This window comes from Paenibacillus sp. ATY16, assembly GCF_003399985.2.
In the GTDB taxonomy this organism is placed as follows: Bacteria; Bacillota; Bacilli; order Paenibacillales; family Paenibacillaceae; genus Pristimantibacillus; species Pristimantibacillus glycanilyticus.
The window spans coordinates 1-57,671 of the sequence record NZ_NMOK02000002.1; the positions used below are offsets into that span (position 1 = coordinate 1).

Sequence of the window (57,671 nt, forward strand, 5' to 3'; positions counted from 1 at the left end):
GTAAATACAGTCTCTAGAACGTCTTTCATACGCTCAGAGCGGAAACGGTTAATGGTACGGAAATCTGGACGCTGCCTAGCAGCCAGCCACATAAACATGATATTTTCACGTACAGCTTTGGCGATTTGGCGAGAAGAGTAGATGCGCTGAGTGTACGCATAGATAACGACTTTCATGAGCATTTTAGGGTGATAGCTGTCCCGGCCACCTCCGGGATAAGCTTTGGTGAAGAGCTTCATATCTAAGCGATTGACCGCATCGTTGATGACGCGTACGAGATGATTTTCGGGGATATCTTCTTGCAAGTCCATTGGCAAGGACAGTTGATCCATGGTATATTCTTTGTACATAAAGAAGCCTCTCTTTACTTAGAATGGTTGGGTGGTACCTCCATTTTAACAAGGGTCGGCTTCTTTTTGTTTGAGCATTTCATGAACAGGATAAAGGGCAGACGGAGCATGAAATGATTCTGGAGAAGCGTCAGCGTTCGCTTTTGTAAGGGGATTGCCTACCTCTGAAAGATTAATTCAAGGAATCCCTGAGCAATGGCGATCGGAAGAACATTTCATGCGCAGGCTGCTGTTTAGCCTAAATAAAAAAAGGGGGTGCCCATCGTCATTTTCATGACTTATGGGACACCTCCTTTTGTTGATGCGGAATTAATATTTCTCGCCGCTGGTATTGCTTCGTTCCACGATGATTGTTGTTTTTGCCGTTATGGACGAATCATATCTGTAAGTGACCGTGATGGTGACTGACCCTGTTTTTACGCCGGTTACGCGGACGCTGCTGTCTACCGTAGCAATGGATGGATTGCTTGAAGACCACTGCAGATCGCCCTTAATGTTGGTTTTGCCTGCGGCGGGACTGGAGGCTAGAGAAGCGAACAAATCCTTGAATTTGCTAACCTGGATCCGGTAGGAGCTTTCCAGCCTTAGAGTAACCGATTTGACGGTAACCTCCTGTTCGGCAATGTAGATCTTTCCGTTTTTCGTATGAACCGTAACTTTGATTTTGACTTTACCTGGTTTTGTTCCGGTAAAATTCAATGACTTGCTTGTGGTCGAGCCCTTAATATTCGCTTTGCCCGGTTCCTCTGTAATAGCCCAGTCATAGGACGTAATAACATCACCGGTTGCCGTTGTCAGGTCAACGGATAAGGTTCCGTCCGTTCCAAGCTCGATTGCGCTTGGTCCCGAAATAACGGGAACCGGATCAATGACCTTAATGACCGCTCTGCCCGTCACCCCGCTGCCGTCCTGCGCCTGTACGGTGATCGTTGCTTCTCCAACGCCAACGGCGGTGACAAGGCCCGAACTGTTCACGGTTGCCGCGCTTGAGTTGCTGCTCGGCAGCCAAGCTATGGATTTATCCGTTGCGTCCGCTGGACTTATGACCGGATTAGGCTGATAGGTGGAGCCTACGATCATGGTCGTACCAGTCAGGGTAATGGAGGTTACCTTTTTAAATACGGTAATATTCATCTCTTTTGTATACGTATGATTCTGATCGGTTCCCACCGAAAGGCGGACGGTAGCATTACCTACGTTTTTGCCCGTGACGGAAACGGTGTTGCTCGTTGTTCCGTTTAAGCTGATATAGCTCGAGCCGTCTTTAATACTCCATTGATAGCTTGTTATTTTCTCATAATCCGCGGTATACAGGTTGGCAGCCAGGTCGATCGAATCTCCTGATGCGACGCGGTCCTGACCAATAATATTAAGACCAGGTACAATGGCGGTTACCGCTGCCGTTGCGGATAATCCGCTGCCATCCGTTGCTCTTGCGGTGATATGGGCTGTACCGGCTGCCAAGCCTTTCATAATGCCGGAACTATCGACGGTTACGAGATCCGGACGATCCGATTCCCAAATATACGTTGAAGCATACGTTGCGTTAAGCGGCGCATAGGTCGGAATCATTCTCCGGCTGTCGCCAACAAGCAGCTTTGTATCGGTTAAGCTAAGCGAGGTCAGTCTGGTTACAGCCTCCAGAACATAACCGGGGAATGTCAAGGTTCTTGCGGATTGCTGGCCGATATCGTTAAACGTAAGCGCCGCGTTTTGAAGCGGATATAAGCCGTCTGCCGTAGGCTTCACTCCAATCTGGAAAGTCACCGGTGAAGCGATATAACTGTTGCCGTTTAAGTTGTACGTAATGGTAGCGAGGGTACCCGAAACGGTATATCCGGTTGCTGTCGTGCCGGTTTTTGTCCAGCCTGACGGAAGACTGGTTACTTCCAGCTTCGCAGGCAAGGTTTCGCTAAACGTAATGTTCGTTATCTTCATCTTGTCTGCGGACAAGGCGTCGCTTGACGGAATCGCCTTTGGCGTTACGGTATAAGTGAAAGTCGCGGTTGTATTCGTCTGAACCCGGTTATCCGTTACATTGCCCGATACCGTACGATTCAGATCAATGTTGGATTCTACCTTTACGACTTTAACGTTAATCGTTTGACTAACTTGAGCACCGCTCTTATCCTTTGCTATAATCTCAACCTTCAAGTCACCGCCGTTTGGAAGCGGGTTAGCAACTTGTTGGTTAATTGTACCGCCGGACAGCATGGTTTTGTCTTTGAAAATTTCGTGAGACTGGCCGCCGTAAATAAAGTTAACGGTTGTTTTGAGCTCGCGGTCCGCAAGGTCAAAGTCATCGACCTGATAGTTCAGCAAAATATTTTGATAGGACGGAATAAAATTATTGCTTGCCGAATTGTAATCTGCCGGCGAGTTAACCGTCAGTTGAGGAGCATGGTTAGAGCCGATATACGCCCGGTACATGGTATTGACGAACAACTGCTGCTCCCAGTCCGGGAATTTGGAATTTGTATGCCCGGAACCGGAGTACGTTACATTTCCTTTGGAATAAGTGTAGTAGGAGTTCCAGCTGTCCCCGGAAGTCCGTTTCCCGCCGCTCATGTTATACCAAGGGATAACGGTCGAATCTTCCAGATCAAGCGTGTAGTACTGGTTGTGGGTAGTGGCTACATTGGTCGTGCTGCTTAATAGAAAAGGGAACTGCGTTAACAAGCCGTCATTCACTTTTTCGGTTGTCGTTGAAGATTCGGGAGCACCGAGACCCAGGTCTGTTCGTGGGGCAATCTGACCGGTAATAGCCTGAAATTTATTCAACCAGTTACTGCTGTTGGAGTTGCTGCTGTTATAGATCGTATCATGGGTGAACATGACGCTTTGCCCGGTGTTTTTAAAGGCGATTACGGCTGCCGCAGCATCATCGTTAATTGGAGCGTTGTTGTTATAGATATCGCCAAAGCCAAAGATCAGCATATCGTATATGCCGTTTAAGGTTTTATAGCCCGTGCTGTTAAACGTGTTCATATTCATAACATCGATGCTTATGCTATAAGCGTCTTTGTTATTGCCGGATGTCGGAACGAGATAGGATGAACTCATATTGTTGGTATTGTTCAAAGTACTTGCATTGCTGTCGTTAGGCATGACTTGAAGAACCTTGATATTAATCTTCTGATCCTGGAATCGGTAAACCCCCGAACTATAATCCTTCAGCTTGGTGTTGAAATCCACCGCTTCAAGCCGCCAATATTGAATGCCGGAATAGCCCTTGGGCAGCGTGTAAGAGATCGTTCCCGTTGCGCTATCCGCTTGCTTGGTAGCTACCACCTGTTCAGCGCCAAAAGGCAGGGAGCTATCCGTACTGATGTAAAGATTGAGCTCAATATTTTTCTGGCTGATATCTCCTACGTTATCAATCGTGTAATTGAAGTTGATCGTGTTTCCTGCGTTGTATTTATTCGCCTGGTTAGCCGTATACTCGGTTGGTTTGCTTGTTACGGTTAGTTGCGGGCGAATATTGGCTTTCTCGAGCAGATTCGTCTTGCTCATGAAGTTAGCTGCGGAAGAGATATGGGATGAATCCACGAAAATAACGTTTGTTGTGCTTCCGTCTTTGTATGAAAGGAAGTTTTTCTTCAGCAAAGCTTTGGAGCTAGAGCTTAAATCCGCTTGATACTCGATGCCATTCCTCGTTGAGGAATCGTTGTAAAAGACAATCGGGAGACCTTTCTTAATAAAATCGTTCGTAATTTCGTTTGCCTTGAGCTGCGTGATATCGTTTTGAATACTGCTTGTGTTATGGTTATTGCTTTGCGTTGAACTGCCGGAGGATTGCGCGCTAAGCAGGGACATGCTGTATGGCGTCTTTGCCTTGTTGTCCTTGTCGACCAAGGTACCTTTTCCGATGTATACCGCATCGTATTTGCCGTCCAAATCATCACGGGAAGCAACAAATTCCTTCATGCTGTATGTATCGATAGTGAACGGAACGGGGGAACTGCTGCCGAGTATGGAGGAGAGATCCGATGTTCCGGATTCGGTTACTTCCAGTATGCGAACGGAATCGCGGAAGGAGGTAAGCTTGAATTTCTGGGAACTTTGAATGGTTGCAGCGCTGCTGAGACGCAGATTATTGTTTGATGAAGTCGTGCTAATATACCTGCTCTTGACTGAAGAGTAGAAGGAAACGGTACCGTCAGAGTTAGACGTGATTGAAAACCTCTGGTTATCGCTCGTATTAGTGTCGCTGCTGGCGGTGAGCGAGCTGTTATTGCTCCCTGCCGATAAATATTTTCCCGTATTATTCGATTTCAACGTGTAATAGCTGCCTGACTTCGCCAATACGAAAAGCTCTTCGGTCCATACCTTGTCCGAGTCGGCGACAGGAGTAGAGTTGTTTGACGTTACCCTCACGTATTTGCTTTTCTCCGCTGACTTTAGCGCAACAAGCCCCAGGTCGAACGTGTCCGCAGCTTCGGCCTGTTTTACCGGAAAGCCTGTAAATGCGAATATCGACGCAAGGAGAGTAACGGCTAAAGCGATGGAAATTCTTTTCTGAAAATCAACCAGTTTCATAGTTCTATCCTCCTATTTTTACATTCTATTTACTTAGTTCTATTTACCTAATAAACTTCTTGAATTCTAGTAATAATGCGCTATAATCAGTTTAAGTCAGTGGGTCGATAGATGCAACAATTAATATAATAAATATTGCCAAAATTGGTTCCGTGGTCTAGAATTCTGGGTATAAAGGACCCAGCAAGATATAAGAGAATGGGGCTGTTAAGAGATGGTGGCTATTAAGAAGAGACTAGGAGATTTATTGGTCGAGAGCGCCATAATATCCGAGGAACAGCTGCAGAAGGCGCTGCTAGAGCAGAGCAAATCAAAGCAGAAGCTTGGCGACTTGCTTATCGCGCAAGGGTACATAACGGAGCAGCAGCTTATTGAAGTGTTGGAATTTCAATTAGGAATTCCGCATGTTAGCTTGTATAAATACCAGATTGATCCGGAAATCACCCAGATCATCCCCGAAAGCATGGCCAAGCGCTACCAGGCGATCCCGCTTCAGAAGGACGGCGGCAAGCTGATGGTTGCAATGGCGGATCCTCTTGATTACTTCGCGATCGAAGAGCTGCGCATGAGCACAGGCTTTCGAATCGAACCTGCTATTTCCAGTAAAGACGAATTGCAGCGGGCTATCGCAAGGCATTACGGCCTGCAGGACTCCATGACTCAAATGATGATTGATCTTCCGACACAGGAAGAAATCCGCGAGACTGAAATTACCGACGAAGATTCTCCAGTCGTACGGCTCGTGAACCAGATGATACAACAGGCGGTACAGCTTAGAGCCTCCGACATTCACGTTGACCCGGGTGAGACAAGCGTAACGATCCGTTACCGGATTGACGGGGTGCTTCGCACGGAACGGGCTTTGCCTAAGCAGATGCAGGGCTTTATTACGGCAAGATTGAAAATCATGTCCAAATTAAATATCGCCGAGCGGAGGCTGCCGCAAGACGGCCGGATGAAGATGCAGTTCGAATTCAAGACGGTAGATATCCGCGTCGCCTCCTTGCCTACCATTCACGGCGAGAAAATAGTTCTTCGTCTGCTTGATTTGAGCACTGGCGTCAAAGCGGTTGACCAGCTTGGCTTCAATAATCACAACGTCCAGGTATTTAAAGAAATGATTGAGCGTCCGTACGGCATATTGCTCATTACCGGCCCGACGGGCAGCGGCAAAACAACCACTTTGTATTCCGCGCTCAGCCACTTGAATGAAGAGGACACCAACATTATTACCGTTGAGGATCCGGTCGAGTACCAATTGGATGGTATTAACCAGGTCCAGGTTAACCCGACTATCGGCTTAACCTTTGCAACCGGTCTGCGCTCGATTCTTCGTCAGGACCCTAACGTGGTCATGGTCGGCGAAATTCGGGATACGGAGACCGCTGAGATCGCAATCCGCGCCTCCCTGACCGGCCACTTGGTATTGTCCACCTTGCATACGAATGATTCCGTCAGCTCCATTACGCGTTTCCGGGACATGGGGGTCGAGCCTTACCTAATCGCCTCTTCGCTTATCGGGGTTGTCGCGCAGCGTCTTGTCCGACGGATATGCAGCGATTGCAGGGAAGCGCAAGAGCCGACTGAACAGGAAAGATTGTTCTTGAGAAGCCGGGGGATTCAGGCGCAGACGCTTTACCGCGGACGAGGCTGCGGCAACTGCGGCAGCACGGGTTATCGGGGCAGGGTGGCTATTCACGAGGTTTTGCATATCAATAACGAAATTCGTGAGCTTATTACTTTGAACGGTTCGTTAAGCGAGCTTCGCGAGGCAGCTAACAAGCAAGGGATGATCCAACTGATGGATGACGGATTGGAGAAAGTTACCCGCGGCATTACGACACTGCAGGAAGTTCTCCGCGAAACCGTCGCCAATTAATTCATGCTTACGATGTAAGAATGACCGCATTGGCTTCGGTGCAACCCATTGATGTGGTCATTCTTTTAGGAGGACAGCCGTGTTTAACGAAGTTATTATGAATTGGCTTAAGCAGGCCTATGAGCTTCAGGCGTCGGACTTGCATTTGTCGGTTGGCAATGTTCCCGTATTCCGGATTAACGGAGAACTCCAGAAGATTGGTGACACTGCCATTACGGCACAAGCAGCAGAGACAATGGCATTAAGTCTGCTGTTAAGCGAGCAGGCGGATAAGCTCCGAACGATGGGGGAAGTAGATTTTTCCCTCGCATTGCCGGGGTACTGCCGTTTCCGGATCAATGTATACAAGCAAAGAGGCTTCATCAGCCTTGCGGCCAGAACGATTCCGACGCAAATTCCTACCTTGGAACAGCTCCAGCTGCCGCCGGCTCTGGCCTCATTAGCTGAGAAGCATCAAGGGCTCGTCCTGGTGACGGGACCAACGGGAAGCGGAAAATCCTCGACGCTTGCCGCTTTAATCGATCATATTAACCGGACGCAAGCGAGACATATCGTAACCCTTGAGGATCCTATTGAATTCATACATACAAGTCATTCTTCGATTATTGATCAAAGAGAAGTTGGCCAAGATACAGGCAGCTTTTCAAGCGGTCTTCGCGCCGCGCTCCGGCAAGATCCCGATGTCATTCTCGTTGGCGAGATGCGTGATCTCGAGACGATTTCGGCTGCTATTACGGCGGCGGAGACCGGGCATCTAGTGCTGGCAACCTTGCATACATCCGATGCACCGCAGACGATTGACCGGATCATTGACGCGTTCCCGGCCCATCAGCAAGGACAGATTCGCACGCAGCTAGCTTCCGTGCTTGTTACCGTCGTGTCGCAGAGGCTGCTTCCGAAGCGGGGAGGAGCAGGCAGAGCATGTACAACGGAGATTCTGGTTAATACGCCTGCCGTCTCCAACCTGATCCGGACGGATAAGGTGCACCAGATTAAAAGCGTTATGCAGACAAGCCGTGCCCAAGGCATGCACACGCTGGAAATGTCCGTGAAGGAGCTGCTTCATTCCGGCGTCATTCATCCATCCGCGGCTAAGCCGTATATGGCGGAAGGAGGTCTCTAATGCCGCTATTTGCTTATCATGTGAAGACAACCGGGGGCAAGCAGCTGCAGGGCAAGCTAAACTCCTTGGACAAGTCGTCGGCGGTAGAGGAGCTGCGTAAGCGCGGGTTGACGGTTTTGTCCGTAGAAGAGATACGCAAAAGTGTACTATCAACCGAGATTTACATTGGCAATCCGGTAAAAAGCATTCATTTTATTATTTTCTGCCGTCAATTCTCAACGCTAATCCGGGCTGGGGTAACGATCGTAGAAGCAACAAATATCCTTGCCGCGCAGACGGAAAGCAAACCGCTCAAGAAAGCGTTAGTCGACGTAAGCTCAGCCCTTCTAAGAGGCATTCCGTTCTCGCAGGCTGTTCAAGAGCATAAGCGGATTTTCCCGCCGTTATTTGTCAGCATGATCCGTGCCGGGGAAGAGACGGGGGATTTGGAAGGCACCCTTGACCGGTTGGCACTGTTCTTCGAGAAAGCACATACGACCAAAGAAAAAATTAAATCCGCGATGACCTATCCGGCGGTTGTTGGTCTGATGTCCATCGCTTCCGTTATTTATTTGCTGCAAGGCGTTGTGCCGCAGTTCGTCACGATGTTTGAATCGTTTGATACCGAGCTGCCTGCCATTACGAAGATTGTGTTGGCACTCAGTAAAAGCATGTCCCATCAATGGTATTACTGGGTTATTTCGCTTGTTGCCCTCATTGTGGCCTATCAGCTATACAAACGCACGGAACGGGGCCGGTATGTGCTGGATTACGCCAAGCTGAAGGTTCCGATCTTCGGCAAGCTGGCTCAAAAAGGCGCAATCGCCCAAATGTCGAGGACGCTCTCCTCGTTATATGCAAGCTCCGTGCCGGTGCTCCAATCTCTGACTATTGTGGAGGAGGTGGTAGGCAATAAAGTGATCGGCGGATACATACGGAAATCGGGGGAGTCGCTGCGTCAAGGTAATTCCTTGTCGGAGCCGTTTAAGAAAGCATGGGTATTCCCTCCGCTGGTAACGCAGATGATTGCGGTAGGGGAGGAGACTGGCTCGCTTGACCAGATGCTGGCCAAGATCGCGGACTTTTACGAGATGGACGTCGACAATACGGTTGATCGTCTGAAGGCACTGATCGAACCGCTCTTGATCGTTTTCCTTGCGGGGGTAGTCGGGCTGATCGTTATGGCGATTATTTTACCGATGTTCACCTTGTATTCCAGTGTTCATTAGTTTCGAGGGGTTTTACAGGTATTACAACATAGATGAGACAAGATAAATTATTTAGGAGGAGAGCAATATGTTGAAAAAAATGTTGAAACGTCTTAAGAAAGATGAAAAAGGTTTTACTCTAATTGAGCTTTTGGCCGTGATTGTAATACTGGCGGTTATAGCTGTAATTGCTGTTCCTCTAATCGGAAACATAATTAATAACACGAGGGATGATGCTGACTTAGCAACTGCACGTCAGTTACATGATGCAGCTCGTTTATATGTTACAGGTGAGTTAGGTGGAGATTATGCTGCAGTTGCTACAAATGGAGTATCTTTTAATGATATGAGCCCTGAGTATATTCCTGCTAACTCAGTAATACCAAGCACTAAAGATCCATTAACAAATGCGATTGTAAGATTTGATGCAAACGGATCAGTTCAAAGTGTTAGCCTTGATGGTGATACAGACGCTGAATTTAATTATAATGCTGCCGCTATACTTGGTGACTAATTAGAGTCTTCATCATTTGAGCTGGAACTGGATGTACTAGTTCCAGCTTCTACCAATACCTTAGAAAGCGGACCCGCCTATGACCCTATTTCTCGCAATCTACTTATTCTTTTTAGGCTTAATAGTAGGCTCCTTTTTTAACGTTGTTGGGCTAAGAATTCCGATCAAGCTTTCGGTTGTATCGCCGCCATCGCAATGTCCGAAATGCGGGATGCGTCTTAAGCCGCGAGATTTGATGCCCGTCGCGAGCTATCTTTTGTCACGTGGACGCTGCCGCCAGTGCGGCAAACGGATTTCTCCTGTATACCCGCTTGGGGAATTGGCAACCGGTCTTTTGTTTGTATGGATCTATTTTACCTTCGGAAACAGCTGGAATACGGTAATTGGACTGCTCCTAGTCAGCATGTCGGTGATCCTTACCGTCTCCGATTTGAAATATATGCTTGTGCCCAATCGTATTTTGCTCTTCTTTGCTCCACTATTTTTTGTGCTTGGATGTCTGTTTCCGGCAGGCTCCATCTGGCTTCATCTTGGAGGAGCATTTGCCGGGGGCGGGGTTCTGCTTGCAGTTGTTATTCTTACAAGAGGCGGCATGGGATTTGGCGATGTCAAGCTGCTTTTCCTGCTGGGCTGGATCCTTGGGCTGCCGAATTTGATACCCGCCTTTATTTTGGCTTGTTTCTTCGGCAGTGCGGTTGGCGGATTATTAATGCTGTTCAAGGTAGTGAAGAGGAAGCAGCCTATTCCGTTTGGACCGTTTTTACTGCTTGGCGCTTTGCTGGCTTTTGCTTATGGCGATGCCATGATTGATTTATACCGTTCAATTCTAATGTAGTGGGATGTGAGAAAGAATGCTCGAGAGCAGCAAGCGTGTTGGTCTAACGATCGATCATGGCGGAGTACGCTACGCGAGAGTAAGGAAAAGGAAAAAGGGCTGGGAAATCGAGAAGACCGGCTTCCTGCCTTTTGCCGATGGAGTCATTCTTGAGGATCAATTCACGAACATGGAAGAGCTTGGCACGAGTCTGAAGGATTGGGTGAAGAAAGAAAGGCTTAACGGTACTTCGATTACGTTATCCATTCCGACTTCGCAAATCATTATCCGGAAGCTTCAGATCGGGACCGTTAACGCAAAAGAGCTGGACCAGCTCATTAATCTCGAAGTCGAAACGGCGCTTCATCTTCCGTTTGAAGATCCGGTCTATGATTATATAGCTGCCGGATCGGAACAGCAGTCTACTAATGTGCTCGTCTATGCCTCCCCGCAAAGATGGCTCAAGCAATGCATCGAGCTGCTCGAAAGCACGGGACTGAAGGTCAAATACGCAGAGCTCGCCTCAACGGCATTCGCAAGGGCGATTCAAGCAAGATACATCGATTCGCTTGAAAATACGATGCTCATTCATCTGGATAAAGCAAATGTGGAAGTGTATATGTTCCATGAAGGGCATCCGGTCTTTATGAGGGTCATTAACGAGCATGATTACAGCGGTTCTATTGACGGAACGTTTACCCCGGAGCTGGTCTCCAGCATTAATGCCGAGATCTCCAGGCTTCTCAGCTTCTATCAATACAGTATTCATGAAGGCAGCGCGCGGATTAATCAGGCGATTATCGCAGGCGAGCTGGCCGGACGTACGCAGCTGGCAGCCGAGCTGCAGCAGGCGCAGCCGGATATGAGAGTCGAGACCGTCGAGCTGGAATCGCCGCTTCGCAAGCGGGTTCGCAGGAAGCTTGATGAATACATGATTCCGTTTGGTCTTGCGATTCGCGAGAAAACCGCCCCAGGCATTAATCTAATGCCGGAGAAAGCAAGAAAGACCAAACCCATTCCGGCCAAGCTGCTTGTCGCGGGTATCCTATGGCTGCTCTGCCTCGGGGCTATTCTGGCGCTAAATACGAACAACAGGCTTCAAATCTCGGATTACGAGCATACCGTGCAGGTGATCAAAGATAAAACGGCCTTGCTCCAGCAGCAGATGTCGACGCAAAAAACGGAGGCGCAAGCGGATGCGGATCCGCTGGCTGTCGTGAAGTTAATTAATGATAACAGACAGGATGCCGTTGCCGTTCTGGACGGGCTGACGAATCGGCTGCCTTATGGCTCCCGGCTGACTACGATTGAATACAACAAGCCCGGAACGCTTTCCCTAACTCTCAAAAGCACGGATTTAACCGCGTTGTCCACTTACTTGACGAGTCTTCGGGCCATGCCGTTTGCCGGAAACGTTCATCTGCAGTCTTTTGCCGATAATAACGGCCAGTGGGTAGCAAGCTACGAGATTGCTTGGAAAACAGCGTCTACTTCAGACAATAAACAGGCTGACGCAGGAGGCTCGGGCAATCATGGATAATTCGAAAAACCGCTTGCTTGGCCTCATCGTCATAATGGTGCTCTTCCTTGTCCTGCTTCTCTTATACGTCGTCTTGCTTCAGCCTTCAAGCAGCAAGCTGTCGGACCAGAAGAAGCTAGCGGAACAATCCCAGCTGCAATTAAATGCTCTTCAAGCCAGCGTGACCAAACAAGAGGAGGGGAGCGGCCTTGCGGAGCAGGATATACAAGCCGCGCTTCCTCTATGGGATAACTCGGAGCAGCTTGTTATTACGCTCAAAAGCTTAAGTGTGCAGACCGGGGCGAAAATAAACAGCGCAACCGTTGACCTTCCGGACGAAAATAAGCTTAACGCCTTATCCGGCAGCGCCGATCCGTTATACCCAACCGTGAAGGAAGTTAACGTGCATGTGTCTTTGCTTGGCACATACGCGCAGGTGAAAAGCTGGATGGCTCAGCTGCAGCAGCAAAAGCGTCTTATCGTTATCAACGATTTTACCCTGCAGCAGACCGACAGCGGAATGAATACGACGGAGCTGTCTTTTACCGCGTATTTCGACCCGTCCTACAAGTCGTTATTGAAGGATCCGATCTTGCCGGCGACGGCCGAATAAGAGAAATCACACAGCAGCGGAGGTGCCCTGAACGATAGGGAAAGCCTTACTGCTGTCTTCTTTTTTAGACGGTTAATATTCATCGGTTCTTCATGCAGGGAAAGGTTGATTGTCATACTATTGTCATAGGAAGCAAGGCGAGAACGGTTGTTAGGGGGAACGAAAACGGGCATAATGGAAATTAGTGAAAAATTATAGAAAAGAGGAACGGCAACATGAGCTATAACGACCGTTTCATTCGGGCATGCCGGAAGGAACTTGTAGACACTGTACCGGTCTGGTACATGCGTCAGGCAGGACGATATGATCCTGAATACCGTAAGATTAAAGAGAAATATTCTCTACTTGAAATTTGCAAGCAGCCAGAGCTTGCGGCGGAAGTTACGATGATGCCGGTACGCAAGCTAGGCGTTGATGCGGCTATTTTATATTCGGATATTATGAACCCGGTCGCTTCGATCGGGATTGATTTCGACATCGTTGCCAACATAGGACCGGTTATTCACAATCCGATTCGCACGGCAGCAGACGTGGAGCGGTTAACGCCAATTGACGTAGAGGGCGATCTGGGCCATGTGCTCGAGACAATCCGTATATTGGACAAAGAGCTGGAAGTGCCGCTAATTACGTTCGCTGGCGCTCCGTTTACCATCGCAAGCTATTTGATCGAAGGCAAACCTTCGAAAAACTATCTGCGGACAAAAGCGCTTATGTATAGCGAGCCGAAAGTTTGGTTCAGCCTTATGGACAAGCTTGGCGATATGGTTATCGCGTATTTGCGCGCCCATATGGCAAACGGCGGCAAGGCATTCCAGTTGTTCGACAGCTGGGTTGGAGCTCTTACTCCTGCCGATTTCAGCAAGTTTGTTCTGCCAACGATCGAACGGATTTTCGCTGAGCTGTCGGATCTTCCGCAGCCGAAAATCTACTTCCCGGGGGTCAGCTCGGGAGAGCTTCTGCCGGAGCTGCGCAATCTGAAAGCCGATGTGATCGGCCTGGATTGGCGCGTATCGATTCCGGAAGGCCGCCGCCGTCTGGACGGCAAATACGCGGTGCAGGGTAATCTTGATCCGGTTATTCTGACAGCGCCTATGAGCGTTATCGAACAGTATGCGGCAGAGATTATCGACCAAGGAATTCAGCAGCCGGGCTTTGTGTTTAATTTGGGCCACGGTCTGTTCCCGGAAGCTTCGCTTGAGAAGTTGACAGAGTTAACGGCATTCATTCACTCCTATTCGGAGAAAGCTATTGCAGCGCGAGAGGGGAAGGAAACGAGCCATGTCTGAGACGAATAACAAGATTGGCGTTCTGGTGATGTCCTATGGCACGCCGCAAAGCCTGGATGACGTTGAAGCTTACTACACCCATATCCGCCGAGGCCACGCGCCAACGCCGGAGCAGTTGAAAGAGTTGACCGACCGCTATGAAGCGATCGTTGGCGGCGTATTCCCATTGCGCGAGAATACAAACGGACAAGTGGCAGGCCTGCAGGATAAGCTGGAGCAGCTCGCGCCGGGCCGTTATGTCTGCTATCAGGGCTTGAAGCATGCGGTTCCATATATCGAAGACGGCGTGGAGCAAATGGCTCGCGACGGGATTAAGGAAGCGGTGGGGATTGTGCTTGCGCCGCACTATTCGATCATGAGCGTAGGTTCGTATAACAAACGCGCGCAGGAGAAAGCAGCGGAGCTTGGCATTAAGATGTCTTTCGTCAAAGAATACCATCTTCATCCGAAGCTGCTGCAAGCCCTTAGCGAACGCGTAATGGACGGCTTGCAGCGCCTGGCGGAATCGTCCGGAAACGCGGCGCCGGTTAAAGTCTTGTTCAGCGCGCATAGCCTTCCGGAAAAAATTCGCGAAATGGGCGATCCTTATGAACAGCAGCTTCTTGCTACTTCGGATGCGGTTGCGGAGCTGGCGAACGTCGATGCGCAGGATTGGCAATTCACTTGGCAAAGCGCAGGCCGCACGAGAGAGCCTTGGCTTGGTCCGGATATTCTGGATACGCTGAAGGTGCTTAAGGATGAAGGCATTAAAGCGGTATTGGTCGCGCCGGTCGGATTCGTATCCGATCATCTGGAAGTCCTGTACGATCTCGATCTTGAAGCCAAGCAGGCAGCAGCCGAGCTGGGAATTACGCTTGAACGGATTACCATGCTGAATAAAGACCCACTATATATGGAAACTTTGGCAGAATCGGTGATGGGCGCCGTTTCTTTGGATTAGGGAAAGGATGAAGAACATGCGGAGAATCGGAATGGTTGATCGAATTGTCGTCATCGGCGGGGGGATCAGCGGACTGAGCTCCGCTTTTTATTTGCAGCGGGAAGCGGAGCGGCAAGGCAAACAGGTGAAGCTGACGATTGTGGACGGCGCGCCTGTTCTTGGCGGAAAAATTAATACGCTGCAGCGTGACGGGTTCGTCATCGAGAAGGGGCCGGATTCTTTCCTGTCGCGCAAGCTGCCGATTATTGAACTGGCGAGGGAGCTTGGCATCGAGAACGAGCTGACGGCGCAAAACGAAAACGGCAAAACCGCTTATATTATGCGGAACGGCAAGCTTCATGCGATGCCGAAGGGCATGGTGCTTGGCATTCCGACGAATCTCGATACGTTTATGCAGACGACTTTGTTGTCGGAGGAAGGCAAAGCCCGTTCGCTTGAGGATTTGGAGATGCCGTCAGAGGCACCGGACGGAGATGAGTCGCTAGGCGATTTTCTATCCCGTAGAATCGGATCCGAGATTGTAAAGCATATTTCGGAGCCGCTTCTGGCCGGCATCTACGCGGGGGATCTCAGCAAGCTGAGCATACAGGCGACATTCCCGCAGTTTGCGGAGGCGGAACGCCAGTATGGCAGCCTGATTCGCGGAACGCAGATGCAGCAAAAGAACAAAGCGCCGCATCAAGCGCCGGATTATTTGCCGGATGAATTAAAAAACAGTGTCTTCTTGAGTTTTAAAGATGGTTTGTCAACGATGGTGCATGCCCTCGATAAAGCTCTGCAAAGCGTAGAACGGCGTTTGGGTGATGCCGTTGTGGCCATTAAACCTCTTAACGGAGAGGATGCAGCTTCTAATTACGAGGTTGTTTTAGAGTCGGGCGAGGTAGTGCCTGCCGATGATGTGCTAATTACCGTACCGGCATTCCGTGCGACAGAGCTGCTAGAGCCGCTGGTGGACGTTGATGAGCTACGGGCCATCAACTATGTATCCGTCGCGAATGTGGTTATGGCGTTCGAGAAATCGACGTTTGACAGAGCATTTGACGGGTCGGGCTTCCTCGTGCCGCGCTCGGAGGGACTTCGCATTACGGCCTGCACCTGGACGTCGAACAAATGGCTGCATACCAGTCCCGACGATAAAGTGCTGCTCCGCTGCTATGTCGGCCGTGCGGGCGATGAAGAGGCGGCTATGCTTCCGGATGACGAGTTGAAACAAGCCGTGCTTGAAGATATTCAGAAGGTGCTGGGTATCGATGCCATCCCGATTTTTACGGAAATTACACGAATGCCGCGATCGATGCCGCAATATCCTGTAGGGCATCTGGAGAATACGGCAGCTCTCCGCAAACGTCTGGCTGCAGAGCTTCCGGGCGTATATGTAACAGGCGCAGCTTTTGGCGGAGTAGGATTGCCCGACTGCATCAGATCGGGGAAAGAAGCGGCTCTCGAAATTCTATCAACTCTATGAAACCTTCGCAATCTAGAACTAACCTTGCTATAATGGAAGGGATATTCTGGCTGGAAGGAGCCGATCCATGTATTCATCCCGTTCTGAAGCACATCAGCATGAAAAACGAAGACGCAAAAAAAGATTTCGCCTTCTGTTAACCGTGAATTTGATGATTGTTGGCCTGATTGTCGTTCTAATCGCGGTTTGGGCCTCTGCCGAGGACGGTGGCTTATTCCATAAGAATAACAAGCCACAGACGGAAGAATCAGCAGCTGCTGGTCATTCCCCAGACCCGACTAACGCTTCCGCAGGCGGCAATACTTCCGCTGAAGCAAGCCCTGAGGCAAGTGCAGCACCAATTGAAACGTCCGCAGCCGACAACGGAAATGCTAGCGGTGCGGATAATGGCGGAACCAAAGAAGACAATTCAAGCGGACAAAGTGACCCAAGCACGACACCGTCAGGGGGCAGCTCATCAAGCGGCGGAGCGTCTGGCGATACGGTTAGCCTTGCATTCGTAGGAGATATTCTGCTGGCGGAAAGCGTCGGCGATATGATGAAGCAATACGGTGACGACTATCCGTATAAGGAAGCCTTATTTCATCTAAGCGAGCCCGATCTGACGGCGGCGAACCTCGAATATCCGGTTACAAACCGCGGAATACCTGCCGAAGACAAGCAATTTGTTTTTAAAGGCGATGCGGGCGCGCTGCCGGCACTGAAGGATTCGGGTATCGATATCGTGACGTTAGCGAACAACCATACGCTGGATCAAGGCGTTGAGGGCTTGATGGACACGATGACTCATTTGAACAAGGCCGGCATTAATCATGTGGGCGCCGGCAAGAACGATACGGAGGCTTTTGCCCCGGTCGTCAAGGAATCAAACGGCATTAAGGTTGCCTATATCGGCGTCAGCAAGGTTGTGCCGACAGGCGATTGGAAAGCAGACAAGAACCGCGCGGGCGTAGCCGAGACCTATGATACAACAAGAACCAAAGCGGCGATCAAGAAAGCCAAGGAAAAGGCTGATCTCGTCGTTGTGATGGTTCATTGGGGGATTGAAAAGGCGGAAACGCCGGAGCAATACCAGCGGGATTTTGCGCGGGAATATATTGATTCGGGCGCGGATCTTGTTGTTGGCAGCCATCCGCATGTGCTGCAGGGGTTCGAGCAGTACAAAGGCAAGTGGATTGCCTACAGCTTGGGCAATTTTATTTTTAGCGCGTATCCAAAAGGGGCTACGGCAGATACGGGCGTACTGAACGCGGTTTGCACCAAATCGGGTGACTGCGACCTGAAGTTTGATCCGATGAACAACAATCTCGCCCAGCCGAAGCCGGTTGACGGTGACAAAGCGAAGACGCTGCTGGATCATTTGACGGCGTTGTCGTTTGGCGCGAAGGTGCGCGGCGACGGCACGATTGCAGCAAAATAAGGTTAGCGAAAGGATGGTCAGCGCCTAATGAGAAATGCATGCGTTGCGCATCGGGGCTGGTCCGGACGCGCTCCGGAGAATACGCTAGCAGCCATTCAATTAGCGATTGATGAGCCGGATATCGAGTGGATCGAGCTTGATGTGCAGCTATCGAAAGACAATATACCTGTCGTTATCCATGATTACAAGCTGAAGCGGACAACCAACGGACGCGGCGACGTGAAAAGCTTGACGGCGGCCGAGCTGCAGGCTTTGGATGCAGGAAGCTGGTTCTCTCCGCTGTATAAGGGAGAAGGCGTGCCTGCGCTAAGTCAGGTGCTCGATAAGGCCAGCGGGCGTATCCGTCTGAACATTGAGCTGAAGACGGATGGGATCCGTTATTCGAAGCTTGAAGATTATGTGGTTCAGCTCATTAAGGATTACGGGATGGAAGACGAGGTAGTTATTACGTCGTTTCACGCCGGAACATTGTTTAATACGCATAAGCTGACGGGCGGCAGCGTCCGAACCGGGCTTATCCTGGACGGCTGGCGCAATTCGCTGCCTGTTGAGCTGCAGCAGCTTGGCGCCCAGTTTCTGTCGATCGAGCATGGCCGGTTGAACGCCTCCCGTCTGGAACTGCTGAAGCAGGCGGGAATCCAAGTGATGGCCTGGACGCCTAATGACGAACGCTCCATCCGCAAGCTGATTGCGCTTGATCCGGAGCTGATGATCTGCACGAATTATCCCGACCGCTGGAAAAATGCAATGCAGCAGGTTGGGGTGTAACATAAGCAAGCAGCGGACCCCTGTTGGGCTGAAACCAGTCTGACAGGGGTTTAGTTTAAACTAGCTGGATAAGCTTTTTTTGTAGAGAGTTACGGAGATTTATAAGGCTGAAATCAGCCTTACAGCGTGGAAACAGGCAGCATGATGAATGCAAAGGCTGCCGCTAAGGAGCGAGGAACATGGTTGGATGGGTAGACGAGTGGTGGCTGAGGCTGCTTGCGGGTCTTGTCGGGAGCGGTTTGATTGCCGGTGCAGCTTATCGAACACGCTCATTATCAGGCTCGGGAGCGTGGTCGGCCTTGATCATGGGAACGGGCTTTGTTACGTTAGGCGAGCCGGTATGGTTCGGCTGCCTTATTGCGTTCTTTGTATCTTCGACCATATGGTCGAAGTGGAAGAAACGCCACCGGGCCAAAGCCGCCGCGGAAGCGAATTACGAGAAGACCGGCAGGCGAGACGCCGGACAGGTCTGGGCCAATGGCGGCATCGGTCTGCTCTTGTGCGCGGGCAATGCGCTCTGGCCGGACACGGCCTGGCTGTTCGCTTATATCGGCGTGATGGCCGCCGTAAACGCGGATACTTGGGCCACGGAAATCGGGGCCCTAAGCCGTACCGCGCCGCGGTCGATCACGACCGGCAAGCGGGTAAAGCCGGGCACGAGCGGCGCGGTTACGCCGCTCGGCACGCTTGCAGCGCTGGCTGGCGCCGCCTTCATCGGCGGCGTCGCTGCTGCGCTGCTGGCGCTCCCGCAGCAGGCTGACGCCGCTGCGGGCAGCGCCCCTGGCGGCGCGGCGGCGGTAGTCATCGCCGCCGCTGCCGCCGGCCTGGCCGGATGCTTCGCCGACTCGCTGCTCGGCGCCACCGGCCAGGCCATGTACCGCTGCCGGGTATGCGGCAGCGAGACCGAGCGCGCCGTCCATTGCGGGACGGCGGCAGAGCGGGTGCGCGGCTTGGCCGCGCTGAACAACGACAGGGTGAACCTCCTGTCGTCGGTCTTCGCCGGCCTGCTTGGCTGGGCCATCGGCGCCCTCTTTTAAACAATCCCCGGCAAAAGCTTAGCTTGAAGACGGCTAATCTTTTGCCGGGGTCTTTTTTTATCCTTTTTAAGCATGAACCTACTGGATTTCCGCATCGTTTTCCTATAAAATGGAATTATAAATTGAAACTATGTTTCATTTGGTGAAACAATAGGCGGTGGGAAGATGTCTTTCTTATTCACTGGAATCGATCATGTTCAATTGGCGGCACCGGAAGGCTGTGAACGGGTAGCGCGCAGCTTTTACGTTGACTTGGGGTTCAAGGCGACTTTGTCCCCGCCCGAAAAGCTCATCCTGCGTTTCAGGTGCAGAACTTAAATGCGCTTCGGGAGTATTTACTTCAAGAGGGAATTCAAGTGATGGATGATCATGCGCGGTCTGATGAAGGAGTCGTGCGATTTTATCTAAACGACCCGTTTGGAAACCGACTTGAATTTCTGGAATGGCTCTAATAATTAACGAATGGATTAGGAGATGACGAATCGATGAACAGCAAGGAGCGTTTTTCCGACCGGGTTGATCAGTATGTCAAATACCGTCCGAGCTATTCGGACGAGGTTATTCAATATATGTACGGGACAATCGGGCTCACTCCGGAATCCTCTATTGCGGATGTTGGAGCGGGGACGGGCATATTCACCAGGCTGCTTTTGGAAAAGGGAAGCAACGTAACCGCCGTTGAGCCTAATCCCGATATGCGGCAGGCAGCCGTTGAGCAATTAAGCGGATATCCCAAATTTCAAGCGGCGCCGGGTTCTGCCGAAGAGACCGGTCTTGCGGACGATTCCGTTGATTTTATCGTTTGCGCCCAGTCCTTTCATTGGTTTGACCGTACCGCGGCAAAAGCGGAATTCAACCGGATCTTAAAGCCCGGCGGCAAAGCCGTGCTGATCTGGAACTCGCGTTTAACAACCGGCACGCCATTCCTGGAAGGCTACGACCGGCTGCTCCGGACTTACGGCATCGATTACGAGAAGGTGGGCCACAAAAATATTTCCCAAGACGCCCTTACGCCGTTCTTCAAAGACGGAGAACTCCATAAGGCAACCTTCCCGTTATTAAGCCTGCTTAACTTTGAGAAATTAAGCGGACGGATGTCGTCTTCCTCTTACATGCCGCTGCCCGGCCATCCTAACCATGAGCCTTTAATGGCTGAGCTTCGGAAGCTTTTTGACGCTACCGAGAAAAACGGTCTAATCTCCTTCGACTATGAGACCGAAATCTACTGGGGCGAAGTATAAATTCAACCTTAGCCAATAGCCTTGTTAACGGAATCTCTATCTAAGCGGTTGGAGGATTGTGGTATAATGGGGCTTGAATCGGGAGACAAGGAGAATTGCGTGATGAAAATAATCGATTTAAGCGTTCCTATCAGTCCATCAATCAGAGAGCCTTTGCCTGCCAAAATCGAATATTCGAGCCATGAAGCAGGGGCCCGGCAAGCTGCGGCTATCCTTGGGCTTAAGCAGGAGGATTTTCCGTTAGGCAAAGCGTGGGCGACGGAAACGGTAACCTTGAATACGCATGCGGGCACTCATATAGACGCGCCATGGCATTACTGGCCAACGTCGGAAGGCAAGCCGGCCAGAACGATTGACGAGCTTCCTCTGGAATGGTTCTTTTCCGACGGCGTATTGCTAGATTTCAGCGCTAAGCCGCCAGGCTACGAGATTACTACGGAAGACTTGAAAGCCGAGTTGGATCGGATCGGCTACACGTTAAAACCGTTTGATATCGTCCTGATCCGGAGCGATGCGGACAAACGTTTATACCACGAGCATTATGCATTCCTGCATGCGGGGGTATCGGCCGAAGCTACGGTCTGGCTGCTTGATCAAGGCATCAAAGTAGTGGGTACCGACGGATGGGGATGGGATATTCCTCTCAACCTGCAAGCGGAATCGTTCAAACAGGATCCAAGAGAAGGCGTCTTGTGGGCGGCCCATTTCGTCGGCAAGGACCGGGAATATTGCCAGATCGAGAAGCTGGCCAACCTGGACCAAATCCCGCAGCCATACGGCTTCAAAGTATGCTGCTTCCCGATCAAAGTGGAAAAAGCAAGCGGAGGCTGGTCCCGTCCAGTCGCCATTTTACAGGACTAAATAAAAAAGACAGCGGGATCAGCTATCAGCTCCCGCTGTCTTTTTTCATGGAGTCTTCAGGGATGGTCATTATAGATCTGTTATCGCCAATCTGACATCCGGTTGCGACGTAGCGTATATTTCCTTCTTCGGTCTTCTCCTGTTCGATATTCGTGCATTCCGTTTTGGAGGCACCTGTATCGCTCCCTCCAAAAGCATCTTCGCTGTTATCGTGTACATATTGCAGCTTGGTTCCGTCAGTGATCAGATAGATGTAGATCGGATCGCCTTCGATAGTCAATGATGTTATTTTTACTTGATCCGCTTGGTGGTTGAGAAAGCTATTTATGAAGCTCTTCAATTTGGAGACATTATAGTATTTAAAATGCTGGACATAAATTTCATCGCCTAACAGCTGTTCAATGGAGCTTTCAATGCCGGAATTGTAGTCGGTTCTCTCTCGGGGGCGTTCGCCGCTAACGTTAGGCTGGTACAGGATTAGGATGTTTTTCACGTTATAAAATAGCGGCGAATTGACGTTCATTACCTTGGTTTGCTCCACAAAATCGAGTCTTGCCTTTTTCGTATCTTTGGCAGTGTCATAAACGTACAGCATAATTCTCTCTTTGCCCGGGAGCGCATAAATAGAAGGCTTCACTTTATTTAATTTGAAATAGGAGTCTGAAGGGCTAGCCGTCAACTCGACACCGTTTGCCTTTAAAGTTTTAACGATATTCTCTTCTTTTAACGGAGTTTCCTTGTACGCAATACCATCGTTTGAGGCAACATGCGGAGCGCTAGAATCGGGCTCGGATTTGCAGCCGGCTAGTCCAACAAGCAATATCGCTATGCCAAGCATGATTAGATAACCTGATCTCCATTTATTAATCATCCCATCACCCTTTCTATATTTAAATAGACGCAGGGAATAACTGGAAAGTTACGCGCTAGCGCCAACAAAAAAGACAGACTCGAAACCACCGAGTCTGTCTTTTATCTGTCTTTTGTCTCTTGTTTCTCCTTCCCCTCTACACGAAGTGGAGGGAGCTATTGGTGTGCAATTGAGAGGAATGGGTGAAGAGAGAGGGAAAGGAACTCCTGAGGAGTTTACGTCCGCCTTTGGAACTCGGGAATACACCTTTAGGTGTCATTCAAAATTCCCGATTCCAACAGCGGCCGAAGGAGTTCCTTTCCCGTCCTCGGAGCGTCCCCATCAAGCATTTCTCCAAAGGTTACTTCGTCAACTCCTCCATCTGCTCAATCAAGCTCTCAAACACGCTCATCGCTTGCTCGATTGGCTCTGGGGAGGACATGTCAACGCCGGCTTTCTTCAGGATGTTAATCGAGAAGTCGCTGCCGCCGCTCTTCAGGAAGCCGAGGTAACGGTCAACCGCCGGAGCGCCTTCTTCGAGAATTTGCTTCGAGAAGCTTGTTGCCGCGGAGAAGCCGGTTGCGTATTTGTACACGTAGAAGCTGTTGTAGAAATGCGGAATCCGCGCCCATTCCATCTCGATATCCTTGTCTACAACCATGTCTTTGCCGTAGTAAAGCACGTTCAGGTCGTAGTAGATTTTGCTCAGATCCTGCGGAGTCAGCGACTCGCCTTGCTCGGTTTTCTCGTGAATGATTTTCTCGAACTCGGCAAACATCGTTTGACGGAATACCGTTGTGCGGAACTGGTCTGCATAGTAAGTCAGCAGGTACATTTTTTCCTTCGGATCCGTGGACTTGTTCAGCAGATAATCCATAAGCAGCGCTTCGTTCAGCGTAGACGCAACCTCCGCAAGGAAGATCGTGTACTGCGCATCGCGGTAGTTCTGGTTCGTATCCGAGTAGTACGAGTGGAGCGCATGGCCCATTTCGTGCGTCAAGGTGAACATGCTGTTCAGGTTATCCTTATGGTTCAGCAGCACGTACGGATGCGTGCCGAAAGCTCCCCAGCTGTAAGCGCCGCTGCGCTTGCCTTCGTTCTCGTACACGTCAATCCAGCCGTTATCGAAGCCGTCCTGCAGTACGGACAAATAATCCTCGCCAAGCGGCTTCAAGCTTTCTTTGACGATTTTTTTCGCGTCGTCATACTTGATTTCCATATCGAACTCGTCGACTAGCGGTGCGAACAGATCGTACATATGAAGCTCGTCAACGCCAAGCAGCTTTTTGCGGAGGTTCATGTAACGGTACATAAGCGGCATGTGCTTATGGATCGTATCGATCAGATTCGTATAGACGCTCTCCGGAATGTTATCGCCATACAGCGACATGCCAAGAGCCGAAGGGTATTTGCGTGCCCGCGCGTAGAAAATGTTTTTCGTAACGTTCGCATTCAGCGTTGTTGCGAGGGTGTTTTTTAATTTGCCGTATGTATCGTACATCGTGTGGAAGGCGTTAGCGCGCACTTCGCGGTTTTTGCTTTCCAGGAACTGAATGTAGCGGCCTTGAGTCAGTTCGACTTCCTCGCCGGCTTCGTTTTTCACTTTAGGGAATTTCAGATCCGCATTGTTCAAAATGCTGTAGATCGAACCCGGAGCGGAGCTTACGTTGCCGACCTGCGCCATCAGCGCTTCTTCCGCTTTGGACAGGACATGCGCTTTCTGGCGGCGCATTTCTTCCAGCGTATGCTTGAATACCGCAAGATCCTTGTTCTCGATCAGAGCGTCTAGCTCGGCATCGGACAGGGACAATACTTCCGGCGTAATATAGGAGAGGGCTTCGCCGGTTTCCACGCTGATTTTTTTGGCTTTGTCGGACAGAGCCTGATAGGTTGGTTCAGCGGTATCCTCGTGATGCTTCATATTGGAATATACATAAAGCCGTTCAACATGCAGGGAGAGCTCGTCTTCCAGCTCAAAGCAGGCTTTCAATTGAGCGGGATCGCCCAGCTTGCCTTCGAAAGCTCCGACTCTCTTGATCAAAGCCTTTGCCTCGGCAAACTCTTTATCCCAGGCAGCCTGGTCGGCAAACAGATCCTCCAGTTTCCAACGGGCTTCTACTGCGGTTTCGGAACGCTTAGGTACGTGATTCATCGAACTCCTCCTCGGTACGGATATAGATGATTGGTGATATGACGCAGCCTGCTTGCCGGCGTCGGCGGAAGCCGAACCGGGAGCAAGGCATAACGCTAATACGACAGGCAGCCATTTCATTCGCGGAAGATCACCTCGGGAACACAGTTTGTGCTAGTATGTCCGGTGATGCTTCCAATCATGTCCTAAGTTCCCAGTGTAAAGAAGCTGTACACAATGAGGAAAAAGGCGAATGCGATTAAGACGATCGATACGATTGCCATCCATCTGCGCAGGTGTGGCGCCATGGAATCGCGCTTAAGAATAACAAGGCCGCCAAGCACGAAGGCGGAAATGATAAATATTGCGTTTACGGAGCCCATCTGTTCCTCCTGAAAAATTGCATAGCAATTTTGCTTCGGAAGCATATGCTTTAATTTGCGAAGCAAATTACTACGAAAGCATGCGCTAGTCTATTGTCTATGCACCGTGTTGTAACGATATGTGTTCGCCGTGCAGGTTAATATTTCCTGCCGGTTTATACCTCTTTCAGCGCTTTCAGAATATTTTCCCGTTCTTCCTCGCGTCCGGCGAATTGCTCGGGTTTAAACCGGTTTTCCGCCCAATGCATCATTTCCGGACGGCTGACGAAGGTATGGGTCTCTTCACCCCATTGATCGGAAATTTCGCGGACGATCAAGGTTTTGCCTTGAACCTCCACGGTAAGCATATTGTATTTATCGGTTTTGAAAATTTCATGTTTTTTAAACATTGTTGCAAGTCCACCTTTCCTTACCTAGATATACTGTTCATCATAGCCAAATTTAGGGGTGGAAATCAATAATAGCGAATGGTAGAATTAGGGTATTCTGCAAGCAGGCGGAATGATGAGACGAGAAGAGCCGAGTTGAGGAGCGTGTTTGAGATGAGTAAGCAGGTATACGAGCAGGTTGGCGTGGCAATGACATGCCGGGGATTTGACGAGTATGCGAGAATGTTTGAGTTAACGGAACGCGAGCTGGCAAAGGGTAAAGTGCTGGATGTCGCCGGTGGCGGTTCCTCGTTCACCGCGGATGCTGTAAGCCGGGGATATGATGCAACCGCTGCGGATCCCCGTTACGCGTTGGACACAGTCGCGTGGCTCGAAGAGGCGGCAGCCGAGATCCAGATCTCTACGGCCAAGCTTGATAAGCTGAGGGAGCATTTCGACTGGAGCTATTACGGCAGCCTGGAGCAGCATCGCGAAGGACGGCTGCAATCGCTTGAGAGGTTTCGCATGCATTTGCAGTCAGCTGAAGGGCGCAGCCGGTATGCAGCCGGGTCCTTGCCGGAGCTTCCGTTTGAAGACCATGCTTTTTCGCTTGTCCTGTGCAGTCATTTCCTTTTTCTATATGCCGAGCAATTTGGCTTTGAGTTCCACAAGCAATCCCTTCTGGAATTAATGCGGGTGTGCAAGCCGGGCGGAGAGGTAAGAGTCTATCCGCTGTATTCCTTAGGCTGGAAGCCGTACGAACGGATGGATGAACTGCTGGCTGCCGTTAGGGCAAACGGCGGGGAGCCTGAGCTGCTGACATCGGGACTTCCTTTTATTCCGGGCTCCAGTCAATTCCTTCGAATTGCAATTTGTTGATTTTTCCAAATTAGGCAGATATAATGATGTTACTCGTCGTTTCAAGCGGCGGTTATTTTAGGAGGTAGTGAAAGTTGAAGGGAACAGTTAAATGGTTTAACGCTGAGAAAGGCTACGGTTTTATCTCGGTAGAGAATGGCGAAGACGTGTTTGTCCATTATTCCTCTATTCAAGGCGACGGCTTCAAGTCGCTGGAAGAAGGTCAGTCGGTAGAATTCGAAATTACACAAGGCAATCGCGGTGCACAGGCGTCCAACGTCATTAAATTATAAGATCAACCCCTTATAAGCACGCACGCAAGAGAGCAAAAGAGATCCTTCTCGATACGAGAGGATCTCTTTTTTTGCTTTATTAAGAATGATTTCGCGCGAATATATGCTGGCAGAAGAACAGAACCGCCGAGATCAGGGCAAGCACGGCTCCCATTTGATAAAAGCTGCTCCGTCCGAAATGCTCGAAGAAATATCCTCCGACCGTACCGCTGATCAGGCCGGCGAGTCCCGACCATACAACGGCATAGACGGCCTGGCCGGAAGAACGGTATTCGTCCGGAATAAGCTGCGACAAGTAACGGAGTGCCGTCGAGAAATAGATGCCGAAGCTGACGCTGTGCATAAGCTGCGTGCTGAGCACAAGACGGGGATCCTCCAGCACGGAAGCCAGCCAGAACCGGAGCATATACATCAGGCAGGCGAATACGAGCAATGGCAGCTCTTTGAATTTATGTCCGTATTTGCCCATCAGGAATAATACCGGAATTTCGCTGATCGCGGAGAATAGCCAAGCCAATCCAACCTGGGAATCCGATGCGCCCATCTCCCGCAGGGCAACGGCCAGGAAGCTTTCGTTCATCCGGTGGCTGATCGACACAAGCAATATAATGAAGAAGAAAAATAGGATTTCGGGCTTGCGAAGCAATTTGAAAAATCCCGAAAAGTCGATTTTGCGGGTATTCCCATGGTAATCCTTCAGGAAGAACGACAACAGGATCGTGACGGTTATCGTGCCCAGACCAAGCGGCAACGTCCATTCCGTGCCAATCCCTTTCAAGATTAAACCAAACAGGTAAGCCGATACGGCAAAACCAAGCGAGCCGAATATGCGGATTAGCGCATAAGGTGTCTTAATGTGCTGGCTGGCGAGCAGGATCAGGCTGTCGCTAAGCGGGTTCATTGGTGTCTGAAAGAAATAAAAGGCCGTCATGACGAGACAGATAAGAGCAAAGTGATGAACCGGGAACAAGAGAGAGATCATAACCAGCTGACCGAACAGCAGAACGGTAAGCAGCTTCTTGATCGTCCGGAACCTGTCGCTGGCCATGCCTAGCAAGAGGTTTGCAAAGATAGAGATAAAAGGACCGGTCGAATAAATAATGCCGATCTGATGCGCCGAGAACCCCTGATCCATAAAATATAAGGGGATGTAAGAGATGAGCAGAGCCTGCGTGGAGTACATCGCAAAGCTGAAGGCCCTAAGCGAAAGCGTATCCCGTTTGACCGTAGCCGCGGAAGGCGTCTCGCTGCCTGAGTGATCCATATGTTTTTCCTCCTGAAAAGAATTAACGCGCGTTCTTCGCGATAATTCTTACTTCGTAAGCATGTACTTATCAAAACAACATTGTTTAACAGTATAGCATGATAGGCTGGATTATTGTTTGTCGAAATGGTACATTATTGTCTGGAGGTTCACGAATGTTGATGTATCGGTTTGAGTGGAATGAGCGGCTCTTAATCGCATTGCCGGTGCTCGAAGCGGACTGGGAGCAGTATTCTTCCGTAGAGCAGTCGGACATCGTGGAACGCTGGGAGCTCATTAGGGGAACAATACCGGATCGGGTTATGGAATTTGAGAGAGTTATTAACCGTATGCAGAATCAATTGTACGAGGAAGAGAATTTCGAAGAGTCTTGCCGTTTGAACGCGGAGATTGCGGAATACGCCAGCCGGATTAACGACCTGCATATCTGGTACCGTACGAATCAGGAGCTGGATTCCCGCCGGCATGCGTAAGGCTGTCTTAGAAAGGGGTGCGTTGTGAGAGTAACGACTTTGTCCGGCAATCGGGTACCCGAACGCCCGTTAAAGCTCATGCACCGCGTCTACAAGTACATATTGCCTGAAGTGAATATCGAGCTGCGCAAGCTGCGCAGGCTGGCCGAGCAGATCCCGGATCCCGAGCTTAGGTCGCAGGCCCTTCAGAGCATGGACAGCAAGAAGTTTCATTGCCAAGGCGGCGCGATTTACGCGTCTATGAATTTGGACGAGCGGTATGTTCTAATCCCGCTAATAGTGGCGCTGCAGACGATCAGCGATTATTTGGACAATCTGTGCGACCGGAGCACTTCGCTGGATCCGGATGATTTCCGTTTGCTCCATCAATCGATGCTGGATGCGGTCGACCCGTCAGCGGCGGTAAAGGATTACTACGCTTTGCGCCAGGAACGGAACGACGGCGGTTATTTGCATCATTTGGTAAATTTATGTCAACACTGTGTTTCAATGCTGCCTTCGTATGCTTCGGCACAGCCGTATGTTACGGAGCTTGTTGGCTTGTACACCGATCTTCAGGTGTATAAGCATATCCGCAAGGACCTGCGCGAGGAGAGCCTTCTCGCTTGGTGGAAGCCGCATGCCCACAGGTTTCCCGATTTATATTGGAATGAATTTGCAGCCGCGACGGGCTCGACGCTAGGCATGTTTATGCTGTTTACCGCGGCGAGCGACAAGACGCTACGTCCGGAAGACGCGGAAGCAATTAAAAATATATATTTTCCGCATGTGTGCGGCCTTCATATCATGCTCGATTATTTGATCGATCAGGAAGAAGACCGAGCCGGCGGCGATTTGAATTTCTGTCATTATTACGACAGTCAGCAGCAGCTTGTAGAACGGATTGTCACGATTGTTAATAGGGCCAGGGAAGATGTGAAAAAACTCCCCTCAGCCGGCTTTCACCGGCTTATAATCGAAGGGCTGCTAGCCCTTTACCTATCCGATCCCAAGGTCCGGACCCAGTCGGATGTGCTGGCCGCATCCCGCAAGCTGATGAAGAACAGCCCGCTTACCCGCCTGTTTTTTTTGGTCAACAGCATCTGGATTCGAAGACAACAGGTTTAGATAAAACTACTTGGAGGAATGATTATGTCATCTGTAAAATCTATTGCTGTATTAACGAGCGGAGGCGACTCTCAAGGCATGAACGCGGCGGTCCGCGCCGTTGTCCGGAGCGCTCTGTATAATGGTCTCGACGTATATGGCGTTCAACGCGGCTATCAAGGTCTGATTAATGATGACCTCTTCAAGATGGATCTTCGCAGCGTAGGCGATATCATCCAACGCGGCGGCACGATTCTTCAAACGGCGCGCTGCAAAGAGTTTACGACGCTCGAAGGACAGCAGCGCGGCGCTGAAGTACTGCGTGCGCGCGGTATTGACGGTCTGGTCGTGATCGGCGGCGACGGTTCTTATCAAGGCGCTAATAAATTAAGCAAGCTTGGCATTAAGACGATGGGGCTTCCCGGTACAATCGACAACGATATTCCGTTTACGGACTTCACGATTGGCTTCGATACCGCTGTCAGCATCGTAGTCGACGCGATTAACAAAATCCGCGACACCATGTCTTCGCACGAACGTTCGTCGGTTGTGGAAGTTATGGGCCGTCATTGCGGGGATATCGCTTTGTACGCGGGTCTTGCGAGCGGCGCGGAAACGATCATCGTTCCGGAAGTGCCTATCGACATGGCTGAAGTGTCCGCGCGCATGGAGAGCAACTTTGCAAAAGGCAAACGCCATAGTATCGTAGTTGTTGCGGAAGGCGCGGGACGCGGTGAAGACGTGGCAAGAGAAATTACGAAGGGCTGCGGACTGGAGCCTCGAGTAACGGTTCTGGGTCACATTCAGCGCGGCGGCACGCCAACGGCGATGGACCGGATTCTGGCAAGCCGTCTGGGCGACTTTGCCGTTCATCAGCTGATGGAAGGCGAGTCCGGCAAAGCCTGCGGTATTGTCCGCGGCGAGCTGGTAACGACGGATATTGATAAAGTCGTTAATTCCAAGAAGCCGTTTAATATGGAAATGTACAACCTGGCTCTTCGCCTTTCCCAATAAGACAAGCCTGTATAACGAGAATGCAACCCGCCAGAGCAATTGCTGCTCTGGCGTTTTTTTGTTTAAATTGGGTTTACAATGCCGTAGTATTCTTCAGAAAGACTAGAATGTTGGCAGGAGAGGGATGAAATGAATGAGACAAGAGAAGAAGGAGCGTAATGTCGGAGGGAGCTGGCGTCCGTTTCTGAAGCTGATGCTCGACACCAAACCTTCGAAATGGCTGCTCGGAATCGCGATAGGATTAAGCGTGATTTCTACCGTTGTTGGGCTGGCGGTACCTTTATTAACGAAAAATGTGGTGGACAGCTTTTCCATTACCGATATAAGCACTATGCAGATTATTGGGCTATGCCTGGCTTTTCTAGGGCAAGCGGCGGCATCGGGGGTTTCCATCTACTTGCTGAACCGGGTTGGGCAAAGCGTTGTCGCAAGCCTGCGCGACCGGTTATGGAAGAAGCTGCTAGTCTTGACCGTGCCCTATTTCGATAAGCACCGGACAGGGGATACGGTAAGCCGGGTAATCAATGATACGGGAATCGTCAAAGGATTGATTACCGAGCATTTGACCGGATTTTTTAACGGCTTGATTTCGATTGTTGGCGCGGTAACGATCCTACTGTTCCTGGATTGGAAAATGACGCTGCTGATGTTGACCGCCGTGCCGGTTGCGATGCTGATCTTTATTCCGATTGGCCGGAAGATGACGAAGATTTCTAGAGAGCTCCAAGACGAGACCGCAGCCTTTACTACGGTGCTTGATCAGGCGCTGTCGGAAATCCGATTAGTAAAAGCATCAAATGCAGAAGACTATGAATATAACAACGGCAAGCGTTCCATCGGAAAGCTGCTTGCTCTCGGCATTCGGGAAGGCAAGCTGCAGGCGATTATTTTCCCGATTGTAGGACTGGTCATGATGGGGATGCTTGTTCTGATTATTGCTTACGGCGGAATGCGCGTATCGTCAGGAGAGCTGTCGGCCGGCGATTTAGTCGCTTTTATTCTGTATCTGATTCAGATCGTGTTCCCGATTAACCAGATTTCGCAATTTTTCACGCAAATGCAGAAGGCGATCGGAGCGACGGAGCGGATTATCGCTACCCTGCATTCGGAAGAAGAGCCTTTGCGCCAAGGTCGTCCTTTGCAAGACGCAAGGCAGCCGATTGTGGTGGAAGACGTCGCGTTTGCATACGGCGAGCAGGATGACGTTCTCCGGAATATCGATTTTACGCTACAGCCGGGTACGGTGACGGCGATTGTTGGTCCGAGCGGAGGCGGGAAAACAACCCTGTTCTCGCTTCTTGAACGTTTTTATGAACCGCAGCAAGGAACGGTCCGGATTGGGCAGGAGGATATCTTCGAGCTGTCCTTGCAGGACTGGCGCAGCAGGATCGGCTACGTATCGCAGGAAAGCCCGATTATTGCCGGGACGATCCGGGATAATCTCACTTACGGCACGGGCAGAACGATAACCGATGAAGAAATAGAGCTGGCTGCGAAAATGGCGTATGCGGATGTCTTTATCGATGAGCTTCCGGGCCGGTACAGGGCGGAGGTCGGCGAGCGAGGCATCAAGCTTTCCGGCGGGCAGCGCCAGCGTATTGCAATCGCAAGGGCCATCCTGCGCGATCCTCAAATTCTGATGCTGGATGAAGCGACTTCAAGCCTGGACAGCAAATCGGAGATTGTCGTACAGCGGGCTCTCGACAATCTGATGGTTGGACGTACAACGCTGGTTATTGCGCATCGTTTATCCACGGTGGTGGATGCCGATCAAATTTTGTTTGTCGAGAAGGGAACGATTACGGGAAGAGGCACGCATGAGCAGCTGCTGCAATCCCACGAGCTGTACCGCGAATTCGCCAACCAGCAATTGCGTTTAGAGAAAATCTCGTAAAGAAAGGGAGAATGAACATGGCTTGCATTATGGTCGTTGACGACGATTTGCATATTCGGGAATTAATCAGCCATTACTTGAAGGTTGAAGGATTTGAGGTGCTGGAAGCCTGTGACGGGCTGGATGCCTTGAGAATATTGGATTCGGCCAAAGCGGATCTGGTCATTATGGACGTGATGATGCCCAACATGGACGGCTGGGAGTTATGCGCCGAGATCCGCGATCATTATGATCTGCCGCGGCTTATGCTGACGGCGAAGGGGGAGACGGCCCAGAAGCTGAAGGGCTTTGAGCTGGGCGCCGATGATTATCTGGTTAAGCCGTTTGAACCGCTGGAGTTAATCGCGCGGGTGAAGGCGCTGCTTAAGCGTTACCGGATCGCTTCTTCGCAAACCGTTCAGGCGGGGGATCTTACTCTTGACCGGAAAACCTATGCCGTTCAGGTCAATGGGCAGAGCATGACGCTGCCGCTTAAGGAATTCGAGCTTTTGTTCAAGCTGGCCAGCTATCCGGGGCAATCGTTCTCGCGCGGACAGCTCATTGAAGAAATATGGGGATATGATTTCGAAGGGAACGAACGGACGCTGGATGTCCATATCAATCGGCTGCGCGAAAGATTCCCCGAAGCGCTGCATACGTTCCGAATTGCGACGATTCGCGGGCTAGGCTATCGTCTGGAGGTGCAGGGTTGAAGGATAAGCTGAAGCTTGTACTTAAAGTTCTCGTAAGAATCGGCCAATTCAGCCTCATGCTTTCATTTGTTACGGCATGCTGGACTGCCGTTTATTTTTTTAGTCACTGGCTATACAACCAAATCAATTGGACTCCTCATCATTATGTCGCTCAACTGTTGAATCTGCTGGGCGGTTTCTTTTTGATGGGGATTGTGATCCAGTTGATCGGCTTCTTCTTTTTTCACAAGAGGCAGAAGGAATTTACGAATTCGATGAGAGATGCACTAAGACGGATTGCTCAAGGGGATTTCAAGGTGCGTCTCAACTTCGGCAAGATGGATCCAAGGTACATGGAGATTCTTGACGAGATTAACCTCATGGCGGACGGACTGGAGAAGCTGGAGGAGCTTCGGCAGGAGTTTATTTCCGACGTTTCGCATGAAATCCAGACGCCCCTTACCTCCATCAGCGGATTTGCGCGTGCGCTGCAGAACCAGTCGATTGATTCTGACACCAGGATGAAATATTTGCGTATTATCGAAGGTGAAAGCTCCAGGCTGTCCAAGCTCAGCGAGAACCTGCTCAGGCTTGCCTCGCTTGATTCGGAGAAGCATCCCTTTGAGCCTAAGCGTTACCGGCTGGACCGACAGCTCGGAACGCTTATTCTTTCTTGCGAGCCGCAATGGACGGGGAAATCCATTGAACTTAATGCGGATCTGGACGATGTTTACGTGGAAGCCGATGAAGATCTGCTCAGTCAGGTCTGGATTAATCTGATTAGCAACAGCATCAAGTTTACGCCGGAAGGCGGTCAGATTGACGTTACTTTAAGGCGAAAAGGGAGCTTTGTGGAATTCCGGATCAAAGATACCGGGATTGGCATTGCCGCCGATCAGCACGAGCTTATTTTCGATCGCTTTTTTAAATCAGACAAGGCAAGAAGCCGCAAGGTTGGGGGAAGCGGGCTTGGGCTGTCGCTGGTGAAAAAAATCGTCGAGATGCATCAGGGCACCGTTGTCGTGGAAAGCGAGCTTGGCCATGGCTCCGTTTTTATCGTAACGCTGCCTGCAATGAGGAGCCATTTGTAAGAACTTTGTAAGAAATGCTTTCGAGTTCGTTTAGAATTCACGGTTATGATAAACGATAGATTCAAAACTTCCGCAGTCAGGGTGAGTACGATTGTCCATACGAGTAAAGCTGTACATGTCGTATTTGGCCATGGTTTTTCTGCCGATGGTCTTGATCTTGGGTTTTGTCGTGTTTGTGCTTTATGCCGGAGGCATGCAGGATTTGAGGGAATATTTCCGCGTGGAGAAGGAGGAGAAGACGAACCAGTCCCTTATTTACGGTGAATTGAAATACGTTCTCGAGAACGATACCGACAAGCTGTCGTCCCCTGCTTATACGGATAAGCTTCAACGGAGGCTGGCCGATCAATGGGCGGGCCTCATTATGACGAAGGACGGGATCGTAACGGAGGTTCCGGTATTTTTGAAGGAACTGTCACCGCATGAGGATTGGCAAGGTTTGTTTGACAAGTCCCCGGACACGGTATCTTTCAGAGCTTTCAAGTTCCAAGTCAACGATATCGCCTTTCGCTATCCGGACGGGCATAACGGACAGATGCTGCTTCTTCGCCGTTACGATGTGGTGCCGCCGCTCTGGAGGCCCATTGGAACTTTGATCTTTATCGCGTTTATAGGATTATCCAGTCTGATTCTGACCTATTATGTATCCCGAAGCATCATTCGGCCGATTCATGCGCTGAAGACGGCCGCCCTGCAGATCAAAGACGGCGATTTATCGCAAAAGGTTGTTGTCAAGAGCAAAGGGGAGGTTGGCCAGCTCGCCGCCGCCTTCGAAGCGATGAGGATTCAGCTCAAGCAATCCATCGATCAAAGCTTGCAGTACGAGGAAAACCGGAAGCAGCTGCTGTCCCATATCTCGCATGATTTGAAGACGCCTATCTCCGCGATTAAAGGCTATGTGGAAGGCATTATGGACGGCATCGCCAACACGGACGAGAAGCGTCAGCGTTATATGGAGACCATCTATCACAAGGCTAACGACATGGATCAATTGATTGACGAATTATTTTTGTTTTCCAAACTGGATTTGCACAAGGTAGCCTTTGATTTCAAAACGATCGATTCGGTCAAATATTTAGGGCATTACCTGGAGGAGCAGCGGTTTGATCTGGAGAAATCCGGCGTGCAGCTCAGCTTCCAGGCTCCCGCGGGGCAGTTGCTCATTGCGGCCGATCCGGACAAGCTTGGCCGGGTGCTTACGAATATTTTGAACAACTGCGAGAAGTATATGGGCCAGCTCCCGGAATCGGCGGATAAGAGGGTTACGGTATCGGTTCGGGAGAGAGGAAGCGATGTGCTCGTTGCCGTCGAGGACACGGGACCCGGGATTGAGAAGGAAGATCTTCCGTATATCTTCGACCGGTTCTACAGGGCAGAGCAATCCCGGAACTCCGAGACGGGTGGAAGCGGGTTAGGTCTTGCTATCGTCAAACAAATTATTGAAGGGCATGGCGGTACGGTCTGGGCGGAAAATGCGGAAGGCGGAGGAGCAAGATTCTGCTTCCTTCTCCCCAGAGCGGAGCCGGTTAGAACGGTGGTGATAGAGCATGAAGAGCATACTAATCATTGAAGATGAGAAGGCGATTGCCGAGCTGGAGCGGGATTACCTGGAGAGCCACGGTTTTGCCGTCGAGATTGAAGGGCGCGGAGACGTCGGGCTGCAGAAGGCTTTGGGCGGCTCCTACGATCTGATCATTCTGGATGTCATGCTGCCGAAGCTGGACGGATTCGAAATCTGCCGCCAGATCAGGCAGACGAAAAATATTCCGGTGCTGATGGTAACGGCGAAGAAGGAAGATATCGACAAGATCAGAGGACTTGGTCTAGGCGCGGATGATTACATGACGAAGCCGTTTAGTCCAAGCGAGCTGGTGGCAAGGGTGAAGGCGCATTTAGCCAGATACGAGCGGCTGACTGCCGAGCGGGGCGAGAGTCACGAGCAGATCGGAATCCGGGGGCTTATGATCGATAAAACATCCAGAAGAGTTACGATTCATGACCGGGAGGCCATGCTGACTTCCAAGGAGTATGATCTCTTGCTGCTTCTAGCCTCCCATCCTAACCGGGTTTTTGAGAAGGAGGAGCTGTTTGAGCGGATATGGGGTCTTGACTCAAACGGCGACGCAGCTACGGTAACGGTTCATATTCGGAGGCTGCGTGAAAAAATCGAACATGACCCGTCGAACCCGCAATATATCGAGACGATATGGGGCGTCGGATACAGGTTCAAAGTGTAAGAGCAAGAGCAGATAATAGAGAAGGAGTGGGAAGGTTTGAAGAGCATTATCAAGTTTTCGCTGAATAACAAATTTGCTTTATGGATCATGACGGTTATCGTCCTGTTCGCGGGCCTGTACTCCGGCCTGAACATGAAGATGGAGACGCTGCCGGACATTACGGTGCCAATCGTCAGCGTAACCACGGTGCTGCCCGGCGCAGCGCCGGAAGAAGTAATGGAGAAAGTTACGAAGCCAATCGAGCAGCAGACGCGGAATATGGAAGGGGTAGACAGCGTCAGCTCGACTTCCTTCGAGAATGCATCGTCGGTCATCATTCAATATAAATTCGGTACCGATATGGATAAGGCGGAAAGCGATGTAAAAAGCCTTCTTGCCGACTTGAAATTGCCTGAAGGAGCGCAAGATCCGGATGTATCCCGGATCAGCCTGAATGCCTTCCCGGTCATTTCTCTTAGCTTCGCAAACGACAAGCAGGATCTGGCGCAGCTGACCGATCTGGTCAACTCCAGCGTTTTGCCTGAACTGCAAGGGATTTCTGGGGTGGCGGATGTTCAGATTTCCGGCCAGAACGTGATGCAAGGGCAGCTTGCGTTCGATCAAGCTAAGCTTGCGCAGCTTGGCCTGACGGAAGATGCCGTGAAAGGCATCATTCAAGCCTCCGCAATGAAAGCTCCGCTTGGGATCTTCGAGTTCGGCGATACCGAGAAAGCGGTAGTTGTTGACGGCAACGTATCTACGGAAGAAGATCTGAACAATCTGATTCTGATGCCGAACGTTAAGCTTAGCGATGTGGCGAAGCTGACGGTTGAAGGCAAAGCGGAATCGGTATCCCGCACGAACGGCAAGGATTCCATCGGCATTAACATTGTAAAAGCGGCGGATGCCAATACGGTTGACGTTGTTAACAACGTGAAGGATGCCATTAAGGTTATGGAAGAGAAGAACGATGGCCTGACGATCGTTACAACGCTCGACCAAGGCAAACCGATTGAGAAATCGGTTGAGACGATGATCACGAAGGCGGTTATCGGTGCTTTGTTCGCGGTGCTCATCATCATGATCTTCCTGCGCGACATCCGTTCCACGATTATTGCTGTCGTATCGATTCCATTGTCGATTCTGATTGCGCTGCTCATCTTGAGCCGGATGGATATTACGCTTAATATTATGACGCTTGGCGCCATGACGATCGCGATCGGGCGGGTTATCGACGACTCGATTGTCGTTATCGAGAACGTGTACCGCCGTATGGCGCTCAAAGGCGAGAGGTTGAAAGGCAAAGAATTGATTCTGGATGCGACCCGCGAAATGTTCGTTCCGATCATGTCCTCGACGATTGTAACGATTGCCGTATTCCTTCCGCTGTCGTTTGTATCCGGCATGGTTGGCGAGATCTTCACGCCGTTTGCCTTGACCGTCGTATTCGCCCTGCTCGCCTCCTTGCTTGTTGCGATTACCGTCGTACCAATGCTGGCTCATATGATGTTCAAGAACGGCATCAAGGAAGGCAAGGCTGTAGACCACGACAAGCATGGCCGACTGGCAACCTGGTACAAAGGCATTCTGTCATGGTCGCTTAATCATAAAGTCGTTACCTCCCTTATCGCGATTGTTCTGCTTGTAGGCAGCCTCTCGCTAACGCCGCTGATCGGCATGAGCTTCCTGCCTGGCGATGAGCAGAAGTCGATGATCGTGACTTACAACCCGGCTCCGGGCGAAACGAAGGAGCAGGTTGAGGAAATGGCGCTGAATGCGGAAAAAGAACTGATGAAGCGCGAAGGCATTGATATCGTGCAGTACGCGGTAGGCGGACAGAATCCGATGAACCCCGGCGCATCGAAGCAAGCTTTGTTTAACCTGACTTACGATGAAGACATGAAGAACTTCTCTGAAGAGAAGGATCAGATCGTTCCGCTGCTTCAGAAGCTGGGCGGCAAAGGCGAATGGAAAGAGCAGAACTTCGGTGCTGGCGGCGGCGTAGGCGGTTCGACGATCTCGATGGTCGTATACGGTCCGGATATGGATTCGCTTGATCCCGTTGTTGCCGATCTGATGAACAAGCTGAAAGAAAATAAAGATCTGGAGAAAGTGGACTCGAGCCTCTCCGAGCGTTATGAGCAATACCGCATCGTAGCGGATCAAGCGAAGCTTAGCCAATACGGCCTGACTGCCGGTCAAGTGGCAATGGCGCTTAGTCCGGTTAGAGAAAATCCGGTATTGACGACAATCAAGAAAGACAATGAAGACGTAAATGTTTACGTTAAAGTGGATACAAAGACGTATAAGGAAAAGTCCGACCTGGAAAACGTCAAGCTTAAATCGCCTGTTACCGGCGCAGAGGTAGCTCTGAAGGATGTCGTTACCATTGAAGAAGGCAAGTCTCCGAACACGATTACCCGTCTTGACGACCGCATCAATGCGGAAGTAACGGCTGACGTGGTATCGTCCAATGTTAGCGCCGTGTCCTCGGATCTTCAGAAAACGATTGACGGCATGAAGCTGCCGGCAGGCGTTGAGATCAAAATGGGCGGCGTAACGGAAGACATGCAAGAATCGTTTATGCAGCTTGGCTTGGCTATGCTTGCCGCTATCGCTGTTGTTTACCTGGTCCTTGTTATCACATTCGGCGGAGGGCTTACACCGTTTGCCATCCTGTTCTCGCTGCCGTTCACCGTTATCGGTGCATTGGTTGGCTTGTGGATCGCAGGGGAGACAATCAGCGTGACCGCTCTGATCGGTATGCTAATGCTTATCGGCATCGTGGTAACGAATGCGATCGTACTCGTAGACCGCGTCATTCAGAAGCAAAAAGAAGGCTTGACCGTTCGCGAAGCGCTGCTTGAAGCAGCGGGCACTCGTCTGCGTCCAATCCTGATGACCGCGATCGCTACGGTTGGCGCGCTTCTGCCGCTGGCGTTTGGTTTCGAATCGGGCGGCCTGATCTCGAAAGGGATGGCGATCACCGTTATCGGCGGTCTGATCAGCTCGACGCTGCTGACTTTGATCTTCGTACCGATGGTCTATGAATTGTTCAACCGCAAGAAAAAAGCTAAGGCAATTGTTGAGTAATTTATATAGAATTTAAAAAAGGCTTCTTCGATCCGTAATTGATCGAAGAAGCCTTTTTTTGCGGTCAGCGGAGGTTATTTCGAGTCGTGCGCGACTTTTGCGCGTTTGTTTCAACCACTTATTAAGTTGATCAAGAAACAAACCGCAAGGAACGCGCGACCGAAATAACCGGAGCGCTAGTATTTGACGCCCTCAGAATAATTGTTTCCGGCGTTCCATAACAGGTATTCGTCAACTCCGGCGTCATGGAGGGCTTTGATTTGGGCTTCGACCTCAGCCGGGCCGTACTTTATATAATGGCCTTTGCCCAGCCAACTGGCAGTGAAATCCTGGATCCAAGGACGGATGATCGGCTTCTTGTCTCCGATCGGATCGAGTTTTTTATGCGTATCTTTCATTGCTCCGGCAATGGTGGCATACGGACTCTTGTCCGGATCCTGCTGATCGAACCACCCTGCGCCGTAATGACTTGGATAGATCATAGGAGAGATAACGTGAACATCGCTTGATATCTTTACAAAGTCTTGGCCTATGCCTTCAGCGGCAGGCACGGAGGCGGCATAGCCGAATATATCGACGGAAACCCGAACGCCAAGCGGCTCGAGCTGCTCCCGGGCGTATTTCACGAAGCCGGCTACAGCGTCAACCCGGCTTTGGTCGGTTTTCGTGAAAGTAAGCGAATCGGCTTTCTTCTCGAATCCTTCCGGGAAACGCACGTAGTCGAATTGGATTTCTTTGAAGCCTAATTTCACCGCTTCCTTGGCAACTGCGACATTATAGTCCCAAACCTCGCGCAGATACGGGTTTACGAAGCTGTCTCCTTTGCCGTTAGCCCATAAGGAGCCGTCTGCGTGACGGTAGGAGTACTCGGGATGCTTTTTCGCCAGAACCGTATCCTTGAACACGACAATCCGGGCAATCGGATAGACCTTGTGGGCCTCCAGTTTCGACATCAGGGTCTGAATGTTTGGGATGAATTTCCGCGTGGTGCCAAGCTTCAGCAGCTCGGGCGTTTGTGTCGGATAGGTTATGTATCCGTTATCATCCTTAATGTCGATAACCATGCTGTTAAGCTCTGTATCGTCCATAAGCTTCAGCAGAGAGTTCAGACGCGATCCACCGGCGCTGTAAGCCGTTACGTAGACGCCTTTGACTGTTGGTGCCTCCGGCTGGGGATCAGCCTTTAAGCCGTCTCTGAACGCTTCTGGCGTTGCGGTGGTCATTGCCGGTACGGCTTGGATAATCGTTTTTCCTGCGGCTGCGTTAAAAAGAGAGGCAGCAAGCTGTTTCGAGGCGGCATTTTCTTCTCCGGTTCCCGTAACAAGATGATACAAAAGCATCAGCGTCGAAAAGATAATGTCCATAATTATGCCCTCTCCCCGTTAGCGTTTTCATCCAAATTATAAAGCAGAAGAAGGAATCGTGGCATTATTTTTTTCGGTCCGGCTTCTTTCTAAGCAGGCAATTGTTTCAAGTCCCGCTGCAAACAAAAAAGCCTGCCGGCACGAAGCCGACAGGCTAATCTTTCTAGATTTAATACCCCATTTTGTCATTGCAGTAAAGCCTGTATTTGATGCTCGCAAATGCTGTGCTGTACAATTTCCCTTGCATCTTCCGGTTCCAGAACGGCTAATCCATCCCGCAGCACGATGTTAATCGCAAGCTCGCGCTTCGTGAGGAAAGAACTTAGCTCGGGCGCCAGCTTTTCCACAATCTGTGACAATGTGACTGTTTCCATATCCACCTGAGCATCACCCTTTCATCATAGGTTCAGGGCAAATCATATGGCAAGAAAACAAAATTAACGGGATAACCACATTATAACAGGATGAAATGCAAAAACATAGGGATATGTATATGATTCCATGTTTGTCTATTATACCTGGGCTAATCCTTCGACCGCCGGAAGTCACCTATAACCCCGACGGTTTCCACGATATTAACGAAGGCGCGGTTATCGATCGAGGCAATCGTTTTTCGCAGCTCGGCAAGCTCGTATCGCGTACGGACGGTCATCAGCATATCCTGTTCGGCAGACGTGTAGGCGCCTCTGGTCTTGATGATCGTAATGCCGCGAGGATGGCTTAGCAGCTTCGTAAGCATCTCCTCCGTCTTGGTGGTTATAATAAAGGCTGTTACTTTAATATGCCGGACATGGATGATGTCGACCACTTTACCCGCGATATAGATGGACAGCAGGGAGTAGAGCGCCAGATTCCAATCCTGCGTGTAGAGGACGAGTGCCGCGATGACAAGGCCGTTCAGGGTGAAAATAATGGATCCGACCGGCAAGTCCCTTTTGCGTGTTATAATGGATGCGATGATGTCGAAGCCGCCGGAAGATCCGCCGTATCTTAAGGTCATGCCTGTTCCAACGCCTAGGATAATACCGCCAAAGACGGAGGCCAAGACTAAATCTTTGGCTATGGCCGTAACCGGAATGAGCTGGAGAAATAAAGTGGAAGCCAGAACGGTGTACATGCTCCAGATGATAAACCGCCGTCCCACGATAAACCAGCCCCAGACGAGTACGGGAACATTTAGTATCAGATACAGCCAGCCGATATTTCCGCCTGTAATGTAGCCGATCATCATCGCAACGCCGGACAAGCCGCCGCTCAACAATTGGTGGGGAATGAGGAACAAATTGAACGCGCCTGCAATAAGCAAAGCGCCTATGGTCATAACTACTGCGGTAACACCGGGTTTAAAAATCCATTTGTTCATTTTTGGTAATCTCCATAATTGAATTCGCCGAAAATCAGCGGTTGTTAATCTATGGTAGTATGGCTTTTTGCCCATTGCTGGTATTCGTAAGTTGTTATGTGCTATAATGGTTTGGATATTTTTTAGTAGGCTGCAGATAAAAGGAGTATGAGAAAAGTTTGAAAACATTTGCTGAATTTGGCCTGGAACCGAAAGTGTTGCAGGCAATTACGGAGCTTGGATTTGAGGAATCTACCCCAATCCAAGACAAATCGATCCCAATTGCAATGGCGGGGAGCGATATGATTGGTCAAGCACAGACGGGTACAGGCAAAACGGCTGCATTCGGAATTCCACTTATTAACAAAATTCCGACTAGTGAAGAACGCATCGTTGCATTGATTATGACGCCAACCCGCGAGCTTGCTATCCAAGTAGCAGACGAGATCGGGAAGCTGACTAAATACAAAGGTCTTCGTTCACTGCCGATCTATGGCGGACAAGAAATCGGTCGCCAGATTCGCGCGCTGAAAAAGAAGCCGCAAATTATTATCGGTACACCGGGCCGTTTGCTCGACCATATTAACCGCAAGACCATTAAGCTTGAAGATGTACAGACCGTTGTTCTTGACGAAGCGGACGAAATGCTGGACATGGGCTTCATGGAGGATATCCAATCCATTCTGAAGCAAGTGCCGGAAGAGCGCCAAACTTTGCTGTTCTCGGCAACTATGCCTCCGAACATTCAGAAGCTGGCACAGCAATTCCTGAAAAATCCGGAGCATGTAGCGGTTATTTCAAAACAAGTTACAGCACCAACGATTCAACAAAATTATTTCGAGGTTCACGAGCGTCAGAAATTCGAAGCGCTAGCCCGCTTGCTCGATATGGAATCGCCTGAACTCGCAATCATTTTCGGTCGTACGAAACGTCGTGTTGATGAGCTCAGCGAAGGTCTGCAAAAACGCGGATATTCGGCTGATGGCTTGCATGGTGACCTGTCTCAGAACCAGCGCGATAACGTTATGCGCAAATTCCGCGACGGCAGCATCGATGTTCTCGTGGCAACGGACGTTGCGGCGCGTGGTCTCGACGTATCGGGCGTAACTCACGTTATCAACTTCGACCTTCCGCAAGACCCTGAGAGCTACGTTCACCGTATCGGCCGTACCGGCCGTGCCGGTAAAGAAGGCTCCGCTTATTCTTTCGTAACGCCTCGCGAAGTGGATCATCTTCACTTCATCGAGAAGGTTACTCGTCAACGCATCAGCAAGAAGCCTTTGCCTAGCCTGGCCGAAGCGATCGAAGGCAAACAACGCCTTACCGCTGAGCGCGTGCTCGAAGTTGTTCAGAATGAAGACTTCACCGAGTACAAAGGCATCGCAATCCAATTGCTGGAGCAATACGATTCCGTGCATTTGATGGCAGCGGCTCTGAAGCTGCTTACCGGCGAGAAGAAAGACGTTAGCGTTGAACTGACGCCGGAAGAACCGCTTCGCGCTAAAAAACGCAAGCCGGATATCCGCTCGAATGGTCGCCGTTTCTCCGGCGGATCGTTTGGCGGCGGCAACCGCGGCGGCGGTCAAGGCGGCGGCGGATACCGCGGCCGTGATGACAGACGCAGCAATGGCGGCGGAGGTTCCCGCGGCAGCTATGAAAACCGCAATCGCGACAACAACGGTGGAGGACGCGGACGCAGCGGCGAAGGCCGTAGCAACAGCAGCGAACCGCGCCGTCCGAAATATTCGTCTGAAGACTTCGTAAACAACTAAGGTATGTAGATCAGGGGAAGTCCGTGATGCCTAAACGGGCATCCGGGCCTTCCCTTTTTTTCATAATCATTCTATTAGGGTAGGGGCGAATCAAATGGAACCAAAAGGCCTTGTTGGCGGTTTGTATCGGATTTCCGAATGGATAATGCGTCTGGCGGTCATTAACATCTTATGGCTGGTCTGTTCGATTCCGTTTGTATTTATCGCTTGGAGCGGACTTCTTGCAGCCCCGGCGAATACATCTGATTCTGCGATTACCAGTCAGGTGTATGCTACATTAATTATGATGGCGGTTATTGCGCCATTCACCTTGTTCCCCGCTACGGCAGCCATGTTTACGATTGCACGCAAATGGGTGATGGGCGAAGTCGATGTACCTATGTTCAAAACGTTCTTCCGCGGTTACAAAGAGAACTATTTGCAAAGTATGATTGGCGGCATTTTCTATTCGCTTATTCTTGGCATCATGATTATTGATTTTATTGTTTACCAGGATAAGTTCAATTTGTTCTCTTATTTGTACCTGGCGATCTGCCTGCTTCTCGTTGTTTCCTTATTCAACTTCTTCTCGATGCTTGTGCACTATCATATGAAAACGTTTCAATTGCTGAAGAACGCGATTCTGATTACGATCGGACGTCCGATCCGTTCGTTCTCGACGGCGATTATGGCCGCAGCGGTCATGTACTTCAGTACGCAGTATACGTTCCTTATTCCGTTTTTCATGGGTAGCGTAATCGCTTATCTTTCGTTCTGGAATTTCCACTTGATCTACCGCAAGCTTCAAGATCAGATGGAGAACGAAAAGAAGAAGGCAGCGGAAGCGCAGGAAAACGAGCTTGCGGAGCTTACGGATTCGGAGAGAGACCGGAACCAGTAATTGCAAGCAATGCGAAGTTTACTTTTGCCGGATTTACGTCTATAATAGCAATACATCCTGCGATGTTCGTTTCGGCTTTTCGTTGTTTTGAACCAATGGCTGTTTCTAGGGAGACCAACATTGAAGCGCGGCTGACAAGCCCCCTAAAGGGGATCTCAAAAACGTTTCTGCGGACACCCACCTGCGAGAGCGGGTTCAGAAGCATGTGAGTCGGACGGCATTCGCGGGTTTTTTCTTGCCATTATAGTGACCGGCAGTTCCTTGGTTATCCTCAGCGGATGATCAAGGAACTGCTTTTGTATGTTGAAACAGGTTTATGGACTTTTTTCATGCATATAAACATGCTACAATTATTTTGATGTACATAGATGCTAGAGGGGGAGATCATCGTTGTTGAAGCGCACTCTAATCGGACTGCTTCGCAGTCACGAAGCGACGGGCGATAAAGCTAAAGACCCACTGCTCAAATCACATATCTACAAGCTTTCGAAGGAAAAGGCATGGGAGGAAGTCGTGTCCACCCTGAAGAAGATGCAGGGCTACAAGCTGCTCCACGAAGTGAAGTCAGTTGGGGAGATTGTCCTGGAGAAACGTACGATGACGGGACGTACAATGGATATAACGGTTACCGTTATTAGCGTGAATCCTGTTACCTCGGCAGTTGATATTTATTCCGCTTCCAAAGGCTCGTTAGGCGATCTTGGTTCCAATTACCGGGTTATTCTTGATATTTACCGGACGCTGGACAAGAAGCTTGCTGCATTCAAGGCATAAGAAGGAATCACATAATAAATAAAAAAGCGAGGAAGGTAAGCCTTCACTCGCTTTATTTACGCGTAAATTATACGAGAGCTTTAACCGCGTTAATCGCTTGCTCGTAGTTAGGATGTTCCGTCATTTCGGACAGATATTCGACGTATTGTACTTTATCGTTTGCGTCGATGACGAAGATGGAGCGCATATCAAGACCGAATTCTTTTATGTATACGCCGTAAGCTTGGCCAAAGTCATGCGATTTGAAGTCCGACAGCATCACGACTTTATCTACGCCTGCCGCACCGCACCAGCGGGATTGCGCGAATGGAGTATCAACGCTAACTGTCAGCACCATTACGTTTTCGCCCAGCGAAGCGGCTTCTTCGTTGAAACGGCGAGTTTGCGCATCGCATACGCCTGTATCGATCGAAGGAACAACGCTGATCAATTTTACTTTACCTGCGAAATCTTTCAAGGATACGGAGTCGACAAGCGATTTGTTGACGGTGAAATCAGGAGCTTGATCTCCCACTTTTACTTCCGGTCCGATTAATGTAATAGGATTGCCTTTAAATGCGGCAACGCCAGTGCGTTCTTGTGACATAATGGATATGTCCTCCTTCTCACGTTTAAGGTTTGTAACAGGTTTTATTATAAGCTTTATGAATCGGGGTTGTCCAATGGTTGGAAGGAGTGATACGTAATGATTTTTTTAAGATACGAAAGCTTTCGGGGTTATTTGCGCGCCTATCCGGTTACTTCCGTCATCATTGCGCTTAATCTCATTTATTTTATTGCAATCGCCGTGACGGGGGATATTAACGACAATTATCATTTAATGCGGTCAGGCGGGTTTGTCAGCTATATGCCGGATAATCCGTACGGACTTCATGAACCTTGGCGGATCATAACCTCGATGTTTATGCATTCAAGCTTTCAACATATTTTCTTTAATATGTTTTCGATTCTTGTATTTGCTCCGCCTCTGGAGCGGTTATTGAAGCCGGCGAAATACGCCGTGTTTTATCTCTTATGCGGAATTATCGCGAATTTGGTAACCGGAGCGGTCCATGGTCTGTTTGGGGATGACCGGACAATTTATTTGTCCACCGGGGCTTCGGGAGCGATCTACGGGGTGTTTGGAGCGTTTCTCTATATCGCGATCTTCCGCAAGGCATGGCTGGACCAAGGCTCAAGAAAAACGGTTTACACGATTCTTGGCTTTGGTCTCGTCTTCTCGGTTATTGTACCTAGCGTAAGCCTGCTTGGGCATGTGGGGGGCGGAGTTGCAGGATTTTTGCTTTACGGTTTATTGGATCGCGCGATGACGAAGAGACGGCGCGTGTATTAGAATCAGGATGTACGGGAGAGATTGGAGACATTATGGAACTACGACAGCTTTATTATTTTGTGAAGGTTGCCAAAAAAGAACATGTGACGCAAGCGGCCGAAGAGCTGCATGTTGCGCAATCTGCGGTCAGCCGTCAAATCCATCAGCTCGAGGAAGAGCTGGGTGTGAAGCTGTTCCTGCAGAAAGGGCGCAACCTGCAGCTGACGCCGGTAGGTCAGCTGTTTCTTAAACGCGCGGAAGTGATCCTTGACGATCTGGAGAGGGCAGTCGTGGAAATTCACGAATTTATGGATCCGGAGAAAGGGGAAATCCGGTTAGGCTTTCCGCATAGTCTCGGGGTGTCGGTTGTTCCCCAGGTTGTCGCAGCCTTCCGCAAGCTTCATCCTAATGTCAAATTTCGATTCCGTCAGGGGATGTACCCGTCCTTGATTCGGGATATGGTAAAAGGCGAGATTGACCTCGCTTTTATCTCGCCTTTTCCCGATGAGCATGAGCAGGTTTGCGGCGAAGTTCTGCTTACGGAAGAACTGTTTGCTATCCTGCCACCAAATCATCCGCTTGCCGGAGAGCAGGAGATCGACCTTATTCAACTGAAGGAAGATACGTTTGTTATGTTCAGTGAAGGGTACTCGCTTCGGCCAATCGTATGGGAAGCCTGCCAGGAGGCTGGATTTACCCCGAAGATCGGCTTTGAAGGGGAAGAGACCGAGACCATCCGAGGTCTGGTTGCGGCCGGTATGGGGGTAAGTCTGCTGCCGGAGATGGCCTTGTATCATGCGGGTGTGCTGCAATCGGCCAAGGTTCGCGTAAGAACTCCCAATGTCACGCGGAATATCGGCATCATTCATCGCTCTAACGAGAAGATGCCGCTAGTGGCAAAAGTATTCCATGGCTTCCTGCTGAGATACTTTAACGAGCTTGAAGGGAAACAAGGGAACAAAGAGAAATAAACGATAGAAAAAGGGCTGTCCCATCGTCATCGTGACGATTGGGGCAGCCCTTTTGTTATTGGTTAGTCATCATTGTTCGAAGAGGTGAAGATCATAATGTACTTAACCAGTTCCAGCAAAGAGATCAGTGCTGCCGCCACGTAAGTGAGTGCAGCTGCGTTAAGTACTTTGGCTACGCCACGTTCTTCTTCGTTTGTAATAAAGCCTTCAGCTACCATTAAATCGCGTGCCCGATTGCTTGCATTAAACTCGACCGGCAACGTGATCACCTGGAAGGCAACGGCAACGGAGAAGAAGATAATGCCTAGTCCTACAAGGTTCATTGCGTGGAACAGGAAACCGGCAATGAGCAGGAACGGTGCAATGCCGGATGCGATGTTAACGACCGGGAATATCCGGTGGCGAAGCACCAGCATCGGGTAATGGACTTTGTGCTGGATCGCATGGCCAACCTCGTGGCAGGCAACCGCAACGGCGGAAATCGAGCTTTCATAGTAGACCGGCTCAGATAATCTGACAACGCGGTGGATCGGATCGTAGTGGTCCGACAAGGTGCCGCGTACGGGTTCAATAGGTACGTCATGCAAGCCGTTAGCATCCAGCATGCGTCTTGCAGCCTGGTAACCGGTCAATCCGTACGCGGTTTGTACGCCGGCCCAACGGTTGAACGTTCCTTTTACCCGGAACTGCGCCCAAATGGATAAACCGAAGGCGATTAGGATAAGGAAGTCCATAGGGTGAAAAAACATGTGATCATACCTCCATCAGAGTGGTCAAGGATTGCATCGATGGGACATATCCTTACATAAACGGCCCCTTGTTAATGAGAAGCATTAACGCCTCGATGCAAGCCGCGGTTTGCGGCATCAAGCGGGTGTACAGTCGGTTTGCTTGTCTCGGCTTAAGCTGTTTGATCACCGGCTCCAGCTCTTTTACTTCGCGTTCCAGCTGGGACAGGTGATGCTGAAGATCCGTCAGCTTCTGAGACACTTGCTCCTCGGGCGTAACCTTGCTCCAGCCGTTCAAAGCTTCCTTGATTTCGTCTAGCGTATATTTTTCGTTCTTCATTTGTTCGATACGTTTGAGACGGACTAAAGTTTCATCATGGTACAAGCGATAATTTTTGGCGGAACGTTCCGACGGTTCTAATAGGCCCATTGAGGTGTAATAATCAATTGTCCGAGGGCTGACACCCGCTAATTTCGCGAGCTCGCCTATACGATAAAGCTTCGTATCCCCAATCTCTCCACCTTCCTTCTATAATACTGTCCCCTAATCATAATCGGAAACTAACCGTACAGTCAAACGTGTTACATGAATGTACAAATTTCGCCCTCTATAATGAAGCTTCGTAGATTCTGATTCCAAAGTCGTAGATTCAAAATGCGAAGAATGGATAGGCTCTAGAACCAATTCCCTAGGGGATTTGTGAAAAAACTTAACATTCCGTTCGTTTTGAGACACGAACGTTAGATTTTTTTTCTATTTTACAAGAATATATATTGTCAAATTAGGTGTTCCTGACTATAATGACATTAAGTCTTTCCTAACATGTTAGTAAACATCACATTAAGGGAGTGGTCGTATTGATTAAGAAAATGGTGTTAACTTTAGCTGCGTTATGCTTGGTGTTCCCGGCAATGGCGTTTGCCGATGACCCAACGGCAGGAACACTTAACATGGGAATTAACTCGCTGTGGGTAATGGTAGCCTTCGTGCTCGTATTGCTCATGCAAGGCGGTTTTATCCTTTTAGAAACAGGCTCCACCCGAATGAAAAACGCTGGCCACGTTGCCGGTAAAACGATTTTCACGGCAGGACTTGCGGCATTGATTTACTGGGCGGTTGGTTACGGCTTCGCATTTGGCGCCGACAGCTCGATGAACGGATTTATCGGATTCGGCGATTTCCTGTTTGATCCTTCTATTATTAGCGTAGATGACGGTCTTCCTACTACCTTGTTCTTCCTGTTCCAATTGGCTTTCGCTGCTGTATCGTTGTCCATCGCATGGGGCGGCTTCGCGGAACGAGCTAAATTGTCCTCTTACTTTATCTTTACGATTGTTTTCGTTGGCGTTATTTATCCAATCGTGGCTCACTGGATCTGGGGCGGTGGCTGGCTTGCAAAAGACGGTGCGCAAGATTTCGCGGGTTCTACCGTTGTTCACTTATCAGGCGCGCTTGCGGCATTCGCGGCAACTGTTCTGTTGAAACCTCGTATCGGCAAATTTAACAAAGACGGTTCCGCTAATGAAATTTCCGGTCACAACCAAGTGTTTACTGCACTTTCCGTATTGCTTCTGTGGGTTGGCTGGTTCGGCTTTAATGCTGGTTCTACTCTTGCAATCGGCGATGGCTTCTTTGGTTATGTAGGCTTTACTACTATGCTGGGTGCAGGCGCAGGCGCCGTTGCGGCTCTTCTGATCTCATGGGCGGTTAATGGCAAGGCCGACATTACGACTATGCTGAACGGTACTCTTGCCGGTCTGGTTGCCATTACGGCTTCTTGCGCATTCGTAGAGCCTTGGGCTGCCGTTGTTATCGGTTTGGTAGCAGGCGTGCTTGTATTCTACAGCGCGAAATTCTTCGAGAAAATCAAAGTCGACGATCCGATCTATGCGATGTCGGTGCATGGCGCCGCAGGTGTCTGGGGTACGCTGGCTAACGGTATTTTCGCAACGGACGAATTGGCTGCAAAAGTTGGCGTTGGTCAAGGCGGTCTGATCGATACAGGCAGCTGGCACCAATTGGGCGTTCAAGCGCTGTCGGTTCTGGTATGCGGCGTGTTTGTCCTTGCGGCATCGTTCTTGGTTCTTTTCCTCATTAAAGTAACAATCGGCTTCCGCGTAACGGAAGAGCAAGAAATTATCGGTCTTGACCTGAGTGAGCACGGCGCTTATGGTTATCCTGAGCAACTTAAAAAAGGTCAAGGCATCCAAGGTTAAGGCATGTTTTGTTGGACTGACCTGAGGGGAGAGGCGGCGGATGGGCGATCCGGTACGTGTGCAGCTTCTGAAGCAAATCGGCAAAGCCGATAACGTGAATGTACTGCGCAATTTGCGGGATCAAGTACACGAGCATATGAAAGGTATTCTCCAGATGAGTCCGGTCGAACAATTCAACGAACAATTAAATGAGCTGCATGATACGCTTATCTGCCGCTCAATCATATTAGCGGAAGCGGAAATGGCACGGTTGGGGATGGGTTCTCCCCCCGTGCCTTACGCGTATCTATTGTTCGGCAGCGGAGGACGTCTGGAACAGACGCTGTCGAGTGATCAGGACAGCGGTATTGTATTTGAAGACTCCGCAAGCGATTCGGAGGAAACAACGGCTTATTTTCAGCAATTAACCTCAATCATCGTCTCGATGCTGCATCAGTCCGGTTATCCGTTATGTGAAGGCAATGTGCTGAGCAACAACCCGGAATGGTGCATGTCGTTAACCGAATGGAAGGTCAAGCTGAATGGCTGGTTTGGAGAACCTTCCTGGGAAGCCGTGCGGTACTTGTTGATTTTGGCGGACGGAAGGTCGGTTTACGGCGATCATCGTCTCGCATTTGAGCTAAGAGATCAATATTTCAATAATGTAATAGAGTATCCGAATATCACGCGGCGAATGCTGGACAATACCATGCGTCATAAAGTGCTGCTCGGATTATTCGGTCATTTGCTGAAGGAACAATACGGATCGGATGCCGGCAGTCTGGATATCAAATACGGCGCTTATATCCCCCTAGTGAACGCGATTCGGCTTCTGGCCGTTCAAGCGGGCATCCGCGAGACGTCAACGTTGTCGCGAATCCGCACGCTTGCCCTCCACGATCAATTGCCATCGGAGGAGGCTGCGGCATATGAGCAGGCCTTCCTGCTCTTTCTCCGGCTTCGGTTAATGACAACGGAGCAGAATGAGGACGGCCTATACGCCAACAACGGTAAGCTCTCCAGCCGGAGCTTGTCGAGAGAAATGACCGAGGAGTTGAAGAGCGCGTTAAAAACCGGCAAGAAGCTACAGCGCAAAGTGTTTAAACGGACAACGGGAAGGCTTAAGTAAGGCGGTGATGAAAGGAAATGAAGGAACCAAAAGGCGTCGGACGAATGTGGAACCTGTATAAAATGGGAGGCTTTACGCCTGCCCTCGCTTCCATGCTAGGCTCGCAAAATGCGCAGCAGATGGCGTTTATCCGTTCCATCAACAAAGAGCAGCGCAAACAGTCCATGCTGGATACGCCTCTGAAGGAGCTCGACATTGTTGTCTTTGATCTGGAGACGACCGGGTTCTATCCTTCTAATGGCGATGAGATTATATCGTTTGGCGCCGTCCACATGAAGGGGCTGGAGCTTGACGAATCCAAGCAGTTCTATAGTCTGGTCAATCCGAAACGCCGAATACCAAGGCAAATCGTAGAGTTAACCGGCATTACGAACGAGATGGTGCAGGATGCGCCCGATCTGATGCAGGTTCTTCATGACTTCATGGAATTTATCGGCAGAAGGCTGCTGATCGCGCATGCGGCCGGACATGATAAGCAGTTTTTGAATGCGGCGTTGTGGCGGACATCCAAGGTCAGCTTGAATCACCGGGTATTGGACACGATGCTGGTAGCAAAGTGGCTGGAGCCGAAGAGGGCCTCCTATGCGCTGGACGATCTCCTGGAGGACTGCGGAATTCCGATTACCGAGCGACACCATGCCCTTCAGGATTCCATCATGACGGCAAAACTGTGGCAGAAGTTTCTTGTCCGGATTTTGGACCGGAACATTACGACTTTAGGGGACTTATACGCCTATTTAAGCAAGCACTAGAACAAGAGGGCGAAAGGTTTGTCCAACCATCCGGAAAGGCTGGACAACTGCTGCGGGACTGCCTGGCATAGAGACTATCCAATAAGTGAGCCCATCATCGGAGACCGGCAAGCCAAGCCAATCGCGTTTGGAAGGGACTGCCGATGAAATGGGATGGGAGTGGAAAAAACCGACGAGCGACTGTCGGTTTTTTTGTATGTCGTAATACGCGGATACCCATTCCCCTGGGTGAAAACGGAATGAGCGTACGGGCTCCTCGTGTACATTCGATATCATGTAAACATGGGTAACAACCGCGGGGCTGTCTGGCGTCGCGGCTGCTCCTGCTAGAACACCGCATGCCTCCTGCGGCAGCGATTTACGGCAAAAGCCAAGCAGCTGTTCGTATGCTGGACATGTTATGGCAATGGAAAGCATGTAAGCCGGATGCTCCTTTCCTGAAGGTACAGCTCATTATACATGCCCCAGGAACGGTTTAGCTAGCCGGATTAGCCGTTTTTTCCGGATGCAGAAGACGAATTGCGAACAGTAAGGCGACAATAGCCAACACGGCCAAAAGGATAAACAGAGCGGTAACCGACCTGTCCGCGAGCCAACTGAACAGCGGAGGGCCTGCGGCAACGCCGAAAAACCTTAAGCTATTATAGAAGGAGGTTACAATCCCCCGGTGAGAGCTGTCGACGGAGCCTGTAATCCATGTGTTTAGGCAGGGAAGAAGCAATCCTGTGCCTACGCTGCTTATTGTGATGAAACCAATAAACACGTAGATGAGCCAATAGCTGAACAAGCAGCCGATCAGGGCAGCGCTCATAAGCGAGAGTCCGATCAGAATGCACCGGCGCATTTTTTTGCCATCCTTCTTGATGGAATGTCCGGTTAAATAGGCGGTTATGACAAGACCAAGCAGCGGAATGGCAAGTATACAGCCTTTCAGAACACCGTCGATGTTGTAGGGAGGCTTCTCCAGCAGATCGGACAAATAAAACAAGACTCCAAATAACAGGAATAGGCCTAATGCTCCCGTGCAGTAAGCGGTAATCAGCCAGCGGCCTTTTTCGCGGAATATTTTTTTCATGTCGGCCAAATATTGCTTAAGCTTCAAGGGCTCGGATTTGGAATCCGGTTCCTTGATGAAAAACCAAACGGCAAGCAGCGATGCCGCGCAAAATACGGGAAAAGCAAAAAATGGCGCGTACCAAATAATAAGGGCGAGGAGAGAGCCAAGAATCGGACTAACCACTTTGCCTGCGCCGTTGGAGGCTTCGACTATGCCTAACGCTTCGCTTTCCTGTCCATCCTTGTACATATCGCCAACCAGTGCCATTGCAATTGGAGCAGTTCCAGCCGCCGCGAGACCTTGCAAAGCCCTCGAGCTGATCAAAAGCCAATAAGACCCCCAAATCGCGGCAAAGCCCGCAACGATTCCCGCAGCTCCATATACCGCCAATGCGGGAATGATGATTGCTTTGCGGCGAAAGCGGTCCGACAAATACCCAATCGCTGGTATGAAAACGGCGGCGCTTACCGAGAATAAAGTGATAACAAGGCTGGACTGCAGCTCGGACAGCTTCATTTGTTTGGCGAGGTCGGGCAAAATCGGGACAAGCATGGAGTTGCCGAGCACCAGGACGAGAGGGACGGAAGCAAAAGCGATATACTGCAGCCATTTGTGTTCGGCCATAAAAAGTTGTCCTCCGATCTAGGTGACATTGACGATTTTATGGCTAATGTGCCCCGCGGCTTGAGCTTCCATTCCTCGCCGTGTTACGATAGGCATAATCTAGAAATGAAGAAGAAAGAAGGGACACCATGAAGCGCGCTACGATGCTGTTTATCGCCGCATTTGTATTGGCTGGTTTAGCGGTGTATCAATATGTATCCAGGGATGAATCAAGCGTTACGGCAGCGGCTTCCGATTTCAAGCCAAAGGCCGGCTCCGAGGCGGTAACCTTTGAACTGCCGGGGCTTGATGAGAAGAACTACGCAATCGGCGGCAAGCAGGACAAGCTGACCTTTGTGAATTTTTGGGCTTCCTGGTGCGGTCCATGCGAGCTGGAAGCGCCGGATTTGCAGAAGCTGTATGAGAAATACGGGGATAAAATCGCGTTTTACGGCGTAAATGCCACAAAGTTCGATAAGGAAAGAGCGGCAAGGCAGTTTGTGGACGATCACGAATTTACGTTCCCGGTTCTGATGGACCGGAAAGGGGATGTCACCAATACCTACAAGGTAGATACGTTCCCTACAACATTCCTGATCGACTCCTCGGGAGTCATCCGCGAGAGAATCAACGGCGTCATTACGATAGACGAATGGGAAAGGCTGATTGAGCAATACAGCTGATTCAAAAAAAGAAACGCCCGGCAGACTAGCTGCCGGGCGTTTCTTTTAATTTAGTGGTTAATTACGCCGATGCGTTCGATATTGTCAAAGTTTGCGGTAGTTGACTTCTCCATGTTAAGCAAAGCATAACGGATACTGTCGACAAGCGCTTCCCAGCTTGCTTCGATTACGTTGCTGGATACGCCTACCGTGCTCCATGTGCTGTCCACGTTAGAGGATTCGATGAGAACGCGCACCTTGGCGGCAGTTGCATCCTTTTCGTCAAATACGCGAACTTTATAGTCGGAGAGATGAATCTCTTCGATCTTCGGATAGAACTGCACCAGAGCTTTGCGCAGGGCATTGTCGAGCGCGTTGACCGGACCGTTGCCTTCCGCTGCCGTGTACACTTGCTGGCCGTCTACGTTCAGCTTGACGATGGCTTCCGAGTTCATTTGACCTTTCGCGCCGCTTTCAACCAGAATCTTGAACGACTCAACCTTGAAGACTTCAACCGGCTCGCCAAAGGCTTGGCGGAGAAGAAGCTCAAGGGAAGCGTCCGCGGCTTCGTATTGATAGCCTTGGTGTTCAAGCTCCTTGATATGATCCATGATCGCTTTGGTCTGCTCGTTGTTGGCATTCACATCCAGTCCAAGCGACTGCGCCTTCGAAATAATATTCGATTGGCCGGCAAGCTCGGATACCAGAATGCGCTGCTTGTTGCCTACAAGCTCAGGCTGGATATGCTCGTACGTTTTGGAGTCTTTCATGATAGCCGACACATGAATGCCGCCTTTGTGGGCAAATGCGGCATTGCCGACATAAGCTTGTCCGACCGGCATATTCACGTTCGCAATTTCGCTCACGTAACGGGCAGTGCCGGTTAGCGACCGAAGCTTCTCTTCCGGGAGAACATCGTAACCCATCTTGAGCTGAAGATTCGGTATGATCGAGCAAAGATTCGCGTTGCCGCAGCGTTCGCCGTAACCGTTAATCGTTCCTTGCACCTGACGCGCACCGGCCTGAATGGCTGCAAGGGAGTTGGCCACGGCCAGCTCGCAGTCATTGTGGGTATGTATGCCGATAGGCGCCGTCAGCTCTTGGCGGATGCGGCTGACGATTTCGTGAATTTCACCCGGCAAGGTACCGCCGTTCGTATCGCAGAGCACCAGCCAGTCTGCGCCGGCTTCCTGGGCTTTTCGCAATACCGCTACCGCATACTCCGGATTGTTTTTGTACCCGTCGAAGAAATGCTCGGAGTCAAACAAGGCCTCCATGCCTCTTTGCTTCAAGAAAGCGATGGAATCGTAAACCATGGACAAATTTTCTTCCAGCGTAGTCTGCAAAGCCGTATGCACGTGAAAATCCCACGATTTGCCTACGAGCGTAGCCGCCGGTACGCCGGACTCCGCAATGCGCACGAGGGAAGCATCTTGATCAGCCTGGCTGAATTTACGGCGCGTACTTCCGAATGCCGTAATTTTCGATTGCAGCTTCAAGCTCTTAACCCGTTGGAAAAACTCAATATCCTTGCCGTTGCTTCCAGGATTCCCGCCTTCAATATAATGAACGCCGAGAGCGTCAAGTTTTTGAGCAATTTTGAGCTTATCATCCGCTGACAGGCTGATTCCTTCGCCTTGCGTACCGTCACGCAGCGTAGTATCAAATATTGTTATCGATGTTGTCATAGCCGGGACGCCTCCTTCTTCACTGATCGCCTACACAAAATATAATTAACTATTATAACACTTGTTGATTAGAATGTAGAGAGGAGCATGGAATTTTTTTGACGCCTCCATATGATTTGACGCACCTTCCTGCTGGGCGGTATGCTGGGAGGAGTAGGAAGGTGAATACAGGCTATGGCTGACGTACACAAGGATTATCCGGCCAAAGGGCGCGTCATTCTTCATTTGGATATGAATGCATTCTACTGCTCCGTGCACGAAGCGGAGGAACCAGAGAAATATAAAGGAAAGCCGACGGCCGTTGCCGGAAGCGTAGAGCTCCGCAAAGGAATTATCGTCACCTGCTCTTACGCCGCGCGAGGCAAGGGAATCAAGACGGGCATGACCGTTAGGCAGGCGATGCGGATCTGTCCCGATCTCATTATCATCCAGCCGGATTTTGAGCTGTATCGCATATATTCGCGCGGGTTTATGAAGATCGCAAGGGAATATACGCCCTTAGTGGAGCCGATCTCGATCGACGAATGTTATATGGATATTACCGGCTCCAAAATCTTTGGTTCGCCCCTGGAAATCGCGGAAGCGCTGCAAAAGCGGATCGCGGAAGAGTGGACGCTGCCATGCTCGATTGGCGTCGCGCCTAACAAGCTGCTCGCCAAAATGGCTTCCGATATGAAGAAGCCTAACGGATTGACGGTATTGCGGCTGCGGGATGTACCGAATGTATTGTGGGATAAACCATGCGACGTGCTTCATGGTCTCGGGAAAAAAACGGCTGAAAAGCTGGAGAGGCTGCGCATACGCACAATCGGTCAGCTCGCGGCGGCCGACGAAGAGCTGCTTATTCGCCAGTTCGGCATATACGGCTCGTGGATGAAGTCGGCCGCCCACGGCATTGATCATTCCGAGGTGCGCGCGGACCGGGAGCAAAGCAAATCGATCGGGCACACCACCACGCTGCCTTATGACGTAACGGACCGGGAGGATGCCCACCGGATTCTGCTCAATTTGGCCGACCAGACGGCCCGCAGGCTGCGGCGGCAGAAGCTTATGGCATCCACGGTCCAGATCACGATCCGGAAGCCGGATATGGCCACTATAACGCGTTCCAGCACGCTTCGTGCCCCGACCCATTCGACGGATGTTATTTATCATGAAGCCTGTCGGCTGTTCGATGAGCATTGGAAGGGAAATGAACCT

Annotated in this window: 52 protein-coding genes, 1 other RNA gene and 1 pseudogene (1 of these 54 running past the window's edge); 38 read left to right on the plus strand and 16 right to left on the minus strand. The window is 50.4% G+C overall.

Annotation, left to right across the window (positions count from 1 at the left end; all coding sequences use genetic code 11):
* The coding region (locus CFI03_RS00730) for a transposase (protein ID WP_248756132.1) at nt 1-350 on the minus strand (350 nt) is incomplete at its 3' end.
* Between the two features lie 309 nt (nt 351-659).
* Nucleotides 660-4,889, minus strand: coding sequence for an Ig-like domain-containing protein (locus tag CFI03_RS00735; RefSeq protein ID WP_248756133.1), 4,230 nt, complete (start codon nt 4,887-4,889; stop codon nt 660-662).
* Nucleotides 4,890-5,103: 214 nt separating this feature from the next.
* Here CFI03_RS00735 and CFI03_RS00740 point away from each other — a divergent pair, with 214 nt between their 5' ends.
* From CFI03_RS00740 to CFI03_RS00815, 16 genes and pseudogenes are all read left to right on the plus strand, one after another.
* Nucleotides 5,104-6,768 carry a GspE/PulE family protein gene (locus tag CFI03_RS00740; RefSeq protein ID WP_248756135.1) on the plus strand — a complete coding sequence of 555 codons (1,665 nt, stop codon included), beginning with the start codon at nt 5,104-5,106 and terminating at the stop codon, nt 6,766-6,768.
* 79 nt (nt 6,769-6,847) lie between these two features.
* On the plus strand, nt 6,848-7,891 hold the full coding sequence (locus tag CFI03_RS00745) for a type IV pilus twitching motility protein PilT (RefSeq protein ID WP_481857641.1): 1,044 nt from the start codon (nt 6,848-6,850) through the stop codon (nt 7,889-7,891).
* Nucleotides 7,891-9,099 carry a type II secretion system F family protein gene (locus tag CFI03_RS00750; protein WP_248756136.1) on the plus strand — a complete coding sequence of 403 codons (1,209 nt, stop codon included), beginning with the start codon at nt 7,891-7,893 and terminating at the stop codon, nt 9,097-9,099. Before CFI03_RS00745 ends, CFI03_RS00750 begins: the two co-directional genes overlap by 1 nt.
* Before the next feature lie 67 nt (nt 9,100-9,166).
* Nucleotides 9,167-9,592 (plus strand): type II secretion system protein, encoded by a 426-nt coding sequence (locus CFI03_RS00755; RefSeq protein WP_248756137.1) that lies wholly within the window; start codon nt 9,167-9,169, stop codon nt 9,590-9,592.
* Between the two features lie 79 nt (nt 9,593-9,671).
* Nucleotides 9,672-10,427, plus strand: a complete 756-nt coding sequence (locus tag CFI03_RS00760) for a prepilin peptidase (RefSeq protein WP_248756138.1) — start codon at nt 9,672-9,674, stop codon at nt 10,425-10,427.
* A 16-nt stretch (nt 10,428-10,443) separates the two neighbouring features.
* Nucleotides 10,444-11,946 (plus strand): pilus assembly protein PilM, encoded by a 1,503-nt coding sequence (gene pilM / locus CFI03_RS00765; RefSeq protein ID WP_248756139.1) that lies wholly within the window; start codon nt 10,444-10,446, stop codon nt 11,944-11,946.
* Nucleotides 11,939-12,538 (plus strand): GspMb/PilO family protein, encoded by a 600-nt coding sequence (locus tag CFI03_RS00770; RefSeq protein WP_248756140.1) that lies wholly within the window; start codon nt 11,939-11,941, stop codon nt 12,536-12,538. Before pilM ends, CFI03_RS00770 begins: the two co-directional genes overlap by 8 nt.
* A gap of 215 nt (nt 12,539-12,753) precedes the next feature.
* On the plus strand, nt 12,754-13,824 hold the full coding sequence (gene hemE, locus CFI03_RS00775; RefSeq protein ID WP_127496908.1) for a uroporphyrinogen decarboxylase: 1,071 nt from the start codon (nt 12,754-12,756) through the stop codon (nt 13,822-13,824).
* Nucleotides 13,817-14,764 (plus strand): ferrochelatase, encoded by a 948-nt coding sequence (hemH, locus tag CFI03_RS00780; protein ID WP_248756141.1) that lies wholly within the window; start codon nt 13,817-13,819, stop codon nt 14,762-14,764. Before hemE ends, hemH begins: the two co-directional genes overlap by 8 nt.
* Before the next feature lie 16 nt (nt 14,765-14,780).
* The gene (hemG, locus tag CFI03_RS00785) at nt 14,781-16,229 is read left to right on the plus strand and encodes a protoporphyrinogen oxidase (protein ID WP_248756142.1); all 1,449 of its coding nucleotides are present in this window, start codon (nt 14,781-14,783) and stop codon (nt 16,227-16,229) included.
* Nucleotides 16,230-16,296: 67 nt separating this feature from the next.
* Nucleotides 16,297-17,649 (plus strand): CapA family protein, encoded by a 1,353-nt coding sequence (locus tag CFI03_RS00790; protein ID WP_248756144.1) that lies wholly within the window; start codon nt 16,297-16,299, stop codon nt 17,647-17,649.
* Between the two features lie 27 nt (nt 17,650-17,676).
* Entirely contained in the window at nt 17,677-18,417 is a 741-nt protein-coding gene (locus CFI03_RS00795; RefSeq protein ID WP_248756146.1) for a glycerophosphodiester phosphodiesterase, read from the plus strand.
* Between the two features lie 179 nt (nt 18,418-18,596).
* Nucleotides 18,597-19,454: a DUF92 domain-containing protein gene (locus CFI03_RS00800; RefSeq protein WP_248756147.1), complete on the plus strand. Its 858-nt coding sequence runs from the start codon at nt 18,597-18,599 to the stop codon at nt 19,452-19,454.
* Nucleotides 19,455-19,619: 165 nt separating this feature from the next.
* Nucleotides 19,620-19,906 (plus strand): annotated as a pseudogene (locus CFI03_RS00805) (VOC family protein).
* A gap of 33 nt (nt 19,907-19,939) precedes the next feature.
* Nucleotides 19,940-20,695: a class I SAM-dependent methyltransferase gene (locus CFI03_RS00810; protein WP_248756149.1), complete on the plus strand. Its 756-nt coding sequence runs from the start codon at nt 19,940-19,942 to the stop codon at nt 20,693-20,695.
* A gap of 102 nt (nt 20,696-20,797) precedes the next feature.
* The gene (locus tag CFI03_RS00815; protein WP_248756150.1) at nt 20,798-21,556 is read left to right on the plus strand and encodes a cyclase family protein; all 759 of its coding nucleotides are present in this window, start codon (nt 20,798-20,800) and stop codon (nt 21,554-21,556) included.
* Nucleotides 21,557-21,581: 25 nt separating this feature from the next.
* On the opposite strand, the gene CFI03_RS00820 is transcribed toward CFI03_RS00815, so the two are convergent.
* The 4 genes from CFI03_RS00820 to CFI03_RS00835 form a co-directional block, all read right to left on the minus strand.
* Nucleotides 21,582-22,427, minus strand: coding sequence for a DUF4362 domain-containing protein (locus tag CFI03_RS00820; RefSeq protein WP_248756152.1), 846 nt, complete (start codon nt 22,425-22,427; stop codon nt 21,582-21,584).
* 340 nt (nt 22,428-22,767) lie between these two features.
* Nucleotides 22,768-24,558, minus strand: a complete 1,791-nt coding sequence (gene pepF, locus CFI03_RS00825; RefSeq protein WP_248756153.1) for an oligoendopeptidase F — start codon at nt 24,556-24,558, stop codon at nt 22,768-22,770.
* Nucleotides 24,559-24,743: 185 nt separating this feature from the next.
* Nucleotides 24,744-24,920, minus strand: a complete 177-nt coding sequence (locus CFI03_RS00830) for a hypothetical protein (RefSeq protein ID WP_164775547.1) — start codon at nt 24,918-24,920, stop codon at nt 24,744-24,746.
* Between the two features lie 155 nt (nt 24,921-25,075).
* Nucleotides 25,076-25,309, minus strand: coding sequence for a hypothetical protein (locus tag CFI03_RS00835; protein ID WP_015843719.1), 234 nt, complete (start codon nt 25,307-25,309; stop codon nt 25,076-25,078).
* Between the two features lie 153 nt (nt 25,310-25,462).
* Here CFI03_RS00835 and CFI03_RS00840 point away from each other — a divergent pair, with 153 nt between their 5' ends.
* Together CFI03_RS00840 and CFI03_RS00845 are read left to right on the plus strand one after the other, a co-directional pair.
* The gene (locus tag CFI03_RS00840) at nt 25,463-26,167 is read left to right on the plus strand and encodes a class I SAM-dependent methyltransferase (RefSeq protein WP_248756155.1); all 705 of its coding nucleotides are present in this window, start codon (nt 25,463-25,465) and stop codon (nt 26,165-26,167) included.
* A gap of 74 nt (nt 26,168-26,241) precedes the next feature.
* Entirely contained in the window at nt 26,242-26,439 is a 198-nt protein-coding gene (locus CFI03_RS00845; protein WP_127496577.1) for a cold-shock protein, read from the plus strand.
* Between the two features lie 79 nt (nt 26,440-26,518).
* On the opposite strand, the gene CFI03_RS00850 is transcribed toward CFI03_RS00845, so the two are convergent.
* Nucleotides 26,519-27,703 carry an MFS transporter gene (locus CFI03_RS00850; RefSeq protein ID WP_248756156.1) on the minus strand — a complete coding sequence of 395 codons (1,185 nt, stop codon included), beginning with the start codon at nt 27,701-27,703 and terminating at the stop codon, nt 26,519-26,521.
* Nucleotides 27,704-27,858: 155 nt separating this feature from the next.
* On the opposite strand from CFI03_RS00850, the gene CFI03_RS00855 reads away from it, so the two are divergent.
* The 9 genes from CFI03_RS00855 (at nt 27,859) to CFI03_RS00895 (ending at nt 39,241) form a co-directional block, all read left to right on the plus strand.
* Complete coding sequence (locus CFI03_RS00855) at nt 27,859-28,176, plus strand: hypothetical protein (protein ID WP_248756159.1); 318 nt, start codon at nt 27,859-27,861, stop codon at nt 28,174-28,176.
* Between the two features lie 78 nt (nt 28,177-28,254).
* Nucleotides 28,255-29,283: a tetraprenyl-beta-curcumene synthase family protein gene (locus CFI03_RS00860; protein ID WP_248756398.1), complete on the plus strand. Its 1,029-nt coding sequence runs from the start codon at nt 28,255-28,257 to the stop codon at nt 29,281-29,283.
* A 24-nt stretch (nt 29,284-29,307) separates the two neighbouring features.
* The gene (gene pfkA / locus CFI03_RS00865; RefSeq protein ID WP_127496574.1) at nt 29,308-30,276 is read left to right on the plus strand and encodes a 6-phosphofructokinase; all 969 of its coding nucleotides are present in this window, start codon (nt 29,308-29,310) and stop codon (nt 30,274-30,276) included.
* 133 nt (nt 30,277-30,409) lie between these two features.
* Entirely contained in the window at nt 30,410-32,170 is a 1,761-nt protein-coding gene (locus CFI03_RS00870; protein ID WP_283094370.1) for an ABC transporter ATP-binding protein, read from the plus strand.
* Between the two features lie 17 nt (nt 32,171-32,187).
* A complete protein-coding gene (locus CFI03_RS00875; RefSeq protein WP_127496572.1) occupies nt 32,188-32,862 on the plus strand; it encodes a response regulator transcription factor in 675 nt (224 codons plus the stop codon).
* The gene (locus CFI03_RS00880) at nt 32,859-33,932 is read left to right on the plus strand and encodes a sensor histidine kinase (protein ID WP_248756160.1); all 1,074 of its coding nucleotides are present in this window, start codon (nt 32,859-32,861) and stop codon (nt 33,930-33,932) included. The genes CFI03_RS00875 and CFI03_RS00880 overlap by 4 nt, the downstream gene beginning before the upstream one ends.
* 91 nt (nt 33,933-34,023) lie before the next feature.
* Complete coding sequence (locus CFI03_RS00885; RefSeq protein WP_248756162.1) at nt 34,024-35,502, plus strand: sensor histidine kinase; 1,479 nt, start codon at nt 34,024-34,026, stop codon at nt 35,500-35,502.
* Nucleotides 35,480-36,169, plus strand: a complete 690-nt coding sequence (locus CFI03_RS00890; RefSeq protein WP_127496569.1) for a response regulator transcription factor — start codon at nt 35,480-35,482, stop codon at nt 36,167-36,169. The genes CFI03_RS00885 and CFI03_RS00890 overlap by 23 nt, the downstream gene beginning before the upstream one ends.
* 36 nt (nt 36,170-36,205) lie before the next feature.
* A complete protein-coding gene (locus tag CFI03_RS00895) occupies nt 36,206-39,241 on the plus strand; it encodes an efflux RND transporter permease subunit (RefSeq protein WP_201004973.1) in 3,036 nt (1,011 codons plus the stop codon).
* Nucleotides 39,242-39,417: 176 nt separating this feature from the next.
* Here CFI03_RS00895 and CFI03_RS00900 read toward each other — a convergent pair whose 3' ends face one another.
* The 3 genes from CFI03_RS00900 to CFI03_RS00910 all read right to left on the minus strand — a co-directional run bounded on the left by CFI03_RS00900 (nt 39,418) and on the right by CFI03_RS00910 (nt 41,968).
* Nucleotides 39,418-40,605 carry a putative glycoside hydrolase gene (locus CFI03_RS00900; protein ID WP_248756163.1) on the minus strand — a complete coding sequence of 396 codons (1,188 nt, stop codon included), beginning with the start codon at nt 40,603-40,605 and terminating at the stop codon, nt 39,418-39,420.
* Nucleotides 40,606-40,790: 185 nt separating this feature from the next.
* On the minus strand, nt 40,791-40,979 hold the full coding sequence (locus CFI03_RS00905) for a hypothetical protein (protein WP_015843733.1): 189 nt from the start codon (nt 40,977-40,979) through the stop codon (nt 40,791-40,793).
* A 149-nt stretch (nt 40,980-41,128) separates the two neighbouring features.
* Nucleotides 41,129-41,968: a YitT family protein gene (locus CFI03_RS00910; RefSeq protein ID WP_167195973.1), complete on the minus strand. Its 840-nt coding sequence runs from the start codon at nt 41,966-41,968 to the stop codon at nt 41,129-41,131.
* A 158-nt stretch (nt 41,969-42,126) separates the two neighbouring features.
* On the opposite strand from CFI03_RS00910, the gene cshA reads away from it, so the two are divergent.
* The 4 genes from cshA to CFI03_RS00930 all read left to right on the plus strand — a co-directional run bounded on the left by cshA (nt 42,127) and on the right by CFI03_RS00930 (nt 45,373).
* The gene (cshA, locus tag CFI03_RS00915) at nt 42,127-43,719 is read left to right on the plus strand and encodes a degradosome RNA helicase CshA (RefSeq protein WP_248756164.1); all 1,593 of its coding nucleotides are present in this window, start codon (nt 42,127-42,129) and stop codon (nt 43,717-43,719) included.
* A 94-nt stretch (nt 43,720-43,813) separates the two neighbouring features.
* A complete protein-coding gene (locus CFI03_RS00920) occupies nt 43,814-44,599 on the plus strand; it encodes a YesL family protein (RefSeq protein WP_127496563.1) in 786 nt (261 codons plus the stop codon).
* A gap of 51 nt (nt 44,600-44,650) precedes the next feature.
* Nucleotides 44,651-44,833, plus strand: a non-coding RNA gene (ssrS, locus tag CFI03_RS00925) — 6S RNA.
* 156 nt (nt 44,834-44,989) lie between these two features.
* Complete coding sequence (locus tag CFI03_RS00930; protein WP_127496562.1) at nt 44,990-45,373, plus strand: DUF1499 domain-containing protein; 384 nt, start codon at nt 44,990-44,992, stop codon at nt 45,371-45,373.
* Nucleotides 45,374-45,440: 67 nt separating this feature from the next.
* On the opposite strand, the gene tpx is transcribed toward CFI03_RS00930, so the two are convergent.
* The gene (gene tpx, locus CFI03_RS00935; protein WP_248756166.1) at nt 45,441-45,959 is read right to left on the minus strand and encodes a thiol peroxidase; all 519 of its coding nucleotides are present in this window, start codon (nt 45,957-45,959) and stop codon (nt 45,441-45,443) included.
* 99 nt (nt 45,960-46,058) lie between these two features.
* On the opposite strand from tpx, the gene CFI03_RS00940 reads away from it, so the two are divergent.
* Nucleotides 46,059-46,706, plus strand: coding sequence for a rhomboid family intramembrane serine protease (locus CFI03_RS00940; RefSeq protein ID WP_201004981.1), 648 nt, complete (start codon nt 46,059-46,061; stop codon nt 46,704-46,706).
* Nucleotides 46,707-46,738: 32 nt separating this feature from the next.
* Nucleotides 46,739-47,656 carry a glutamate biosynthesis transcriptional regulator GltC gene (gene gltC / locus CFI03_RS00945; RefSeq protein WP_127496559.1) on the plus strand — a complete coding sequence of 306 codons (918 nt, stop codon included), beginning with the start codon at nt 46,739-46,741 and terminating at the stop codon, nt 47,654-47,656.
* A 62-nt stretch (nt 47,657-47,718) separates the two neighbouring features.
* Here gltC and CFI03_RS00950 read toward each other — a convergent pair whose 3' ends face one another.
* Complete coding sequence (locus CFI03_RS00950) at nt 47,719-48,405, minus strand: zinc metallopeptidase (RefSeq protein ID WP_127496558.1); 687 nt, start codon at nt 48,403-48,405, stop codon at nt 47,719-47,721.
* A 52-nt stretch (nt 48,406-48,457) separates the two neighbouring features.
* A complete protein-coding gene (locus CFI03_RS00955) occupies nt 48,458-48,898 on the minus strand; it encodes a MerR family transcriptional regulator (protein ID WP_248756400.1) in 441 nt (146 codons plus the stop codon).
* Nucleotides 48,899-49,242: 344 nt separating this feature from the next.
* Between CFI03_RS00955 and CFI03_RS00960 the strand changes: the two genes are divergently transcribed.
* The 3 genes from CFI03_RS00960 to CFI03_RS00970 are packed head-to-tail and all read left to right on the plus strand — an operon-like array spanning nt 49,243 to nt 52,461.
* The gene (locus CFI03_RS00960; protein WP_248756168.1) at nt 49,243-50,601 is read left to right on the plus strand and encodes an ammonium transporter; all 1,359 of its coding nucleotides are present in this window, start codon (nt 49,243-49,245) and stop codon (nt 50,599-50,601) included.
* A gap of 40 nt (nt 50,602-50,641) precedes the next feature.
* Nucleotides 50,642-51,709: a DUF294 nucleotidyltransferase-like domain-containing protein gene (locus CFI03_RS00965; RefSeq protein ID WP_248756170.1), complete on the plus strand. Its 1,068-nt coding sequence runs from the start codon at nt 50,642-50,644 to the stop codon at nt 51,707-51,709.
* Nucleotides 51,710-51,726: 17 nt separating this feature from the next.
* Nucleotides 51,727-52,461, plus strand: a complete 735-nt coding sequence (locus tag CFI03_RS00970; protein WP_248756172.1) for a 3'-5' exonuclease — start codon at nt 51,727-51,729, stop codon at nt 52,459-52,461.
* Here the strand turns inward: CFI03_RS00970 and CFI03_RS00975 are convergent.
* Complete coding sequence (locus CFI03_RS00975; protein ID WP_248756173.1) at nt 52,447-52,878, minus strand: M67 family metallopeptidase; 432 nt, start codon at nt 52,876-52,878, stop codon at nt 52,447-52,449. The genes CFI03_RS00970 and CFI03_RS00975 overlap by 15 nt on opposite strands.
* A gap of 58 nt (nt 52,879-52,936) precedes the next feature.
* The gene (locus CFI03_RS00980; RefSeq protein ID WP_248756174.1) at nt 52,937-54,142 is read right to left on the minus strand and encodes an MFS transporter; all 1,206 of its coding nucleotides are present in this window, start codon (nt 54,140-54,142) and stop codon (nt 52,937-52,939) included.
* Nucleotides 54,143-54,270: 128 nt separating this feature from the next.
* On the opposite strand from CFI03_RS00980, the gene CFI03_RS00985 reads away from it, so the two are divergent.
* A complete protein-coding gene (locus CFI03_RS00985) occupies nt 54,271-54,804 on the plus strand; it encodes a TlpA family protein disulfide reductase (RefSeq protein WP_248756176.1) in 534 nt (177 codons plus the stop codon).
* A gap of 50 nt (nt 54,805-54,854) precedes the next feature.
* On the opposite strand, the gene cimA is transcribed toward CFI03_RS00985, so the two are convergent.
* Nucleotides 54,855-56,471 carry a citramalate synthase gene (gene cimA, locus CFI03_RS00990; RefSeq protein ID WP_127496551.1) on the minus strand — a complete coding sequence of 539 codons (1,617 nt, stop codon included), beginning with the start codon at nt 56,469-56,471 and terminating at the stop codon, nt 54,855-54,857.
* Between the two features lie 174 nt (nt 56,472-56,645).
* Here cimA and CFI03_RS00995 point away from each other — a divergent pair, with 174 nt between their 5' ends.
* Nucleotides 56,646-57,671, plus strand: partial view of a DNA polymerase IV gene (locus CFI03_RS00995; protein WP_127496550.1) — the 5' portion only. The gene runs 243 nt beyond the window's last position; only the first 1,026 of its 1,269 coding nucleotides appear in the window; the start codon lies at nt 56,646-56,648; its stop codon lies off the right edge, out of view.

Excerpts from the sequence above, each read along its gene's own strand:
- CFI03_RS00735 (WP_248756133.1), bottom strand. The coding sequence starts at position 4,889 with ATGAAACTGGTTGATTTTCAGAAAAGAATTTCCATCGCTTTAGCCGTT.
- CFI03_RS00740 (WP_248756135.1), top strand. The coding sequence starts at position 5,104 with ATGGTGGCTATTAAGAAGAGACTAGGAGATTTATTGGTCGAGAGCGCC.
- CFI03_RS00750 (WP_248756136.1), top strand. The coding sequence starts at position 7,891 with ATGCCGCTATTTGCTTATCATGTGAAGACAACCGGGGGCAAGCAGCTG.
- CFI03_RS00755 (WP_248756137.1), top strand. The coding sequence starts at position 9,167 with ATGTTGAAAAAAATGTTGAAACGTCTTAAGAAAGATGAAAAAGGTTTT.
- CFI03_RS00760 (WP_248756138.1), top strand. The coding sequence starts at position 9,672 with ATGACCCTATTTCTCGCAATCTACTTATTCTTTTTAGGCTTAATAGTA.
- pilM (WP_248756139.1), top strand. The coding sequence starts at position 10,444 with ATGCTCGAGAGCAGCAAGCGTGTTGGTCTAACGATCGATCATGGCGGA.
- CFI03_RS00770 (WP_248756140.1), top strand. The coding sequence starts at position 11,939 with ATGGATAATTCGAAAAACCGCTTGCTTGGCCTCATCGTCATAATGGTG.
- hemE (WP_127496908.1), top strand. The coding sequence starts at position 12,754 with ATGAGCTATAACGACCGTTTCATTCGGGCATGCCGGAAGGAACTTGTA.
- hemH (WP_248756141.1), top strand. The coding sequence starts at position 13,817 with ATGTCTGAGACGAATAACAAGATTGGCGTTCTGGTGATGTCCTATGGC.
- hemG (WP_248756142.1), top strand. The coding sequence starts at position 14,781 with ATGCGGAGAATCGGAATGGTTGATCGAATTGTCGTCATCGGCGGGGGG.
- CFI03_RS00790 (WP_248756144.1), top strand. The coding sequence starts at position 16,297 with ATGTATTCATCCCGTTCTGAAGCACATCAGCATGAAAAACGAAGACGC.
- CFI03_RS00795 (WP_248756146.1), top strand. The coding sequence starts at position 17,677 with ATGAGAAATGCATGCGTTGCGCATCGGGGCTGGTCCGGACGCGCTCCG.
- CFI03_RS00800 (WP_248756147.1), top strand. The coding sequence starts at position 18,597 with ATGGTTGGATGGGTAGACGAGTGGTGGCTGAGGCTGCTTGCGGGTCTT.
- CFI03_RS00810 (WP_248756149.1), top strand. The coding sequence starts at position 19,940 with ATGAACAGCAAGGAGCGTTTTTCCGACCGGGTTGATCAGTATGTCAAA.
- CFI03_RS00815 (WP_248756150.1), top strand. The coding sequence starts at position 20,798 with ATGAAAATAATCGATTTAAGCGTTCCTATCAGTCCATCAATCAGAGAG.
- CFI03_RS00820 (WP_248756152.1), bottom strand. The coding sequence starts at position 22,427 with ATGATTAATAAATGGAGATCAGGTTATCTAATCATGCTTGGCATAGCG.
- pepF (WP_248756153.1), bottom strand. The coding sequence starts at position 24,558 with ATGAATCACGTACCTAAGCGTTCCGAAACCGCAGTAGAAGCCCGTTGG.
- CFI03_RS00830 (WP_164775547.1), bottom strand. The coding sequence starts at position 24,920 with ATGGGCTCCGTAAACGCAATATTTATCATTTCCGCCTTCGTGCTTGGC.
- CFI03_RS00835 (WP_015843719.1), bottom strand. The coding sequence starts at position 25,309 with ATGTTTAAAAAACATGAAATTTTCAAAACCGATAAATACAATATGCTT.
- CFI03_RS00840 (WP_248756155.1), top strand. The coding sequence starts at position 25,463 with ATGAGTAAGCAGGTATACGAGCAGGTTGGCGTGGCAATGACATGCCGG.
- CFI03_RS00850 (WP_248756156.1), bottom strand. The coding sequence starts at position 27,703 with ATGGATCACTCAGGCAGCGAGACGCCTTCCGCGGCTACGGTCAAACGG.
- CFI03_RS00855 (WP_248756159.1), top strand. The coding sequence starts at position 27,859 with ATGTTGATGTATCGGTTTGAGTGGAATGAGCGGCTCTTAATCGCATTG.
- CFI03_RS00860 (WP_248756398.1), top strand. The coding sequence starts at position 28,255 with ATGCACCGCGTCTACAAGTACATATTGCCTGAAGTGAATATCGAGCTG.
- pfkA (WP_127496574.1), top strand. The coding sequence starts at position 29,308 with ATGTCATCTGTAAAATCTATTGCTGTATTAACGAGCGGAGGCGACTCT.
- CFI03_RS00870 (WP_283094370.1), top strand. The coding sequence starts at position 30,410 with ATGAGACAAGAGAAGAAGGAGCGTAATGTCGGAGGGAGCTGGCGTCCG.
- CFI03_RS00875 (WP_127496572.1), top strand. The coding sequence starts at position 32,188 with ATGGCTTGCATTATGGTCGTTGACGACGATTTGCATATTCGGGAATTA.
- CFI03_RS00890 (WP_127496569.1), top strand. The coding sequence starts at position 35,480 with ATGAAGAGCATACTAATCATTGAAGATGAGAAGGCGATTGCCGAGCTG.
- CFI03_RS00900 (WP_248756163.1), bottom strand. The coding sequence starts at position 40,605 with ATGGACATTATCTTTTCGACGCTGATGCTTTTGTATCATCTTGTTACG.
- CFI03_RS00905 (WP_015843733.1), bottom strand. The coding sequence starts at position 40,979 with ATGGAAACAGTCACATTGTCACAGATTGTGGAAAAGCTGGCGCCCGAG.
- CFI03_RS00910 (WP_167195973.1), bottom strand. The coding sequence starts at position 41,968 with ATGAACAAATGGATTTTTAAACCCGGTGTTACCGCAGTAGTTATGACC.
- CFI03_RS00920 (WP_127496563.1), top strand. The coding sequence starts at position 43,814 with ATGGAACCAAAAGGCCTTGTTGGCGGTTTGTATCGGATTTCCGAATGG.
- tpx (WP_248756166.1), bottom strand. The coding sequence starts at position 45,959 with ATGTCACAAGAACGCACTGGCGTTGCCGCATTTAAAGGCAATCCTATT.
- CFI03_RS00940 (WP_201004981.1), top strand. The coding sequence starts at position 46,059 with ATGATTTTTTTAAGATACGAAAGCTTTCGGGGTTATTTGCGCGCCTAT.
- gltC (WP_127496559.1), top strand. The coding sequence starts at position 46,739 with ATGGAACTACGACAGCTTTATTATTTTGTGAAGGTTGCCAAAAAAGAA.
- CFI03_RS00950 (WP_127496558.1), bottom strand. The coding sequence starts at position 48,405 with ATGTTTTTTCACCCTATGGACTTCCTTATCCTAATCGCCTTCGGTTTA.
- CFI03_RS00965 (WP_248756170.1), top strand. The coding sequence starts at position 50,642 with ATGGGCGATCCGGTACGTGTGCAGCTTCTGAAGCAAATCGGCAAAGCC.
- CFI03_RS00970 (WP_248756172.1), top strand. The coding sequence starts at position 51,727 with ATGAAGGAACCAAAAGGCGTCGGACGAATGTGGAACCTGTATAAAATG.
- CFI03_RS00975 (WP_248756173.1), bottom strand. The coding sequence starts at position 52,878 with ATGCTTTCCATTGCCATAACATGTCCAGCATACGAACAGCTGCTTGGC.
- CFI03_RS00980 (WP_248756174.1), bottom strand. The coding sequence starts at position 54,142 with ATGGCCGAACACAAATGGCTGCAGTATATCGCTTTTGCTTCCGTCCCT.
- CFI03_RS00985 (WP_248756176.1), top strand. The coding sequence starts at position 54,271 with ATGAAGCGCGCTACGATGCTGTTTATCGCCGCATTTGTATTGGCTGGT.
- cimA (WP_127496551.1), bottom strand. The coding sequence starts at position 56,471 with ATGACAACATCGATAACAATATTTGATACTACGCTGCGTGACGGTACG.